This window comes from Ruegeria sp. BG5 (assembly GCF_056538425.1).
The window spans coordinates 166873-222360 of the sequence record NZ_JBQFTC010000005.1 but is presented as its reverse complement, the minus strand read 5'-3'; the positions used below and the strand labels follow the sequence as shown (position 1 = coordinate 222360).

Sequence of the window (55488 nt, the reverse complement as noted above, 5' to 3'; positions counted from 1 at the left end):
ACCACATTTCATAGGTTCACTTTATCCTAAGCCAGTGAGGCCGTCATCAACCACTCGATACAGGTGAGTAAGTCGCGCTACTGTATTTCTGCGTGCAATGTTGTTCGAGACCAGCTCTGGTTTTTGATCATAGCGCGAAAAACCGACGTTCGTTGTTGCCGCAGCATCTGACACCTAGGGCTTATAGCCGACACTTCCTAAAGAGCGCCGTACAGATCAGTACTCCTGTACCTAATCTCTTTGCTCCAAAGATGTTTGACTGGGGCACATCTCTGATGTCGAGCGCTCACCTTGTTACTGATCCAACTATGGCGGTTGCGTCAGGTTCGGGTGACGTTCAACAGCTAGTAAGCCCGAAGGTCTCAATCCTGAGGAAATTTCTAGTCCGCGTTGTTGATGCGTCCGCGCAGTTCCTCAGCCTCTTGCCGCGCGGCGCGCAAGCCGTCCATGGCAGCGGCGAGTTCGGCTTCAGCCTGGGTCAGTTGGTTGGTCAATTCGGCCTCGCGCTGTTGCAGGTAGGTGATCGCCTGATCGCGGGTTTCTTCGGCCTCGTGCAGCTCCTGGCTCATCCGGTCCAGATCGGCCACGTCGCTTTGGCGCACGCGGGACAGGCGGTGGGCCAGCCAGTTGGCGAACCAGCCCATGCAGAAGGCCGCGAACAGGATGACGGCGGTGGCGATGATGAATTCGGTTCTGTTCACTCTATTGATCCTCTGCATCCGCATCCGCATCCGGTGCGGTCGTGTCGGTCTGGTCCGGCTCGGTCGTGCCGGTTTCCAGCGCTTCAAGCCCGGTTTCGGTGTTTTCGACCGGTTCCGGGCGGATCAGGCGGAACTCGATCCGGCGGTTTTCCTCGCGGCCCGCTTCGCTGTCATTGTCGGCGATGGGCTGCGTTTCCCCATACCCGACGGCGGTATAGCTTGAGGTCGGAATCCGCCGCCCGCGCAATTCGTTCAGGATGGATTGCGCCCGCGCCTGGCTGAGTTGCTGGTTCATCTCTTCGCGGCCCTGACTGTCGGTATGGCCCTGGATTTCCAATCGGATCGGGCCGCATTCGCGCAGGATATCGGCGATCTGGTTCACCGCATCGCGCGAATCCGCCGCGATTGTGGCCGAGCCGGGCTCGAACGCAATTTTGCTGGCTTTCTGTACCTCGGCAATCCGTTCCTCGCACAGCTCGGGATCGGGCAGAGCGTCCTCGGGTTCCGGTGGCGGTACATAGGTGATGGACAGGGTGAAATCCTGCGCTTCGCCCAATTTCTCGGACAGCATCCCGGCGATGCGGGCCTTGGCGTCTTCGTCATGGCTGTTGCCGCTCAGGTCCACTGATTCCGGTGTCACAGTCAAAGCGCCGTTTTGCAGAAGGGACAGCGCCTCAAGCCCCGCCAGAACACGGACAGGCCAGTCTGCGGGCAGATCAGGAACGACGCGGGTGGCTGTATAAACCTGTTCCGACCCAAAGGCGGCTCGGGCATAGCTGTCGGCCATGTCCCGCAGGGTTTCATCGCCCACGCGACCGCGCAATTGGACCAGTCCTTCGGGGCTGCGCGTGGCTGAAAACTCAATCGGGCCTGTGGGTTCTTCGTCCTCGGGTTCGGGCAGTACGGCGTGCAGGGCGAAGACCTCGGGCAGGGCGTTTTCCAGTTCGCCCACCACACGGTCAAACAGGGCGGGATTGGTTCCTTGCGCGGCAATCAGGGTGATATCTGCATCGGACAGGGTGATCGATCCCTGCCCAATCTCGGCCAGCGCCTTGATGCCAAGGGTTGCCGCGTCTGCCCAACGGGGCGACGGCACACCCAGACCGATGGTGCAGGTATATGTCGTGCTCAGACCGGCCTGCTGTGCGGCGGCAATGATCTGATCCCGCGCCTCTTCATCCTGGGCCGAGCAGGCGTCAAACTGGCCACCATCCGCGCCGATCAGGTAACGCAGGGTGAAAGGCGTTATAACCGGGCGCGGGGCCGAGATCGACAGACCGATGCGCAGGCTGGGCGGCGCGGTGCGGGTCAGGTCCTGTTCCAGCTGTTCCTTCTCGGCCTGACTGTCGGCGATGGCGGTTACTTTCACCAGCCCCGGGCTGGCCGAGATCTTTGCACGCGGCAGGCGCGACAGGGCGCTGACCGCATAGGCAATCGCCTCATCCCAGCCATCGGGTTTCGGGTAGTCGGCAGTTTCCATCAGATCCGCAACAGGGGCCGCGCGATCCAGATCGCTAAGCCTGTCGACAAGGTCATCTCGGCTTTCGCTGGCCGGGAACAGGCCAATGACCGAGATGCCGCTGTCATTGCGCAGAATCTCGACCGAAAAGCGCGGCGCGGCCAGCGCGGTGGTGGCGGTGACCTCCATCTCGTCGATGACGCGCGAGGTATCGACCTCGGTTCCCGCAGCGGTCAGGGCATTGAACCGTGTGGCCTCGTCCGGTGCGATGCCGGTCAGCACCACGCGCAGCCCGTCTGACTGGACCTCGGCCCAGTCATGGCCTTTCAGGTCCAAGGCCCGTCGCACAGCAAATTCCGAGCTTTCCTCGATCTTGGTGACGGCAAAGCCGGCCGCCAGCAGTGACGCCCCTGCAGATACAAGAAAGATCAGGGACACGGACAGAAAATACGGCAGACGCATGTGCGGGCTAGTGACTCCTCAGGCGTTTGGGCGGACTCTTACAGACCCCGGCCCGCAGGTGCAATCAGAGCAGCAGCGCGACGCAGAGGAAGATCAGCGGAATAAGGCCGGTGTCCCGGTTCGACTGGAACAATTGCAGCAGCTTGGCATTGTTTTCCAGATCCAGACCGCGCAATTGCCACATCATGTGCCAGCCCATCGCCCATGGACCACCAAGGGCGATAACCAGCACCAGAATCGACCCGCCGGGAACCAGCGCGTCGATGATCGCCAGCCCCATCAGCGAAACGGTAGCGGCCAGAAAATACTTGAGCCATTTTGCCGTATCGGTCCCGAACAGGCGCGCGGTGGATTTGATGCCGACCAGTTCGTCATCCTCGGCGTCCTGATGGGCGTAGATGGTGTCATAAAATAACGTCCACGCGATGCCCGCCAGATATAGGGTGATCGCGGGCCAGCCCACTGATCCGGCATGCGCAGCCCAGGCAAGCAGCGCGCCCCAGTTGAAGGCCAGCCCTAGAAACACCTGCGGCCACCATGTAAAGCGCTTGGCAAACGGGTAGATCGCCACCGGCAGCAGCGACAGCACTCCCATCGCAATTGCCGCCTGATTGAAGCTGAGCAGGATGCCCAACGCCAGCAGGCACTGCAGAATCATCCAGCCCATTGCCTGTCGCACCGTGACCTGACCTGCAGGCAGCGGGCGCGACCGCGTGCGTTCGACCTGCGCGTCGAACTCTCGGTCGGTGATGTCGTTCCAGGTGCACCCCGCCCCGCGCATCAGGAACGCGCCCAGCGCGCATCCGATGGCGATCCACAGATCCTCCAACCGCGCTTGCCCGTCGTGCAGGATGGCCAGCGCCAGACCCCACCAACAGGGAATCAGCAAAAGCCAAGTTCCGATGGGCCGGTCGGCGCGGCTGAGGCGCAGGTAGGGGCGCGCGAAAGCGGGGGCATAGGTGTCGACCCAGTTGCCGGTTACGGCATCGGCGACCTGACCATCTGGTGTTGGGGCATTGCCTTGCATATGTAAGGTCTCATGAGTGCGAAGATCAGACTGTATGTAGAGCAGCCCTTGGGTCAGGGGCAATCGGTTGAATTGACGCGCGAGCAGGCGCATTACCTGTTCGGCGTCATGCGCCTGACGGTTGGCGGCCACGTGGCCCTGTTCAACGGCAAGGATGGCGAATGGCTGGCTGAGGTTACCGAGGCTGGAAAGCGCGGTGGTGTTCTGATCTGTCTGGACCAGACCAAACCGCTGCAACTGCCGCCCGACCTGTGGTTTCTGTTTGCGCCGATCAAAAAGGCCCGCACGGACTTCATCGTTGAAAAAGCAGCGGAAATGGGCGCGGCGCGGATTGTGCCCGTGCAGACCGAGTTCACAAATTCCGAACGCATCCGACAGGACCGTTTGCAGGCCCATGCGGTTGAGGCAGCCGAGCAATGCGGCGGCACGTTTGTGCCCGAGGTCGCCGATCTGCAGCGACTGGATCGTGTACTGGACGCGTGGCCCGAGGGGCGTCAGTTGATGTTCTGTAATGAGGCCGAGGTGGGCTCGGCCCTGCGGTTGGCGGCCAACGAAAAGGGTCAGCCATGGGCCATTCTGGTGGGTCCCGAGGGCGGATTCTCGGACAAGGAACGCGCGCGTCTGGCGGCGCTGCCCTTTGCGCATGTGGTCAGCCTTGGCCCCCGTATCCTGCGGGCCGATACGGCGGCGGTGGCGGCGCTGACAATGTGGCAGCAGGCGTTGGGGGATTGGGCGTGATCCGCGAGGCTGCTTCACCCGACGCTCCGGCCATTGAGGCGTTTTTGGCCGAATATCCTGACACATCCATGTTTCTGCGCAGCAATCTGGCAGCGCATGGGGTTGGACTGGGAGACAACGACCACTCCACCCGGTTTTTCATTTGGGGGGCGGATCACATCCAGGGCGTGTTCGGCCTGACCAAAAAGGGGTACCTGATGGCGCAACTGCCCGATTGTTCGCCGCGAGCCGCGCGGGCCTTTGCGGGTCAGATCGCAGGTCAAACCGTGTTGGGCATGACAGGGGCCGCACCGCAGGTTGCGGTAACATTGAACGCGCTGGGGTTCGGACAGGCGGACTATCGTCTGCACCATGATGAACCCTTGTACCGCCTTGATCTGCACGAAGTACCCAAAGCGCAGATTCCCTTTCGCGGCCTGTCAGAGGCTGATCGGCCGCTGCTGACCCCTTGGTTTGCGGATTATTTTGAGGATACCGGTCAGGCCAAAGGGCAAGAAGCGTTGGATATGGCCCCCGACCGGATCACCACCGATATTCAATCGGGCCGAGCGATTGTCATGCTGGAAGGCGACGCTCCGGTTGCCATGGCTGCCATCAACGCATCCGTCCACGATCAGGTTCAGGTGGGCGGCGTGTTTGTACCGCGCGAGAACAGAAATCGCGGCCTCGGGCGCAGGGTCACAACAGCCCTGCTGCAAAAGGCAAAGACCGAGGGCGCGAACACGGCCATCCTGTTTGCCAATAACCCACCCGCTGCACGCGCCTATGAGGCGATGGGGTTTCAGCAAGTCGGATGGTACCGGATCGCCCTGTTAGAAAATCCACAAGAGGCCCTGAAATGAGCTTTATCCGACCCGAAGCAAAGCAGGCCCTGTGGCGCTGGCGCGAAGTGTTGGTGGCTGTGTTTGTCCTGATCCTCGGCCTCAGTTGGATCAGTGGGCCCGGTGGATTGCTGGGTTGGCTCGGCTGGGTGCTTGTGGCCGTCGCAGTGGCGCTGGCGGTGATCGGGGTGCAGCGCGGGCGGTTCCGGACCGGGTCGGGCGGGCAGGGTGTTGTCACCGTCGACGAAGGTCAGATTAACTACTTTGGCCCGCTGGACGGCGGCATGGTCGCCACGCGCGAGATCGAGCGGCTGGCGCTCGACCCGACCTCGACCCCGGCGCATTGGGTGCTGGAACAACCGGGCCAACCTCTGCTTCACATTCCTGTGAATGCCGAAGGGGCCGAGGCGCTGTTCGATGTCTTCTCGGCCCTGCCGGGATTGAAAACCGAACAAATGCTGGCGGAGTTGAACGGTGGCGCGAGCCATCCGGTGGTGATCTGGGAACGCACCCCCTTACGGCCCGCGCATCTCAGGCTGCATTGACACCGGCGCGGTTTGCCCCCACGACTGACCAACCAGACAGACACATCAGGATCGGAGCGCGATTCATGTCCATCCCCCAGTCCGGCGGCGGACCGATCGAACGTCATGAGCAATTGGCCGAATACCTGGAATCGGGCTGCAAGCCCAAGCAGGATTGGCGCATCGGCACCGAGCATGAAAAGTTCGGCTATTGCAAGGACACCCTGAAACCGCTGCCATTCGAAGGCACTCGGTCTATCGTGGCGGTGCTGGAAGGTCTGCGGGATCGGCACGGCTGGGCCGAAGTGCGCGAAGGCGGCAAGCTGATCGGTCTGGAGAAAGACGGGGCGAATGTCAGCCTCGAACCCGGTGGCGCGCTGGAGCTGTCGGGGGCGCCGCTGGAAACGATCCACGAGACCTGCGACGAGGTGAACACCCACCTGCGCGAGGTAAAGGACATCGCTGACGAGATCGGCGTGGGCTTCATCGGTCTGGGCGCAGCCCCGATCTGGACCCACGAGGAAATGCCGCTGATGCCCAAGGGCCGCTATCGGCTGATGAACGACTATATGGAGAAGGTCGGTACCATGGGCCGCGCCATGATGCGGCGCACCTGCACCGTTCAGGTCAACATCGACTTCGGGTCCGAAGCCGACATGGTGCAAAAACTGCGCGTGGCGCTGGCGTTGCAGCCGGTGGCAACGGCGCTGTTCGCCAACTCTCCGTTCTTCGAGGGCAAGCCCAACGGCCAGAAAAGCTGGCGCAGCTATATCTGGCGGCATCTCGATGATGCGCGCACGGGCATGTTGCCCTTCGTGTTTGAAGACGGGTTCGGGTTCGAGCGCTACGTGCAATATGCGCTCGATGTGCCGATGTATTTTGTCTATCGCGACGGTCAGTATGTGAATGCTCTAGGCATGTCCTTCCGTGACTTCCTGAAAGGCAAGCTGCCCGCATTGCCGGGCGAAACACCGACCCTGTCCGATTGGGCCGACCATCTGACCACCGCCTTCCCCGAAGCGCGGATCAAGAAATTCATGGAGATGCGCGGCGCTGATGGCGGCCCGTGGCGCAGGCTGTGTGCGCTACCCGCCTTTTGGGTTGGCCTGACCTACGATCAGGGCGCGCTGGATGCAGCTTGGGATCTGGTCAAGGGCTGGGATGCCGAAACCCGCGAAGCGCTGCGTGTTGAGGCCGCCAAAGACGGGTTGCAGGCGCAGGTCGGCAACATCAACATGCACGATCTGGCGCGCGAGGTCGTGGCGATCTCGGAATCCGGGCTGAAATCCCGCGCCTTCCCCGGCGCAGGCGGTCTGGTGCCGGACGAAACCCATTTCCTGAATGCGCTGAAAGACAGTATCGAAACCGGCAAGGTTCCGGCAGATGAATTGCTGGATCACTATAACGGCGACTGGAACGGCGATCTGACGCGGGTGTTCCCGCAGTACAGCTACTGACACCGACCTAACACGCCGAGCAGCCCACCTTACCCCTTTGGTGAGGTGGCGTGCGCGTCGTAAGCTGCCGTGTGGTAACGCAAATTGTGATCGCCTGTGGATTGAAGGCGTTCATCGTTCGTGAATACAAGCGTCCGAGTAATTGCGACGACCTTTCCCCAAAGGATGCCCTGAATGCCCCGCATCAGCGAATTGCACTACGCCGACCCGTTTGTCGTTTCCTCCGGCGTGAATGAGTTTGTCGAAGTTGCGCTGGGCGCGTCGGAAGATCCGGCAGATTTCACCGTTTCGCTTTACAACAGCGACGGCACCGTCGGGTTAGAGATCGCGCTGACCGATCCCGGCGTCGTAGTGACCACCGACCCGGACAACAATGAGCAGGTCTTTGTCATCTCGGCAGATAACTTCACCTTCCTGCTGACCGACCCCGATGCGCCTGTTCCGGTGAACGATACGATCTTCGAAGCGGTCGCATTGACCAACACAAGTACCAATGAGGTCATCGACTTCTATGACATCGGCAACGGCACGCAGAATATCACCGCAATCGATGGGCTGGCTGCGGGGGCGACGTCCGAAAATCTGGTTGTTCTGACGGGTCCCGGCTCGACCACCACATCCTTGCAGTTCAACTAGCCCAACCCGAACACGCTGGTTCACGCCGATGTTTCGCCCGGTGACAGTGGTGCCGCCTGTTTCACGGCGGGCACGTTGGTGGATACGCCACACGGGCCCCGCCGTATCGAAACGCTTGAAACGGGGGATTTGGTGAACACCGTTGATAACGGCCCGCTTCCGATCAGCTGGATCGGGGGCAGCACTGTGTCCGGGCGTGACCGCTTTGCCCCGATCCGGATCAGCGCCGGAACACTGGGCGCCAAGGATGACGTTCTGATTTCCCCCCAGCACCAGGTTCTGATCACCGGCTGGCAAACTCAGCTTCTGTTTGGCGAGCATGAGGTGCTGGTTCCCGCCAAGGCGCTGGTCAATGGCGCGACCGTGACCGCCGTGACCTGCGATATCGTGCGCTACATCCATATGATGTTCGACCGCCACCAATTGGTGACCACAAGCGGTCTGGTGTCCGAAAGCTTTTTTCCCGGGCAAGAGGGGTTGGATGGTCTGGGCAGCGACGCCACGGATGAGATCCTGACCCTGTTCCCCGAATTGCGCCATCACCCCGAAACCTATGGCGAGACCGCGCGCCCGGTGCGGCAGGACAGAACCACCGCTTTGTTGCGCTGCGCCTGATTGCCCGGCCCCTCTTGCTTTCACGGTCCGCTGTGATAGCAGAGCCTGAACAGCAGTCAGGGGCCAAGGTCAGGAAGCGTCATGGACGATCTCAAGGCAAAATATCTGGGTCAGATCGCCGAAGCAGGCGACGAGAACACGCTCGAGTCGATCCGCGTCGCCGCCGTCGGCAAAAAGGGCGAGGTCGCGCTGAAGATGCGCGAACTGGGCAAGATGACCCCCGAGGAACGTCAGGTCGCAGGCCCCGCGCTGAATGCGCTGAAGGATGAGATCAACTCGGCGCTCTCCGCCAAGAAAGCAGCACTTGCCGATGCCGCGCTGAATGAGCGTCTGCGCACCGAATGGCTGGACGTCACCCTGCCGACCCGCGCGCGCCGTCAGGGCTCGATCCACCCGATCAGCCAGGCGACCGAGGAACTGACCGCGATCTTTGCCGAGCTGGGTTTCTCGGTGGCCGAAGGGCCGCGGATCGAGACCGACTGGTATAATTTCGACGCCCTGAACATCCCCGGCCACCACCCCGCGCGGGCCGAGATGGATACGTTCTACATGCACCGCGCCGAGGGTGACAATCGCCCGCCGCATGTGCTGCGCACCCATACCTCGCCGGTGCAGATCCGCTCGATGGAGAAGCAGGGCGCGCCGATCCGCGTGATCTGTCCGGGCGGCGTGTACCGCGCCGACTATGACCAGACCCACACGCCGATGTTCCATCAGGTCGAGGGGCTGGCGATTGATAAAGACATCTCGATGGCGAACCTGAAATGGGTTCTGGAAGAGTTCGTGAAGGCCTTCTTCGAGGTCGACGATGTCGAACTGCGCTTCCGCGCCTCGCACTTCCCCTTCACCGAGCCGTCGGCCGAGGTCGATATCCGCTGTTCCTGGGATAACGGCCAGCTGAAGATCGGCGAGGGCGACGACTGGATGGAGATTCTGGGTTCCGGCATGGTCCACCCCAAGGTGATCGCTGCGGGTGGGATTGATCCGGAGGTCTATCAGGGCTTTGCGTTCGGCATCGGGATCGACCGTCTGGCGATGCTGAAATACGGCATCCCGGATTTGCGGGCGTTCTTTGACAGCGATCTGCGCTGGCTGCGGCACTACGGGTTTGCGGCGCTGGATATGCCGAACCTGCATGGTGGTTTGTCGCGGTGATCTATCACTTTCTGAGCGTCAATCGCGGAAGGTACTTGTGCCGGGAGCATGGGTCGTTTTGCGATAGTTCTGATGGTTATACGACAAATTGCCCGCTATGTTCTGCCGAGAGCAAATGTACTTGGGAAGTAAACCGAGTTGACCGCTCGTTGCAGATTCTTGGAAATGTACAAGCTCGATCACAAAGAGGTTTGGCGGTCGCGTCTGGGCTCCTTGGGGCTGCAAGTTTGGTTGGTTTGGCTGAAAAGATCACCGGATTGGGGATGCTCAAAAGCAGTGATCTTTTTGCACCCGGCCTATTGGTTGGGCTTTCTACACTTTTGATTGCGATCTGGCTCTACTTGCTTTCGATGAAGCACATGGATGTGACGGTTGATGGGCGATTTGAAAAACTCGAATTGAGCCAATGGGAGAAAAAGATCACTGGGTTCATCGGGCATGTTGAGCGACTACACACCTACGCCACTTATTTTCTCGGTGCTGCGATACTAACCTTTTCGTTAAGTCTTATTGTGCCGCCTGTTTGGGTTGAACTTGTAACCTATTGGTACAGGATAAATGGAAACATGGGTTTCTGAGTGCTGTTGCGCGGAGTAAAGGCCGATAGGCCGCCGCGCCATCGCCAGACCGCCCGCACGGGCTGGCGATTTGTCTGCGCCAGCGCTCCGTTTGAACCGCACACGGATTTGGCCAGCATAAAGTGCCCACCACAACCCAAGGATCGCCATCCCGCGGTCTGGCGATGGCGCGGCTTGTTACACTGTCCCACGGGGTTGTGACGTGACACGGCGCGCGGGCCGGGTAGGGTCGGGCGCATGATCTATCGACTACTCTGCCTTCTGTTGCTGACCGCCACCCAAGCCGCTGCTGTGGAGACCTGCCACGGCGATATTGCCTGTCAGGTCGGCGACCGCTCATACCATGTGCTGGAACCCGAGGGTTGGGATGGCGAAACGCCTCTGCCAGTGCTGCTGCATTTCCACGGCTGGGCGCGGCAGGGGACGGTGGTGGTGAACCATCAGCGCATTGCCGGGGCGACCAAGCTGCGCGGTGTGTTGCTGGTCGCCCCGAATGGGCTGGGCAAAAGCTGGGATTTCTGGACTTCGGACACCGACGACGTGCCCTTTGCCGACCGGGTGTTGAAGGACGTCGCCAAACGCTATCCGATTGATCCCGAACGCATCTATGTCTCGGGCTATTCCTTTGGCGGCGCGATGGCGTGGCGTTTTGCCTGCCAGTCGGGCGACGACATCGCCGCGCTGCTGGGCGTGGCCGGAACCATCCGTCAGACCGAGCACTGCCCGCAGGCCCCGCGTCAGGTGCGCCATGTGCATGGGACGGGTGACACGGTGATGGATTTCCCCTTTGGACCGGGCGGGGACACCACCTATCCGGTGGCGCTGTGGCGGGAAAAGTACAACTGCAACGGAGCGACCCCGGCCGGGGATTGGAGCGTGGTGCCGATCCTGACGCTCAGCCGGGTGGAATGGAGCGATTGCGCGAAAGGCCATGTGGTGCTGGACACCCATCCCGGCGGGCATTTCATCCCGCATGGCTGGATCGGGCGGCAGTTGGATGAGCTTTTGGGCCGCACCCCCAGCTATCCGTGACGCGCAGCGCTTGCACCCCGGCGCATTCTTTGCCATTGCCTGTGCCGACTGGATATCTGCCAAAAAAGGCCCTGAGCAATGAAATTCACTCTGTCCTGGCTGAAAGACCACCTCGACACTGACGCTTCGGTTGATGAGATCGCCGAGGCGCTGACCGATCTTGGCCTTGAGGTCGAAGAGATCGTGAACCCGGCGGATCGGCTGGCAGGCTTTACGCTGGGCTATGTGAAACATGCCGAGAAACACCCCGACGCCGACAAGCTGCGCGTCTGCAAGGTGGACACGGATGAGGGTGAGTTGCAGATCATCTGCGGTGCCCCCAACGCGCGCGAAGGCATCACCGTCGTGGTCTGCAAACCGGGCATGTATATCCCCGGTCTGGACCTGACCATCAGCGTCGGCAAGATCCGTGGCGTTGAAAGCTTTGGCATGATGGCCTCGGAACGTGAGTTGGAGCTGTCGGACGAGCATGACGGCATCATCGAGCTGCCCTCGGGCGAGGTCGGAGACCGGTTCGTCGACTGGCTGGCCGAGAATGAGCCGTCCAAGGTCGATACGATGATCGAGATCGCGATCACTCCGAACCGCCCCGATGCGCTGGGGGTCGAGGGGATTGCCCGCGATCTGGCCGCGCGCGGGATCGGGACGCTGAAACAGCGGGACTACACGCCGGTGCCCGGCGATTTCGACAGCCCGATCAAGGTGACGATTGACGATGACACGCTGGATGGTGCGCCGCATTTCACCGGGCGTCTGATCCGTGGCGTCAAGAACGGCCCTAGCCCGCAGTGGTTGCAGGACCAGTTGAAGGCGATCGGGCTGCGTCCGATCTCGGCCCTGGTGGATATCACCAACTATATGACCTTCGACCACAACCGCCCGCTGCACGTGTTCGACGCTGACAAGGTACAGGGCAACCTGCGGGTGCATCGCGCCAAAGGCGGCGAAAAGCTGGTGGCGCTGGATGAGAAAGAATACACGCTGCAGCCGGGCATGATGGTGATCTCGGATGACAAGGGCGCGGAGTCCATCGCCGGTATCATGGGCGGTGAGGAAACCGGCTGTACCGAAGAGACTGTGAACGTCTTTCTGGAAAGCGCGTTCTGGGATCATGTGCAGATCGCTCTGACCGGGCGGGCGCTTAAGATCAACTCGGATGCGCGCTATCGGTTCGAACGTGGTGTTGACCCGGACTACACGCTGGAAGGGTTGGAACACGCGACGCAGATGATTCTGGATATCTGCGGTGGCGAGGCGTCGAACGTGGTTCAGGCGGGCAAAGCGCCGAACCACGCGCGGGCCTACAAGCTGGATGCGGCGCGGGTGCAGTCTCTGGTCGGGATGGACATCGCCGAGAGCGAGCAGCGCCAGACCCTGACCCGCCTGGGCTTCCGCCTTGAGGGCGAGATGGCGCATGTGCCCAGCTGGCGGCCCGACATCATGGGCGAGGCCGATCTGGTGGAAGAGGTCGCGCGGATTGCATCCCTGACCAAGCTGCAGGGCAAGCCGCTGCCGCGCGTGACCGATGGTATCCCCAAGCCGGTGATGACCCCGGGACAGCGTCGCCAGTCAATGGCGCGTCGCACCTGCGCTGCGCTGGGCTATAACGAATGCGTCTCGTACACGTTCATCGATCAGGCCTCGGCGGCGCTGTTTGGTGGTGGCGATGATGCGACGCAGTTGGAAAACCCGATCTCGTCCGAGATGAGCCATATGCGCCCCGATCTGCTGCCCGGTCTGTTGCAGGCCGCTGCCCGCAATCAGGCACGTGGTTACGCAGATGTGGCCCTGTTCGAGGTTGGTCCGGTCTTCCATGACGGCGAGCCCGGCGATCAGAAAACCCAGATCACTGGCCTGCTGGTCGGTCGTAGCGGGCCCAAGGACGTGCACGGAGCCTCGCGCCCGGTGGACGTATTCGACGCCAAGGCGGATGCCGAGGCGGTGCTGGCCGCCATTGGCGCGCCCGCCAAGGTGCAGGTTCTGCGCGATGGCGATGCCTGGTGGCATCCGGGCCGTCACGGCAAGATCTGTCTGGGGCCAAAAAAGGTATTGGGCGTCTTTGGTGAACTGCACCCGCGCGTGTTGCAGGCGATGGACATCAAGGGCCCGGCGATGGCCTTTACCATCTGGCCGGATGAGGTGCCGCTGCCGCGCAAATCCGGTGCCACCCGTGCAGCCCTTGAACTGCGTGACCTGCAAGCGGTCGAGCGGGACTTTGCCTTTGTCGTGGATGAAGGCGTCGAGGCGCTGACGCTGGTGAACGCAGCGGCAGGTGCGGACAAGGCGCTGATCGAGGATGTGCGCGTCTTTGACGAGTTCATTGGCGGCAGTGTGGGTGAGGGTAAGAAATCGCTGGCCATCACCGTGCGTTTGCAGCCGACGGATGCGACGCTGAAGGAGAGAGACATCGAAGCGGTGGCTGAAAAGATCATCGCCAAGGTCACCAAGGCCACAGGCGGCGTTCTGCGCGGCTGACCGTCTCCGACATGACCCGACAAAAGCGCGCCATCCGGCGCGCTTTTTTATTGTGGCGAAACGGCAACACCTGAAAGCGCCTCGAAACAAAGGGTTGAGCAGAATCACCCTCGGCCCCTACATCCGGCCCCCTGACGCAATCAAACTTCGGAGTCTGCCAGATGCCAGATCCCAGCCCCGCGCAAGCGATGCCCCATATCTGATTGCCCGCCGGGTCTTCGGCGGGTGTGTTTCCCGTTGGAGAGCTGTCATGAAACGCCAAGACATCTCGATGATCCGGCAGATTCTGCCGCAAGAGATGCCCTTTCCTTACTATCCCGACCGGCAGAGCCCATGGTTGCTTGGCCAGGTCATGGATGCCGAGGCCCCGGTCTCGACCCTGAAGCAATCGGGACTGTCCCGTTTGCTGTCACGCCCGCTGTTGGCACCGATGGTTGCACAGTGCGGTGGCGTGCTGCGGCGGCATGATGTGCTGGCGGTGGCCCATGCGGACCGTGCAATGCGGTTTGACGGTCTGAGCCCGGCTGCGCTGTCGGGGCTGGAGGTTGCCTATCAATCCCAGTGGATGGATTTCTGCCTCAGCTTCGACTGCTGGTCTGGCGAGCAGACTACGCGCAAGGCGCATAACCTTGTCGTGCAGTTGGGGTTCCCGACCGAACATGCCGCGCTGCTGTGGAAATACGAACAGCGCTGTGCTGTTGGTGCATATCAAAGCTGCTGGCATCCGGTCCGGACCGAAGGTCGTCCGACCCTTGCCTGGTGCCGTCTGGACGTCGATCTGACCAGCGGCCATTGCCTGATTGAAGAGGTTCAATCGGACTGGTTGCGCTTTGTCGGTCGTGCGCGGCAACGGTTGGAAAACCGCGCGCCACGCTCGCGCGAATTGCGGCTGACCTCGGAATATGAGCAGGCGCTGCGGCGGAAATACGCGAAAATCTGGGCTGAGGTGATGATGCTGGCGGTTCTGATGCTGCTGCGCGAAGAATTTGCCGTGCGCACCGTCTGGATGCATCAGCCCGGTCCGGGCGCAAAGCTGAAGGCGATCACCTGGGGCCGGATGCCGCCGCGGTCGATCTACACCAAACTGCCCCGCAGTTTCGGGTTCGAACCAACGCGCGAAACTCCGCCCTTTTTGGGCAGCAAGCAACGCAGTGCGGCCCGCAGGGTGGCTCGGTACGATCAGCCGGTATTCTGGCGCTTGTCGTTCTGAGCGACCCCTTGGGTTGCGCGCCCTTTCGAACTAGGGTCGCAGCAAGAAATCAAAGGAGGCACCCATGGGCCTGAATGTCTATCTTTCCGGAGAAATCCACACCGATTGGCGTGAGCAAATCATTGAAGGGGCGCAGGGGCTGGATGTCACGTTCAACAGCCCGGTCACCGATCATGCCGCCAGCGATGATTGCGGGGTCGCCATCCTTGGGGCCGAGCCGAACAAGTATTGGCATGACCACAAGGGCGCAATGGTCAACGCCATCCGCACCCGCAAGGGCATCGCGGATGCCGATGTGGTCGTGGTGCGGTTTGGCGACAAGTACAAACAGTGGAACGCGGCCTTTGACGCGGGCTATGCCGCCGCGCTGGGCAAGTCACTGATCGTGCTGCACGGCCCCGATCACCAACATGCCCTGAAAGAGGTCGATGCCGCCGCCCTGGCGGTTGCGGAAGACCCCCGACAGGTGGTGGAGATCCTGCGCTATGTCCTGACCGGCAAGTTGCCGGGCTAAGGTTAAACATCCGGTGGATGCCTGTGACGGGCATCCACCAGTTGCGTTCACTTAGTCACGTGCAGGTGTAACCAGTCCTTTTTGCACCGCAGGTCGGTCCAGAAACCGTTCCAGATAGGGCGCAAGATGGGCGTGGTCATCCCATCCCAGCAGGTCTTTGGCGCCGTAGAAGTCCAACCCGCGCAGCCAGGGTGCGATGGCGATATCGGCAATCGAGTACTCACCGGCAATCCAGTCCTGCCCGTCAAGTTGGGTGTTCAGCACGTTCAGCAGGCGCTTGGCTTCGTTCACGTAACGCTCGCGCGGGCGGGGGTCTTCGATCTCGCTGCCAGCAAATTTGTAGAAATATCCAAGCTGCCCGAACATCGGGCCGATGCCGCCCATCTGGAACATCAGCCATTGGGTGACGCGATGCTTGTCCGCTGCGGTTTGTCCTATGAACTGGCCGGTTTTCTCGGCCAGATACAGCAGGATCGCACCGCTTTCGAACAGGCCTAAGGGTTCGCCATCGGGGCCGTTGGGGTCGATGATCGCAGGGATCTTGTTGTTGGGGTTCAGCGACAGGAACGCGGGGCTTTTCACGTCGGCATCGGCCAGAGTGACCTTGTGCGCCTCATAAGGCAGGCCGGTTTCTTCCAGCATGATCGACGCCTTGACGCCGTTTGGTGTGGGGAAGGAATAGAGTTGGATTCTGTCAGGGAACTGCGCAGGCCAACGGGTCATGATCGGGTGTGTTTCGGCATCCAGCATTGAGGGGGCTCCTGTTTTGGATATCGTCAAACCTAGGCAGCACAGCGCGATCTTGAAAGCCCCTGCCAGTGTGCAAAGCCGGTCAGCGCCTGTTTGCTGGTGAACAACGGGGAAATCCCGCGCAACTCGCACCTAGACCAAAACGCGGTTTTGCCTCACAATTTGGCCAATCCCGCGCATAAGACGCGGGTTTCTTGTTGGACAAAGGAGATGCGCGTGGATGAGGTCGTAACACAGGTGGGTGCATTTGCGCCTGTGATCATGAACGCGGTGAAGGCACTGATCGTTCTGATCATCGGTTGGATTGTTGCGGGTATGATTGCTGGCGTCGTGCGGCGTCGGATCAACGCGACCCCGCATATTGACCCGACGCTTGGCAATTTCATGGCCAGCCTGGTCAAATGGGCCATTCTGGCGATGGTCCTGGTGGCTGTGCTGGGGATTTTCGGGATCGAAGCCACAAGCATCGTCGCCATTCTGGGTGCTGCATCGCTGGCGATTGGTCTGGCGCTGCAAGGGACACTCAGCGATCTGGCCGCAGGCGTGATGCTGGTGGTTTTCCGGCCCTATAAGCTGGGCCAATACGTGGATATTGGCGGAACAGCCGGGACGGTCAAAGACCTGAACCTGTTCACGACCGAGCTGGTGACGCCGGACAATGTGCAGATCATTGTGCCAAACGGGCAGGCCTGGGGCTCGGTCATCACCAACTACTCGGCCCATGACACGCGTCGCGTCGATCTGGTCTTTGGGATTGATTATGGTGACAGCGCCGATGAGGCGATGAAGATCATTCTGGACGTTGCGAACGCGGATGAGCGCATTCACAAGGACCCGGAACCCTGGGTGCGTGTGACCAATCTGGGTGACAGCTCGGTTGACCTGACGGCGCGCCTGTGGTGCGCGGCAGCGGATTATTGGGATGTGAAGTTCGAACTGACCAAGACGATCAAGGAAGCCTTCGACGCCAAGGGCGTGTCGATCCCCTATCCGCATTCGGTGGAGATCCAGAAACAGGGCTAAGGCCTCCCGCCCGTCGTTCGGGCATTCAAAATGCCCTCCTCCCGTTGGGCCCGGCGCCGCACCTTCGTGCGGCGCCTTTTCTGTTGTGCGGAACGATACGCCAAAAACGCAAAAGCCGCGCCCGAAGGCGCGGCCTGGCCCAACGCTGGAACTCGCCCGCATCAGCGGGCGCTTTCAGCGGCGGGAGAACTCAGGACTTGATGACAACGTTGGGAGAGACGACATCAATGCCCAGAGCTTTGCCAACCGCATAATAGGTCAGTTGACCGGCGTGTACGTTCAGACCGTTCAGCAGGTGCGGATCGTCCTGACACGCTTGCTTCCAGCCCTTGTCGGCCAGTGCCAGCATGAACGGCATCGTTGCGTTCCCCAGCGCGATGGTAGAGGTCCGCGCAACCGCGCCTGGCATGTTGGCAACGCAATAGTGCATGATGCCATCCACGTCGTAGATCGGGTCAGCATGGGTGGTCGCCTTCGAGGTTTCAAAGCAGCCGCCCTGGTCGATGGCCACGTCCACCAGAACTGCGCCGGGCTTCATGGTCGACAGTTGCGCGCGCGATACCAGCTTGGGTGCTTCGGCACCGGGGATCAGAACCGCGCCGATAACCATGTCGGCGGTCTGGATCAGTTCAGCCGTCGCGCCAGCGGTCGAGTACTGGTTCTTGAAGGTGCGGCCAAAGACGTCGTCCAGATAGCGCAGACGCGGCAGCGAGCGGTCCAGGATGGTGACATCCGCGCCCATACCTGCTGCGATCTTGGCTGCGTGCGTGCCAACAACACCACCGCCGATCACCACAACCTTGGCCGGGCCAACGCCTGGAACGCCGCCCATCAGAACGCCGCGGCCACCATTGGCCTTTTGCAACGTCCACGAGCCGACCTGCGGGGCCAGACGACCGGCAACCTCGGACATCGGGGCCAGCAGCGGCAGGCCGCCATTGCGGTCGGTCACGGTTTCATAGGCAATCGCGGTGCAGCCCGACTCCAGCAGGTCACGGGTCTGATCCGGATCGGGGGCCAGGTGCAGATAGGTGAACAGCAGCTGGCCTTCGCGCAGCATCTTGCGCTCGACCGCCTGCGGTTCCTTGACCTTGACGATCATGTCCGCCGTTGCAAACACCTCGGCTGCGGTGTCGACGATGCTGGCACCGGCTGCCACGTAATCTTCATTGGCAAAGCCGGATCCCAGACCTGCGCCGGTTTCGATGATGACCTCATGGCCGCGCGCGATGGCTTCCTGTGCGGCGTTGGGTGTCATGCCGACACGGAATTCCTGAGGTTTGATTTCCTTGGGGCAACCGATTTTCATTTTGGCTCTCCGTTCATAAACTGCTCAAATTATGTGCATTACGTTACGCAATTTTTGTGAAACAATGCCCGCCAATGGATTTTCTTTCGAAAGAATCTCCTGCAATAGGGCAAAACCTTGCAATGGATGTGCGTGAATGAGCTTGGATACGACTGATCGTAAGATTCTTGCCGCTCTGCAAAAGAACGGCCGCCTTTCGAATGCGGGCCTGTCCGAGATGGTGAATCTGTCGCCGTCAGCTTGCCATCGTCGCGTACAGCGATTGGAACTTGAAGGGTACATTCGAAATTACGTTGCGTTGCTGAACGCCCGGAAGATGAATGTGCCGACAACCGTGTTTGTCGAGATCACATTGCAGGGTCAGGCCGAAGAGGTTCTGAACGCGTTCGAAAAGGCCGTGGCCCGCATTCCGGATGTGCTGGAATGCCATCTGATGGCCGGGACGGCGGATTACCTGTTGAAAGTTGTGGCCGAAAACACCGAGGATTTTGCGCGCATCCACCGCCAATATCTGTCCCGTCTTCCGGGTGTGGCGCAGATGCAGAGCTCGTTTGCCCTGCGGACCGTTTTCAAAACCACGGCCCTGCCGGTTTAGGCCTCAGGCCGGACCCGGATAGGTGAAAAACGCCAGATGCACGAAATTGAACGCAAAATGCATCGCAATCGGAACCCACAGCCGACCCGTAGCGGCATAGGCGCTGCCCACGCCCACACCAAGTAGCGTCGCAAAGACCACCAGGGCCGGACCGCCGCCGGAATGGACCAGCCCGAACAGCAGGCTCGCCGAAGCTATCCCTCCGGCTGTTCCCAGTTTGGAACTCAGGATGGATTGCAGGTAGCCGCGAAAAAACGCCTCTTCCGCGATGCAGGTCAGGAACAGGTTTGAAAGCGCGAAGAGCAACCACCACGGCGGCAGGCCCATTTCCGGCTGAACCGCGCCAGAGACTACAGCAGCCGCTATCAGCAACGGCAGCAAAGCACACCCGGCGGCAAGCAGCGCGACATTGGTTTTACGTGCGACCCCAAGCATCCCCGGCCAGGCCAGCAGGACCGCGAACACCACCATCGGTTTGTCGAGGTTCAGATGCATCGTGAATGCGGCGCTGTTTGCTCCGGCATGAACGGCATCCAGAACGCGCAGGTTGTTGAAGCCGGGTATCAAATGCGCCCCCAGGGCCAGACACCACAGGATCAGCAACACGTGCCCGACAACCGCACCCCATCCCGTCAGGCGGGGCAGGATGGGCGCGCCGATCAGCCCCAGCGCGACAACTGCAACCGCCAGCGGCGTCATCAGGTCTGTGACCGAGGCGACGCTGGCAAACAACACCAACAACGCCAAACCAACGCTCATGCGCCCCGACACCGCTGTGACCAGCGCTGCAATCAGGATCAACCAGGGCCAGATCGCGGGAAGAATGGAAAATACGTACGCCAATTCTATCTCTTCATGTCAACGACCTCAGTGATGTACAGAAATGCAAGACCGACTCAAGATTTCCGACCTGCTTTTTGGGTCAAGCTGTTCAGATTGCGGCAATTCTGACGCTTGTATCCCCGGCCCGCGCGGGTCAAACTTGTGCAAAGGGTCGCAAAGCCGCCCGGACCCGGTGTAGGTTCGGGCAGGCTCATCGTGTCATCAATTTGTCCGATGACATCAGGCGGTTACACACAGCCGATACGGTCCGCACCCGATGACCAAAAAGGAACAGACTTTGGCATATGAAAACGATGACGCCCCCAAAGACTGGCTGGAAGCCGAACTGGAAGACACGCTGGACGAAGATTTCGAGATCGAATTCAGCGAGCCAATGCTGTCGATGGAAGTCCGCAAGATCTACAAGGATCAGCATCCGGACATGCTGGACCGCAAGGTCTATTTCCGCAACCTGCTGCGCCTTCAGGCCGAGCTGATCAAGGTTCAGGATTGGGTGCAGCATACCGGCGCCAAGGTCTGCATTCTGTTCGAAGGCCGCGACAGCGCGGGCAAGGGGGGCGTGATCAAACGGATCACCCAGCGTCTGAATCCCCGTGTTGCGCGCGTGGTTGCCCTGCCTGCACCCAGCCGCCGCGAGCAGAGCCAGTGGTATTTCCAGCGCTACGTCCCGCATTTGCCCGCCGCCGGAGAGATCGTGTTCTTCGACCGCTCATGGTACAACCGCGCGGGTGTCGAGCGGGTCATGGGCTTTGCCACCGAAGATCAGGTGGAACAGTTCTTTCAGGACGTTCCCGAATTCGAACGGATGCTGGTGCGGTCGGGGATCATCCTGCTGAAATACTGGTTCTCGATCACGGATGAGGAACAGCAGTTGCGATTCCTCATGCGCATCCACGACCCGATGAAACAGTGGAAACTGTCCCCTATGGATCTGGAATCCCGCATCCGCTGGGAGGCCTACACCAAGGCCAAAGAGGATATGTTCTTCCGCACCAACATCTCTGAGGCGCCGTGGTACATCGTTGAAGGCAACGACAAGAAACGCGAGCGGTTGAACTGTATCGAGCATCTGCTGACTAAGATCCCCTACACGGATGTGCCGCAGGAAAAGGTCAACCTGCCGGATCGCCGCTACAACCCCGACTACGAACGCCGCGTCCTGCCGGACGAGCTTCACGTTCCCAAAATCTATTGAAACGAAACGCCCCATGTTTGGGGCGTTTCTTGTTTGGGTGTTGGGGGTGATCAGAAGATAAAATCATCCCGGCCGAGATCGGCCAACAGTGTATCCTCAAGTATCAGCCTGTTGCCCAAACCGTCATTGATCACAACGTCGTCGCCGGATTGGGTCATGTGGTTGTTCCTGAGGTCAGAGTAGCCGGTTATCGGGTCGGCAAACTTAAGGACGATCCTATCGACGTCTTGGAAGTCGGTGATCCGGTCAGTGCCTGGCCTGAACACGAAACTGTCCGCGCCACCCCCGCCAGTCATTATGTCGTTGCCGACGTTACCGGCCAGAATATCGTTACCGCCGCCCCCGACCAGCGTGTCATTGCCCTGTCCGCCCCTGAGAATATCCGAACCGGTTCCACCTTTCAGTACGTCGTTACCATTTCCGCCGTCCAGTGTGTCCGACCCTCGTCCACCATCCAGTGTATCAGATCCGAAACTTCCAAACAGTCGGTCGTTCTGATACCCGCCGAAAATTCTGTCATTGCCATGCCCACCGTCAAGGAGGTCTGCGCCATTGTTTCCGCCTAGCGTGTCATCGCCAGAGTTGCCGTATACTCTGTCGTTACCGCCTTGGCCTTTCAGGTTGTCATGGCCGGACCCGCCGACGAGGACGTCCCTTCCGTTTTGGCCGGTCAAAGTGTCATTGCCGCCTTTGCCTTCAAGTCGCCCCGCAGTTCCTGCTGCCAAGACAAAGATATCGTCTTGACTATCCCCGACAGTCCCCGGCGAGACAGTGCTAGGCTTGGGCGTAACAGGACCGGGCGAGGTGCCAGTATCCAACTGCACCGGAGCGGATGTGCGCGCGAAGTTCTGGGTGACAATGACAGCGTCCCAGCCCTGGAAATTCCCGATCTCGATCCCGATGCCGATATATTCGAAATCGGGATTCAGGATGTTGGCGCGGTGGCCAGGGCTGTCCATCAGGCTTTGGTGCAATTGCGCGACATCATCAGCGGCCCCGCTGGCGCCCCGTTCGGATTGCCACGCGATGTTTTCGCCGGATCGCCAGTTGCCTGTGAAGTCAAACCCTGCGTCTCGCATCCGTTGTGTGGCGCTGGATCCGCCAGCACCGGTGTGACTGAAGATATCCCTTTGAAGCATCCACTCGCTGTGGTCCTCGGCAGACTCATTCAGCTGCAGTTCAAGTTGCAGAGGATTAAGGCCACGTTTTGTGCGTTCTTCGTTGATAAGCCTGAGCATCTGACGTTCAAGATTGCTGGCGCTGGACATGATTCTGCCTCCGGTTGATTGTGTAATTTTGTGGGGACATTAGTGGCGAGACTTTGGCGAAATAAAGCCGCAGGTCGGGCTGTTCCGCCGGCTGAGCGAATTGTTACCAGCCATTGTCGGGGTCTGTGCAGAAACTCGCGCAGAAGCGGGGCGTGTTGGGCCCCGCCACATCATTTTTTCGCGATCAGGCAGCGTCCATCATGCAGCCCGGTTCAAAGGGCGTGAACACCAGCATGTCATCGTCATCGCCCAAGTCCGCCATGGGGTCCGAAGGTGTGTTGTCGGTGCTTGGGTCGGGCATCAGCAGCAGGTCGTTGTCCGTTCCGGCGTCTACGGTCTGTGTGTCCGGCAGTTCGATGTCGATCCAGTCAAAGTCGTCGATCAAGGCCAGAACTTCGTTCACGAATTGCTCGATCGCAGCAAGGAACGCTTCGACGTCAAAGGTGTATTCATCCGTGGGCTCGGGCGTATCGGGTTGCTCGGCAACGTCGGGGTCCTCGGGCGCGACCGGCGCGTCGGGGTCTTCCGCCACATCAGGTGTTTCAGGCTCGACCGGCGTGTCCGGGTCGTCGGTCACGTCTGGCGTATCAACCACGTCCGGTGTGTCGGGTGTGTCGGGTGTATCAGCCACGTCAGGAGTATCTGGTAGATCTGGCGTATCAGGCGCGTCGGGCGTATCCGGTGCGTCCGGGACATCCGGGATGACAGGTGGCGGGGTCGGGGCCGAGCCCGTGTCCAGCACAACCGTGCCATCCGTGGTGGCAAAGTTCTGTGTGACCATCACGGCGTCAAAGCCTTGCATGTCCCCGGTCTCGATACCGATCCCGATATATTCGAAATCCGGATTCAGGATGTTGGCGCGGTGGCCGGGGCTGTTCATCAGATTCTGATGCAGCTGTGCGACATCGTCACTGATCCCCGGCGCACCACGTTCCGATTGCCAGGCGATGTTCTCGCCCGTGCGCCAGCTACCCGACAGATCGAATCCGGCATCCTCCATCCGCTGTGTCGCGCTGGACCCGCCCGAACCGGTATGGCTGAAGATATCGCGATCCAGCATCCATTCGCTGTGATCCTCGGATGATGCGTTCAGCCGCGTTTCCAATTGCAGCGGATTCAGTCCGCGGGATGTGCGCTCTTGATTGATCAGCGCGAGCATTTCTCGCTCGATATTGCTTGCAGTCGACATTGTAGCCTCCGTTTTTTGATGTGTCGTCTTGGGTGACGGGAGGCTGATACAAAGACCCGCAACGCGGCCGATAGCGGCGCTGAGCAATCAGGCGAATTTGGGCAGGCCCGCGCTACCGATGCGGGATTCGTTGCGCTGCAAAATGCCGGGCAAAATCCTGCCGGGGGCGAAATGGCAGCTTGCCGCACAGCCGCCATGTTCGAGTCGGCGAAATGAGACCGGTCCTGAAAACGACAAACCCCCGGGCGATGCCTCGGGGGTCGTCAAATAGTGTCATCCAAAGCTGGACGAGACCAAAGGTTTTAGAGCAAACCTTCGCGCTGTGCTTTCTTACGTGCCAGTTTACGGGCACGGCGGATCGCTTCAGCCTTCTCGCGCGCTTTTTTCTCGGACGGTTTCTCGAAATGTTGCTTCAGCTTCATTTCACGGAACACGCCTTCGCGCTGCAGCTTTTTCTTCAGGGCACGAAGCGCCTGATCGACGTTATTGTCGCGAACACTAACCTGCATGTGGTTGTCACCACCTTTCTAGATAGAGTTGCAAGGAAATTGCAGGAGTTGGCCGTATAGCAAAGCCGTTCTAACTTGTCTAGTACTGGCCCCGAACACCGGAGAACCGCCATGACAGTGACTTATGAAGACGCAAAACAGCAACTTCTGGACGCGATGCTGATCCACGTGCCGTTTGACGGCTGGTCCGAAACCAGCTTTCGCGCGGCGATCGCCGATTGCGATCTGGATGACGGTCTGGCCCGGGCGATCTGCCCGCGCGGCGCGGTTGATCTGGCGCTGGCCTATCATGCGCGCGGCGATCAGATGATGCTGGACCGGATCAAGTCCGAAGACCTCAGCGCGCTTAAGTTCCGCGAAAAGGTCGCCGCTGCCGTTCGGTTCCGGCTGGAAGCGGTCGAGGATAAGGAACTGGTCCGCCGGGGTATGACGCTATTTTCGCTGCCGATACATGCGGGCGAGGGGGCCAAGGCGGTCTGGCAGACCTGCGATCTGATATGGGATGCGCTGGGCGATACATCGGATCACGTGAACTGGTACACCAAGCGGGCGACGCTGTCGGGGGTCTATTCCTCGACCCTGCTGTTCTGGCTGGGGGACGATTCGCCCGATCACCACAAAACGTGGGAGTTTCTGGACCGACGCATTGGCGACGTGATGCAGTTCGAAAAGCTCAAGGCGCAGGTGAACAGTAATCCGCTGTTCAAGCCGTTTCTGGCGGTGCCGAACTGGCTGGCCGGTCATGTGAAGGCTCCGGTAAAGATGCGGGCCGATCTGCCGGGTCTGTTGAACCCTCGCAAGTAGTCAACGCTTGGCCTTTGGCCGGTTGACAGCTAGGCATTGGGCAAAGGAGATTTGCCCATGACCCAGATGATGCGCGCTGTCGAAATCAGCCAGCCCGGCGGCCCCGACGTTCTGAAGCTGACGGAACGCCCGATCCCCACAGCCGAGGCGGGGCAGGTTGTTCTAAAGGTTGCCTATGCCGGGGTGAACCGCCCGGACGCCCTGCAGCGCGCCGGGGCATACGATCCCCCGCCCGGCGCCAGCGATTTGCCGGGGCTGGAAGCGTCGGGCGAGGTTGTGGCCGTGGGCTCGGGCGTCGAGGGTCTGTCGCTGGGCGACAAGGTGTGCGCGCTGCTGCCCGGTGGAGGATATGCGGAATATGTCGCCACGCCTGCCGCGCATTGCCTGCCGGTGCCGGACGGGATGGACATGAAACAGGCCGCCTGCCTGCCCGAGACCTTCTTTACCGTCTGGTCCAACGTGTTCACGCGCGGTGGCCTGAAAGCGGCAGATCGGTTTTTGGTCCATGGCGGGTCCAGCGGGATCGGCACCACTGCGATCCAACTGGCCAATGCCTTTGGCGCGCGGGTCTTCGCTACCGCCGGGTCCGCTGAGAAATGCGAGGCCTGCCTGAAACTGGGGGCCGAAAAGGCGATAAACTACAAAGATGAGGATTTTGTCGGTGTCATGCGGGCCGAAGGCGGGGCGAACCTGATCCTCGACATGGTGGGCGGTGATTATATCCCGCGCAATGTGAAGGCTCTGGCCGAGGATGGGCGGCTGGTCCAGATCGCCTTTCTGCAAGGTCCAGTGACCGAGTTGAACTTTGCCCTGATGATGGTGAAACGACTGACGCTGACCGGCAGCACGTTGCGCCCGCAAAGCGATCTGGCCAAGGCGAGGATCGCGCAGGATTTGCGCGAAGCTGTTTGGCCCTTGCTGGCCGCAGGCAAGGTCGCGCCAGTTATGGACAGTGAGTTCCCTATGGCCGAGGCTGCGGCGGCCCATGCGCACATGGAAAGCTCGCAACATATTGGCAAGATCGTTCTGAACGTCGCGGGCTGACCCGCGCCCCCCAAATCAGGTCACGCAACCGCGCGCCGATACAGGTGCCAGGTTGCGTGGCCCAGAACGGGCATCACCACGATCAGACCCAGCAGCATCGGGATTGCGCCCAAAACCAGCAGCGCGGCCACGATGAAGCCCCAGCACAACACAACGCCCGGATTGTGACGCAAAACGCGGACCGAGGTGACGACCGCGACCGGCAGACCCACCTTGCGATCCAGCAACAGCGGGAAGCTGACAACGCTGACGGCCAGCGCGCACAGGGCAAAGACAAACCCGACAGCGGTTCCGAAGATGATCATCGTCCATCCGGCCCCCGTGGTCAGAACTTCGCTCACGAACGCCCCGAATGAGGTTGGGGGTTCCGGGCCAAGGGTCTGCACATAGATGCTCTGCGCGACCATCAGCCAGACCAGCAGCAGCATGACCAGATAGAAACCCAGCGCCAGAATGGCCCCGAAGGACGGTGACCGGAAGACGCCGAATGCGTCCAGCCAATGGACTTCGCCGCCTTCTTCGCGCTTGCGGCTGATCTCATACAGGCCAACAGCGGCGACCGGGCCGATCAGCGCAAAACCTGCAACCAGCGGGGCGAGCAGCGGCACAAGGTTCAGGTTCATCGCAAAGCCGAACATCAGCAGCCCGGCGATCGGATAGATCAGCACGATAAAGATCGCGTCCGCCCGGGTTTTCAGAAAATCGTTGTACCCGGCCCTCAGACAGGCCTTTAGATCCTGAATCGTGAGTGTCTGGACCATTGGCAGGTGGCGGACATCCGAACTACCAATGCGCGAGACGCTTTCCGTAACGTGATCGCTGGTCGCTCCAAGGCTTTGGGCTGCCCAGCTGATCGGATTACCGATTGTTTTTGCCATCTTGTTCCCTTTCCTTGGCGAAGATGCGCCGCGGAATGGATCCGGCTTGGGGTTGCCCGTGGCCGGACCAGCCGGCAACGCCTGATGCAACTATAGCACAGTTTTCGATAACCGCGAATCACGAGGATGCGTTTCGCGCCGATTGCCCTGTCGCGCAGGCGTGATAGCTTGGGCACAGGCAGAAGGAGGTCAGAATGCAGCACACCGCCCGCACAGTCGTCATCCAGGAATTTGGCGGAACCGAGGTATTGCAGATCGAAGACAGGTCGTTGGGCGATCCCGGCCCCGGCGAGGTTCGCATCCGCCATCATGCCTGCGGTTTGAACTTCATAGACGTCTACCAGCGCACGGGCCTGTATCCGCTGGAGCTGCCCCATGCGTTGGGCATGGAGGCCGCAGGTGTGATCGAAGCGGTGGGCGAGGGTGTAACCCATCTGGAACCCGGCCAGCGCGCTGCTTATGCCGCCGCCCCGCCCGGTGCCTATTGCGAGGCGCGGGTGATGCCAGCCGCGCAGGTCTGTCCGCTGCCTGACGGCATCACCTTCGACGCCGCCGCTGCAATGATGCTGAAGGGCATGACGGTCGAATACCTGTTTCACCGCACCACGCCTTTGCGGCGCGGCGATACTGTGTTGTTTCACGCGGCTGCCGGGGGCGTCGGCCTGATCGCCTGCCAATGGGCCAAGTCCGAGGGGATTACCCTGATCGGCACTGCCGGTACCGATGAGAAATGTTCGTTGGCCCAGTTCAACGGCGCGGCCCACTGCATCAACTACCGCTCTGAAAACTTTGTCGAGCGCGTTACTGAGATCACCAATGGCAAAGGCGTCGATGTGGTGATGGATTCGGTCGGGGCGGACACGTTCGAGGGGTCGCTGGATTGCCTCAAGCCGCTGGGCATGATGATTTCATTCGGCAATGCCTCGGGGCCCGTGCCGCCGGTGGATATCGGGATTCTGGGGCAAAAGGGATCGCTCAAGATCACCAGACCGACCCTGTTCACCCATATCGGGGATCATACGGTGTGTCAGGCCATGGCGCGGCGGCTGTTCGGCAAGGTTGAAGGTGGAGAGGTCAAAATCCACATAGACCAGCGCTTTCCGCTGGACCAGATCGCCGATGCGCACCGCGCGCTTGAGGCGCGTCAGACCACGGGCAGTACGATCCTGGATATCTGAACGCAAAGACCCGGCGAATGACGCCGGGTCCCGTTTTCTATGTCGCCGTCGTCAGAACCGATAGGTCGCCCGGAATTGCAACGTGGTGGCGTCCACATCCACGCCGGTTGAGTTGAAATCGTCAAACTCGTGATACAGCAACTCGCCCCCGATGCTGACATTGGGCGCAACGATCTGTTCATAGCCCGCGCCGATGAACCAGCCACTGTCGCTGCCCAGATTGTCGGTTCCGGCTTCGGCATAGCCCCCGACACCGTAAAGCAGCCCCTGAGGGGTCACTTTGTACCCGGCGCGCGCCTTGATGCGCCAGACATCCTCGACCGTGGCCGCGCCAGACAGATCGACATCCGCCCAGTCATAATCGAAGCCGCCACCCACGACCCAGTCGCCCAGATCATAGTCGTAGCCCAGAACGATGCCGCCGAGCGCGCTGTCTCCGTCCACGCCCGAGAGGCTGGTGTCAACGTCAATATAACCAAGCTGCAAGCCGCCGTAGAACCCGGTCCAGTCGCCCGAGGATTGCGCCATGGCCGACCCTGCCGCCAAAGTGGATACAGCTGCGATGAGCGCCAATTTCCCAGTCATCTTTTGATCCTTTCATTCGCAAAATGAGCGCAGCGGCCAGAGGCCTGAGGTTGCGCCTGTGTACAAGCTGTTACGATCCGAAGCCGGGGCCGGATCATCGTTTGCTACATTTTCCGTACTGAATGTCGGTCGATCTGACCGGCCTGCGCCCGTTAAATCCGGGTCTGTCTGTCAAAAAGAGATAGGGTGTGCGCCAAGGGCTTCAAATGACATGTCGGCGGCAGATCACTCTGCCGCCGACATGCGTTGGTTTTTAAGCGGATTATTGCTGCAGTTCTGCAGGCGCTTTGTCCGCGATGTTTTCCCAGTTTGCGCTGGCCTGTTCGATGAAGCCCGGGATGTCGCCTTCCCAACGTTCCTGAATGTCTTTCGACAGGTTCAGGTACAGCGTGTTGTCGACGATTTTCCAGTGGTTCGGGTCACCGTCGAACTTGAAGCCCATGGCCGCGCCAAACGCGCAGTAGCCGCCATATGCGGGTAGGTAAGCCTCGGGGTTGGCTTCGAACGCGGCTTTGTTTTCTTCCGACGAGAAGCGGTACAGCGCGTCATCGTGCAGCGTGGTGATACGGTAATCGCCCTTGGTGGCCTCGCCTTCGGTGAAATAGGCAACCGGGTCATAGCCCTGCATCGCCAGTCCGGTCGAGCTTGCGTTGATTTCAACGCCTGCGGCCAGGGTCGAAGTTGCCAGAGCAACAGACAGGGCAACGCCACCGATCAGAGATTTAAACGTGTTCATAGCTTCACCTTTCGTGAAATGGGCTGCGCGTTCTCACTGCAATTGCGATATGCACACCCGGGATTTTGTCCTGTGCGGCCGGTAATTGACCGTCACGAAATCTCAGGTGGGAAGCGGGTTGTTCACGTTCAAAACAATCAATTGTGATTGTGCGAAGGTGAAGAGGGTCTGTTCAAAAATGCAGTCGACTCATGCATCTGGGCAAAGTGCCAGAACAAAGGCGACCACCTTCTCGGCGGGCATTTCGCAGGGGCGCAGCAACGCGCCGCTGTTGCGGGTCTGGTACAAGTTCAGGCTGATGTAATCGGTGCCGTCCAACTGATGCGCGACCAGTTTATGCGACTTGCCGCCCGCCATTTCCTGACGCGAAACAACGTACCGCCCGCCTTGCGCGTGTCCGGTGAACGTGCCCAGCGGCAACGCAAAAAACGCGGCAAGAAACGCGTCTGTGGCGGTCACGGCTTTCCGATTTTGGGCTCGGTCCCGGCTTTGATCCGGGCCACGTTGGCGTTGTGACGCCAGTAGACCAGCAGCGTCAGGATGATCCCCAGAACAAAGCTCGATCCATCGGTCAGAACCACGACCCATGTGGTGGACAAGGCCGCAGCAGCCAGCGCGCCAACGGATGAGATGCGCCAGATGGCAGCCGCCACAAGCCAGGTCAGGCAGCACGCCACCCCGACCCGCCAGTCCAGCGCCAGCCACAGACCCAGAAAGGTTGCCACGCCCTTGCCGCCCTTGAAGCCCAGCCAGACGGGGAAACAATGCCCCAGAAACGCCATCAGCGCAGCCACCTGCACGGCGTCTTCCCCCGCAAAGGCCCGCGCCAGCAGAACCGCCGCCGCGCCTTTTCCGGCATCGAACAGCAGCGTCAGCGCGGCCGCAGCCTTGTTGCCCGTACGCAGAACGTTGGTCGCGCCGATATTGCCCGACCCGATCTGCCGCAGATTGCCCAGCCCCATCACCTTGGCCAGGATCAGTCCAAACGGGATCGACCCCAGCAAATAGCCCATAGCCGCCCACAGGATGAGCTGGGTTGTCGTACTGTCAATCAAGGGCATCAGGCTCTCCGGTAGACTTCTTTGCCGGCAACATAGGTTGCAATGACCTTACCCTGCATCCTCTGCCCGTCAAACGGCGTGTTCTGTGATTTTGACCTGAGTGTAAACCGGTCCAGCACAAAGGGAATATCAGGATCGAACACCACCAGATCGGCAGGCGCACCTGTGGACAAACGGCCACTGTCCAAACCCAGCCGTTTCGCCGGGTTCAGCGTCATTGCCCGGAACAGGGTCGGCAGGTCCAGCTGACCCGAATGATACAGGCGCAGGGCCGCAGGCAGCAGCGTCTCCAGCGCGACGGCTCCGGATGCCGCCTCTTCAAACGGCAGGCGCTTGCTTTCTTCATCCTGCGGCGTGTGCATCGAGCTGATCGTGTCGATCAGGCCGGTTCGCACCGCCTCGATCACTGCCTGCCGGTCATCCTCGGACCGCAGCGGCGGCTTGACCTTGAAGAAGGTGCGATAGTCGGCCACGTCCAGTTCGTTCAGCGTCAGATGGTGGATCGAGGTCCCGGCGGTGATATCCAGCCCGTTGCGCTTGGCGCGCTCCAGCGCGGGCAGGGCACGGCCGGTGGTGATCTGGTCGGCGTGATATTTTGCCCCGGTCATTTCCAGCAATGCAATGTCGCGGTCCAGCCCCATACGCTCGGCCATGGGCGAAACCGCAGGCAACCCGCGCAAGGCTGCAAACTTGCCGCTGGTTGCCGCCGCCCCGGCGCTGAGGCCCGGTTCCTGAGGATGCGCAATCACCAGCGCGCCGCAAGACCGCGCATAGGTCAGCGCGCGCGAAAAGACCTTGGTGTTGGTGACGACATGGTCGCAATCGGTAAAGGCCACCGCGCCCGCGTCCATCAGGAACCCGATCTCGGTCATTTCGCGGCCTTCACGGCCCTTGGTCAGCGCGGCCATGGGCAGCACATTGACCGGAGTGTCGGCCTGCGCGCGGCGGGTTACAAATTCCAAAGTTTCGGGCGTGTCGATCGCGGGTGAGGTGTCGGGTCGCGTGACCATCGTGGTCACCCCACCTGCCGCCGCTGCCTGCCCGGCGGATTTATAACTTTCCTTGTGCCGCTCGCCCGGCTCGCACACTTTGACGCCAATATCGACGATGCCGGGGGCAAGGCATTTGCCCTGGCAATCGATGACCTGCCCGTCGATGGTGGGGGCCTCGCCGTCGCCCTTTGCCACAATGCGCCCATCCGCAACATGCAGCCACCCGATCGAGTCTGTGCCGCTTTCCGGGTCGATCAGGCGGGCGTTGGTAAACAGAACGGTGCTCATGGCAGGGCCCTTTCGATGGCGGCTTTGGTGGCGGCGGGGTCCGCCTGGTACTTGATCAGATGCTTGTCGCCGCCCTTGGTCACAAGCTGGACAAAGCTGCCCATGGTGTTCACAGCCTCGATCTGGTTCAGCGCAACTTTGCGCGAGCCGGGGCCGGTGAGCATGGTTTCAGTCATTTCCCACGCGGCGTACAGTTCCTCGGAGGCCAGATACCACGCGCGCAACCCGATTGCGGCGAGGCCAGCGGGGGCTCCGGTCCAGACATAGGGGTTGCCGATCAGCCACAGAATGATCATCGCGCCAGCCATGGCTGCGGCGGCGAGCCATGCGTTGGTGCGGATATAGGCCCCCTTGTCGGGCGCGAAGATCACAGGATCAGCCACAGGGCACCTCCGACGGCCAACAACAGGACAAGGGCCAGAAAAGCCGATCCCATACGGCGCGACGCCTTGCCCCCATCGCCCGCATGTTGCGGGGCCGAGAAGGGTTTGGCGCTGTCCGTTTCGATTGCGCCGCCGGTCCAGTTTGTCGCCTCTTCCGTGAACAGGCCGATCAGCTTTAGGCGGGGATCGGGGGTCAGCGTCGCGGGGCGCCCGTGGAACGCGGCGCTGCGCAGGACCATGACCCAGCCCTCGACCGCGTCCAGCGTCGTGCGGTCCAATTGATCCTCGGACACGCCACAACCGTCGTTCAGATAGCCATATAGCCCGAGGTCTTCGAGGTCGGAGACCGGAAAGACGTCGATCTGATCCGGGTCCAGCCCGTCGACCCCCAGAACCTGATCCGCCGCACCCGGCTCGCGCAGGAACTTCGCCTCTTCGGGGCGCATGTCCAGCGTGAACAGGCGGATCACGCCGTGTTCATGGGGGGCGATGGTCAGATCGCTCATGCGGCCTCGCGAAGATTGCGGGCCAGCAGTTCCATGGCGGCCATTCGGACGGCGACGCCCATCTCGACCTGTTCCTGAATGACGGATCGGTTGATGTCATCCGCCAAGGTTCCGTCGATCTCGACACCCCGGTTCATCGGGCCGGGATGCATGACGATGGCGTCGGGTTTGGCCAGCGCCAGTTTGGCGGCGTCCAGACCGTAGCGGTGATAATATTCGCGTTCTGAGGGGATAAAGCCGCCATCCATCCGCTCTTTCTGAAGGCGCAGCATCATGACCACATCGACGTCCCGCAGACCCTCGGCCATATCGTCATAAATCTCGGCCCCGAATTCGGCGAATTGCGCGGGCACCAGCGTCGGAGGGCCAATCAGGCGGATGCGGTTTTCCATCTTGCCCAGCAGGATCAGGTTCGAGCGTGCCACGCGCGAATGCACGACATCCCCGCAAATGGCGATGTTCAGACGGTGCAGGCGGCCCTTGGCGCGGCGGATGGTCAGCGCATCCAGCAGAGCCTGCGTGGGATGTTCGTGCTTGCCATCCCCGGCGTTCAGCACGGCGCAGTTCACCTTTTGCGCCAGCAGGTCCACCGCGCCGGAATGCGGATGCCGCACCACCAGCAGATCGGGATGCATTGCGTTCAGCGTCATCGCTGTATCGATCAGCGTTTCACCCTTTTTGATCGAACTGGCCTGCATCGCCATGTTCATCACATCCGCACCCAGACGTTTACCGGCCAGTTCGAAACTGGCCTGCGTGCGGGTCGAGTTTTCAAAGAACATGTTGATCTGCGTCAGCCCCGACAACACGTCCGAGTGTTTGGCGGATTGCCGGTTCAGATCGACATATTTTTCGGCCAGATCGAGGATGGCGGTAATATCGGATTGCGACAGATGCTCGATGCCAAGAAGGTGACGATGGGCGAAACGCATGTGGCGGGCTCCTGTCTGACAATCGGACCGCTTATAGAAAGCCGCGCGGGCCAAGGCAACCTAAGGATCAGACCCTTCGGGCAATATCTCGCATCCGCCTTCGGGCAGGCACCGCTCGCCGGGTTTGCACCATTTGCCATAGCCGCAATCGACCGCCTTGACCGGGACACAGCCCTGATTTTTCGAGCATTTGAAGCCCGGGCGGCATTGCGATCCGGTTTTTTCGCATAAAAACCATCCGGCGCGGGAACATCCGCCCTGCGGCAGGCAGAACGACCCGCGCGCACAAATCCGGCCATCGGCGCAGGGTTGCGGCAGGTTCAGGTGGAGATCGGGTTGGATCGGCTCGCACTCTCCGCGCCCGTTGCAACGGCTGCCGCTTGGGCAATCCAGGCTTGAATTACAGGCGTTTGCGGCCTTTGGCGCACAGCGGGTGCTGCCCGGAACACAGCGTTCAAACAGGCCGCAGGTTCGACCGCCACCGCAATAGGTGCCACCCAATGGGATGCAGTGCCCGTCAAAGCTGCATCTTTGCCCGGCCGAGCAGCACCGGTTGCCGCATTGAAACTGTCCGCCCCGGCATTGCGTGCCACGGTCGAATAGCTGCGCATCGGCCGGACCGCTGAGGGGGACCAACAGAAAGGAAATCAAAAGGAATCGCAGGATCGACAACATGGTTGGCGTCATGGTCGGTGCGACCCTGCGCCGTGACAAGGTCTATTCGCTTTCCCTCAGTCAAAAGCTGGTTAGATTGAGAGGCATGGAATCGGGCTTGGACTATCATACCGCGCGGGCGCTGCTAGATTGGCAGGTCGAACTGGGCGTGACCGAGGCTATCGGGGACGCGCCGGTGGACCGTTACGCGTTGCCCGATACCGCGCCCAAGGCCAAGAAACCCGCCACCCCGCAAGCGGCCCCGGCCACCCCCAAGCAGGTCGATCCGGTCGCGATTGCGAAATCCGCTGCACAAAATGCGGGGTCACTGGACCAGTTGCGCGCGGCGATGGAGGCGTTCGACCATTGCGAGTTGAAACGCGGTGCGCGCCAGTTGGTGTTTGCCGATGGCACGCCCGGCGCGCGGGTGATGATCATCGGTGAGGCTCCGGGCCGCGACGAGGACCGCGAGGGCAAGCCTTTTGTCGGGCGGGCCGGGCAATTGCTGGATCGGATGCTGGCGGCGATTGATCTGGATCGGCGCGAGAACGTCTATATCACCAATGTGCTGCCCTGGCGGCCGCCGCAAAACCGGGATCCCAAGCCGGAAGAGATCGGCATGATGAAGCCGTTTCTGGAACGCCATGTGGCGCTGGCCAGGCCCGAAGTGCTGGTGGTGATGGGCAATATCAGCTGTCAGGCGGTGCTGGGCAAACGCGGCATCACGCGGCTGCGCGGCAATTGGGATCAGGCGCTGGACCTGCCGGTGATCCCGATGTTCCACCCCGCCTATCTGCTGCGCCAGCCACAGATGAAACGGCAGGCCTGGGCTGATCTGCTGGAGTTGAAAGCACGGCTGGGGGCAGGATGATGCGGATTCTGGCCTTCTCGGACCTGCATATGGCGCGCAACCGCGCGGCAGAGCTGGTTGCGGCCAGTGCCGAAGCTGATCTGGTGATCGGGGCCGGGGACTATTGCAATATGCGGCAGGGGCTGGATGAGGCGATGCACATGCTCTCGGGCATATCGGCCCCGCTGGTTCTGGTTCCAGGCAATGCCGAAAGCGCGGGTGAGTTGATCGATGCCGCCCCCGAAGGCGTGCATGTGCTGCACGGTACCGGCATGACCGTCGATGGGATGCGCCTGTTCGGTCTGGGCTATGGCGTGCCGGTGACGCCTTTTGGCGACTGGTCTTGTGACCTGACCGAGGCAGAAGCAACGGAATTGCTGGATCGCTGCGACGGCGCGGATGTGCTGATCGTGCATTCGCCGCCCAAAGGTTATGGCGATACCACGTCGCAGGGTATCTCTGTCGGCTCGGTTTCGGTGCGCGATGCGGTGGAAAGACTACAGCCCGGGCTGGTGTTTTGCGGCCACATCCACGACAGCTGGGGCTATCGCGGCACACTGGGGCGGTCGCAGATCGCCAATTTGGGACCCAAGGCAAACTGGTTCGAGGTACCCTCATGATCGACACCGTCACGCTGCTGGCCTTTATCCCGGCGGCCATGGTTCTGAATTTCACCCCTGGCGCGGACATGATGTTCTGTTTCGGGCAAGGGTTGCGTTCGGGCGCAAAACCCGCGCTGTTGGCAAGCGCAGGGATTTCGTTGGGATCGATGGTGCATGTGTTGCTGGCCGGGCTGGGCCTTGGGGCATTGGTGTCTTCAATGCCGTGGCTGTTCGATGTCATCCGCTGGATGGGCGTTGCCTATCTGCTGTATCTGGCGTGGGGCGCGATCCGGAACGGCGCTGTTTCAGCAGAGGGGTCGGTCAGGCCGACCCGCATGGCCTTTCGGGATGGGTTGGTGGTGAACCTGACCAACCCGAAGGTAATCCTGTTTGTTCTGGCCTTCATCCCGCAATTCGTTGATCCCAACTCGGGGTCGATCCTTGCGCAGTTCCTGATCTTTGGCGTCATCATCGCGCTGGGTGGGTTTGTGGTGAACGGGCTGGTCGGCGTGTTCGCCGGAGGAGCGGGCAAGCTTCTGATTTCGAACCCGCGCGCCTCGCGCATCATGGGTTGGGTCACCGGAGGGATTTTCATCACTTTGGCGGCCCGGCTGGCAATCATGGAAAGGGCCTGACACCGCATGTCGCGCATCGATGAAAATATGGAGTTTATCCCGGTCCGCATTGCGGTGTTGACCGTGTCGGACACGCGTTCGCTGGACGAAGACCGCTCGGGCCAGACATTGGTGGACCGGATCGAGCGGGCAGGGCATGTGCTGGCTGATCGTAAGATCATCCAAGACGAGCGCGCCGAAATAGCGGCGCAGCTGCGGCTGTGGATCGGCGACCCTGAAATCGACGTCGTGATCTCGACCGGCGGCACCGGACTGACCGGGCGCGATGTGACGGTCGAGGCGCATCGCGATGTTTATGAAAAAGAGATCGAGGCGTTCAGTACCGTATTCACCATCATATCGATGGAGAAAATCGGCACCTCGGCCGTACAGTCCCGCGCCACTGGCGGGGTCGCCGGGGGAACCTATCTGTTTGCCCTGCCCGGCAGCCCCGGAGCCTGTAAGGATGCGTGGGACGGGATATTGGAAAAACAACTCGATTACCGCCACCGCCCCTGCAATTTCGTGGAAATAATGCCCCGATTGGACGAACATCTGCGACGGAAGTAGACTGGTCCTACGTTCAAGACCTTATAACCGCTTTGTGGCTTGGCATATTTCGCGGTCCGGCTACATTTTGCACAAGGCAGCCCATTGCAACCCGGGGTAAGTGAGAATGCGTTTTCTAAGGCAAAGTCTTGTCGGTGTCTTTCTGGCGTCGCTGACGCTGGCTTTGCTGTTTGTGGCCGCGCAAATCATCTCTGGCGCGGTGCAGGACGTACTGACGCGCGAGAACGAACAACCTCAGGCGCGCGAGCGGGTCTTTGCGGTAACCGTCCGACAGGCCGAGCTTGAGACCGTCACCCCCTATCTGGAAGCGTTTGGTGAGGTGCAAAGCCGCCGTAGGCTGGAATTGCGCGCGGCGCTGGGCGGGCGCGTGGTTGCTCTGGCTGATGATTTTGAGGACGGCGGCTCCGTCACAGCAGGCGAGGTGCTGGTCGAGCTGGACCCGGCAGATGCGCAATCTGCCTTGGATCGCGCCAAATCGGATTTGCTGGATGCCCAGTTCGAAGAACGCGACGCCGAACGCTCGCTATTGCTGGCACAGGATGAGTTGAAATCGGCAGAGGCCCAGGCGGACCTGCGAGAACGCGCCCTGCAACGGCAACGCGATCTGGAATCCCGCGGTGTGGGGGCCACGGCCAGCGTGGAAGAGGCCGAATTGTCCGCCGCCGCCGCCCAGCAATCGGTTCTGGCGCGCCGCATTGCCTTGGCGCAGGCCGAGTCGCGCGTGGATCAGGCAACCACGCTGTTTGCGCGGGCGCGAATTGCGCTGGAAGCAGCGGAACGCGATCTGGACGATATGACCATTCGCGCCCGGTTTGGCGGTACGCTGACCGATGTCACCTTAGTCGAGGGGCGATTGGTGTCGGCCAATGAAAAGCTGGCCGAGCTGGTGGACCCAAATGCGCTGGAGGTGGCGTTCAGAGTTTCTACGGCGCAGTTTGTGCGATTGCTGGATGACACGGGCGCACTGATCGACGCGCCGGTGACTGTCTCACTTGAGGTAACAGGGACCGACCTGACCGCCCAAGGCCGGATCAGTCGGGATAGCGGGTCAGCCGGGGAAGGGCAGACCGGACGTCTGATCTTTGCCCGTCTGGACACCGCCTCGGGCTTCAAACCGGGGGATTTCGTGACCGTGACGGTGCAGGAACAACCTTTGGATGCGGTGGTGCGTTTGCCATCCTCGGTTCTGGATGCGGCTGGAACGGTTCTGGTTCTGGGCGCAGATGACCGGTTAGAGGCGCTGCCGGTGCAGTTGATCCGGCGGCAAGGCGATGAGGTGTTGTTGCGCGGCGAAGGTCTGGAAGGCCGCGAGGTCGTGATTGGCCGGACGCCGCTGTTGGGCTCGGGCGTGCGGGTGCGCCCCTTGCGGGTCGAGGCAAATGCCGACACGGATATGGTCGAGTTGACGGATACACAGCGTGCACAACTCATGGCGCAGGTGGAAGCCAGCGAAGGCATGCCGCAGGACGTCAAATCCCGCATGTTGGGTCAGTTGGAGGCGGCACAGGTGCCTGCCTCGCTTGTCCGGCGTATTGAAAACCGGGCCGGGGGCTAAGCGCCATGATGCGCGAGATCCCAAGCGCGGCCGGTGGTATCCTCAGCTATTTCACCCGGCACCGGACGGTCGCCAATCTGCTGCTGCTGGTCATGCTGGTCTTGGGGGCCGCAGCGATCCCGAACATGCGCGCGCAGTTCTTTCCCGATGTCATTCTGGAACGGGTCGATGTGGCGGTTGAATGGGACGGCGCAGGCCCCGAGGATGTCGACAATGGCATCGTTCAACTGCTGGAACCCGAGTTGCTGGCGGTTGAAGGTGTCACCAGCACAACGGCTACCTCACGCGAAGGTTCGGCCAGCATCCGGTTGGAGTTCGAGCCCAACTGGGACATGGCCCGCGCCATCGAAGAAGTCCGCACCGCCGTGGACAGCGTCACTAACCTGCCGGTGGACGCCGAAGAACCTTCAATCCGGCGCGGCGCGTGGCGGGATCGCGTTACGGATGTGGTTGTCACGGGTCCGGTTGCGCCTGACCAGTTGGCGAAGTTCACCGATGAATTGATCAACCGGCTATTTGCGGTCGGTGTTACCCGCACCACGATCCGGGGACTGGCGGCTCCGCGCGTTGTGGTCGAGGTGCCGACCGCTCAGCTGATCGCCAACGATATCGCTCTGGCCGATATCGCGACAGCCATCGCGGCCGAGGTCAATGCCAGCCCCGCCGGTGATGTCAGCGGTGCCAATGCCCGCATTCGGACGGGGGCCGAGAAACGCACACCGGAAGAGATCGAAGGCATCACGCTGCGCAACTTTGCGGATGGGTCCAAACTGCTCGTGGGTGATGTGGCGACGATCCGGGTCGAAGGGGTCAATCGCAACCGCAGCTACTTTGTGGGTGAGAACCCGGCCATGTCCATCCGGGTGGACCGCTCGAATCTGGGTGACGCCATCGGCATCCAGCATTCGGTCGAAGATGTCGTCGCCGAAATGCAGGCCAGCCTGCCCGAAGGTGTCACGGTTGAACTGATCCGCACCCGCGCGCAGGCGATCACGGATCGGCTGGATATTCTGATCGACAACGGCCTTGTCGGGCTTGGGTTGGTCGTCTGCCTGCTGTTTTTGTTCCTCAACGCCCGGATCGCCTTTTGGGTGGCGGCAGGCATCCCGGTCGCGATGTCAGCGGCGATTGCGCTGATGTATCTGGGCGGTTTGTCGCTGAATATGGTGTCCTTGTTCGGCCTGATCATCACGCTGGGCATCGTCGTCGATGACGCGATTGTGGTGGGCGAACACGCCGATTTCCGTGCCCGCCGATTGGGCGAACCGCCCATGGTTGCCGCCGAGCGCGCCGCCCGGCGCATGGCCATGCCGGTCTTTGCGGCCACGATCACCACGGTAATCGCCTTTTTCGGCCTGACCCTTGTCGGTGGTCGGTTCGGAGAGTTGATCCGAGATATTCCCTTTACCGTGATCGCCGTTCTGGCGGCCTCACTGATCGAATGCTTCCTGATCCTGCCCAACCACATGGCCCATGCCATCGCGCATTCGGCCAAGGAACATTGGTACGACCTGCCCAATCGGGTCGTGAACCGGGGGTTCCGCTGGGTGCGGGATCATCTGTTCCGGCCCTTCATCGCCTGGGTCATCTGGGCGCGGTATGTGGTCGTCGCCCTGATGATCGTTATTCTGGCCAGCCAGATTGCCCTGTTCATCCGAGGCGACGTGAACTGGCGGTTCTTCAATGCGCCCGAGCGTGGCTCGGTCACCGGCAACTTCATCATGGCCGAAGGCGCCACCCGCGCCGATACGCTTGAAATGATGCGCCAGTTGCAGCAGGCCACCGATGAGCTGGGACAGATTTACGAGGAACGCCATGGCCGCAACCCCATCGACTATGTTCTGGCCGAGGTTGGCGGCAGTGCCGGGTTTGGTCTGTCCGCCGCCGAGGGCAAGGACGACGATTTGCTGGGTGGTATTTCGATCGAACTGATCGACGCCGACCTGCGCCCTTATTCGAGCTTTGAGTTTGTGGGCGAGTTGCAGGAATTCGTACCCCGCCACCCCAAGGTCGAATTGATCAGTTTCCGCGGCTGGCGATCCGGCCCCGGCGGTGATGCCATCGATGTGCAGTTCTATGGCTCGGATGTGAATACTCTCAAGGCGGCGTCAGAGGATTTGCAGACCGAATTGTCGAAATTCCCCGAGGTCTCGGCGCTTGAGGATAATCTGGCTTATGACAAGGAAGAATTCATTCTGGACCTGACTGCGCAAGGTCAGGCGCTGGGCTTCCGGATCGAAACCTTGGGTCGGGTTCTGCGCAACAGGCTCAACGGGATCGAGGCTGCGACCTTCCCCGATGGTCCCCGCAGTGCTGAGATCCGTGTGGAATTGCCCGAGGGCGAACTGACCGCCGATTTCCTTGAACGCACGCTGATGCGCACCCCGGACGGGGTCTATGTGCCGCTGGCCGATATCGTCTCGGTCGAACGCAAGTCGGGCTTCTCGACCGTACGGCGTGAAAACGGGCTGCGGGTGATTTCGGTCAATGGCGACATATCCGAGGACGATCCGACCCGCGCGGCCGAGATCGAACGCGCGCTGAACGAAGAGATTCTGCCCAATATCGCCGCCGAACGTCAGGTCGAATGGCGCATGGCGGGCCTCAGCGAACAAGAGGATGAGTTCCTGTCCGAGGCGCGCACAGGCCTGATCCTGTGTCTGACCGGGATCTATCTGGTACTGGCCTGGGTCTTTGCCAGCTGGTCGCGGCCCTTAGTGGTGATGGCAATCATCCCGTTTGGCTTGGTGGGCGCGATCTGGGGGCATTACATCTGGGACGTACCGCTGAGCATGTTCACGGTTGTGGGTCTGCTGGGCATGACCGGGATCATCATCAACGACTCGATTGTGCTGGTGACGACCATCGATGGCCACCAGCAGGAACGCGGATTGGTGCCGTCTATCGTCGAAGGCACAGCGGACCGGTTGCGCCCTGTGATGCTGACCACGCTGACGACGGTGCTGGGGCTGACGCCTTTGCTGTATGAAGGCTCTCAGCAGGCGCAGTTCCTGAAGCCCACGGTGATCACTCTGGTCTACGGGTTGGGCTTTGGCATGTTGCTGGTTCTGGTGCTGGTTCCGGCCCTGCTGGCGATCCTGAACGACGTATCGCGTCCGATGACAGCCATGCGCCGAGCTGTCCGCGCCCCGGATCGGGTGATGCAGGGGGCAGTTGCCGCCACGGGCGCGGCGCTATTGTTCTGGTTTGCCGTGACAATGGTCTGGCCAGCGTTGACAGGCGCTCCGGTCGGTGCCCTGTCCGCCCTCTATTCGGGTGATGAAGGGGTGGCCGTTCTGAACATGGGTCTGGGCGCATTTCTGGTTGGGGCGATCCCGATTGTCGTCCTCAGCTTTATAGCCTCTGGGATGCTTTACGCGAGGCTGAAAGATCATGTTGGCCCTTAGCCTTCGCGCAGAGCATATTCCAGAAGTTGACGAACCCGTGCGCTCATCGGCAGATCGCCCTGCCGTATTTGCTCAATCGGAAACCAGCGCGCATCCAGTGCATCATCGCCTGCGACCGGCGCGCCGGATTGATAGCGGCAGGCCACGCCGACCAGCAGGTAGTGGGAGATCACAAGGCCCGCCTCATCCCGCCGCAGCATGTCCAGATTGTCCAGATAATGTGTTGGCTGCGCAGTGACCGAGGTTTCCTCGAATAGCTCTCGCTGCGCAGCCTCCAAAACGGTTTCACCCCATTCCAGGTGACCGCCGGGAAAGCCCCACAATCCCCGGTCAGGCTGTTTGCTGCGTTGCACCAGCAGAACCTGATCCTGATGCAGCACAACCGCCAGCGCGCCGATCTTCGGGGTTTGGGTCATGCGATCACCCAGCGGTGCAGCCCTGAATGTCCACGGCGTGGTTAGCGCCCAATACCGTGATCCGAATCTCGGACCGGTCCAGCGCAAAAGGCGCGCCAGAGGCATTGATGACCTCGGCAGTTGCGATCAGCGTGCCACCTTGCCGGACGGTTTTGGGCTGCGAAGCCCACAGCACCGGATTGCCGGGTTCTATCACCGCGATCTCTTGCCCACCCGCCGAAGGCATGGTCACACGTGCCTCGATCTGCATGCCGTCCGCCGTTGGGGTCAAACTACACCGCGCAGCGGATACGTTGGCCTCACGCGCGGAAAACGGGCGCTGGGCCAGTGCTGCGGCGATGGCAGGGTTGCGGCCCGCTTCGGCATCCAGCGTGTGGTCGAAATCCAGCCGTTCGGGGATGCAGACATCCTTGCAGACGCCCAAATCCATCTCACCGCGCAGACGCACGGGCTTGGCCGGGTTCTTCGGCGTGATCTCGACCGGCAGAACCAGTTGATCCTCGTATCCGATAGATTGCAGGCCGTTCTGGTCAAACACATCGGGCGCGGGCCATGTGATTGACACATCGCCCACGTTGCGCGACCCGTTCCAGTCGAATTGCGGCGGAATGCCCGCATCGCCCGGTGCGCGCCAATAGGTCTTCCACCCGTCCTTCAAAGTCAGGCGCAAGGCCCCCATATAGGTCCCATTGGCGGTGCGGCCACCATCCAGAATGTCCAGCCTGACAACTCCGTCCAGCCCCTGCGCGGTGGCCGGAAAGATCATGCAAAAACAGGCCGCGATGGTGGCGGCAAGGGATTTCATCAGCGTGTTCATTGCCTATACATGCGCGGTGCGGCACGAAAATCCAAGTCACGTTCGGGTCACCTGACTGAAATCTGCGGAAAACCCCGCTGCCGACTTGCCAATCCCTGCGCCGCAGGGTCATTGTGAAGCTGAGTTGAAAAAGAGAAGCCACCCAATGGACCTGACCGGAAAACTGTTGATTGCGATGCCCGGCATGGGCGATCCGCGATTCGACCACTCGGTTGTCTATATGTGCAGTCATGGCGACGATGGCGCGATGGGTCTGATCGTGAACAAACCCTCGGACCTGCGGATCAAGGCCCTGCTGGGGCAGTTGAACATCGCCTGCAGTATCCCGATTGTGGGCGAGCGGCTTGTGCATTTCGGTGGCCCGGTCGAGATGTCGCGCGGCTTTGTCCTGCACAGCGCAGATTACGAGGCCAACCTGCATTCCATGCAAATCTCGGATGATTTCAGCATGACCGCGACGCTGGATGTGCTGGAGGATCTGGCCTCGGGCCGGGGGCCGCTGAATTCTGTGCTCGCACTGGGCTATTCCGGCTGGGGGCCGGGGCAATTGGAAGATGAGATCGCAATGAATGGCTGGCTGACGACCGAGGCGAGCTCGAAACTCGTGTTTGATGTGCCCGACGACGAAAAGTGGGAGGCCGCCTTGGCCACGCTGGGCGTCGATCCCCTGACCCTGTCGGCCAGCGCGGGCCGCGCCTGATCAGCTGTCGCGTGGGGCCGCGGCCCGGCGCAGGCGGTCATTGATCGCAGCCCCAAGATCATGGTCCGGGATCGGAGACACGGCAATCGGCCGGCCCGTTTCATTCAAGCTGTGCAGTGCCGCAAACAGGTTGGCGGCGGCCTCGGGCAAGTTTCCGGCTTCAGACAGGTTCAGATCGCAATCGACAGGGCCAAAGCCCAAAAGAACCTCATCGCCTTGCCTGCTCTGCGCGTTCAGGCGCACGGGCGCATCCGGGGCATAATGTGACTGCAATTGCCCGGGCGCGGTCAGCAGGTCGCCGGATTGGTGCAGGTGCAGGCGGGTGTTGAGGGCGGTCTCGACCGCTTCCAGCGCCACACCTCCGGGGCGCAGCAAGGTCGGCTCTCCGGCCAGCCCCACGATTGTGGATTCCAGACCCACGCCACAAGGGCCATCATCCAGAATGGCTGCGATCCGGCCTCCAAGGCCTGCACGCACATGCTGGGCAGTCGTCGGACTGATTTGACCTGAGGGGTTCGCCGACGGGGCCGCGACCGGCCCGTCAAAGGCGGTCAGCAGATCGCGGGCGGTTTGATGCGCGGGCACCCGCACCGCCAGCGTGTCCAGCCCCGCCGTGACCAGTGAAGAAATCCCGTGCCCGTCGCGCAAAGGCAGAACCAGTGTCAGCGGGCCGGGCCAAAAGGCATTGGAAAGGGTTTCCGCGTGATCCGACCATTCGACAAACCGCCGCGCAGCCTCGGCCGAAGCGACATGGGCGATCAGCGGGTTAAAGCTGGGGCGGCCCTTGGCCTCGTAAATCGCGGCCACGGCCTCTCCGTTGCGGGCATCGCCGCCAAGGCCATAGACCGTCTCGGTTGCAAAGGCGACCAGCAGGCCCTGACGCAGCAGGTCAGCCGCGCGCGCGATGCCGTCTGGGTCTGCTGTCAGATCGAGAGTTGTGGGGATCATGTCTGGTGACGCCGCGTTTTGGTTGCTTGCAACATAAGGACAGGTAGGTAATGCACCCAAGCCTTGATGCATACCGGTGCCGGGCCGGAATTCCAAGCCCGCCTGCGCAATACCGGTCAGACAGCCCCCGAGGGACAACATGACATACCGCGCACCGATTTCAGACTACGAGTTCCTGTTTCAAAATGTGGTCGAATTCGATCAGATTGCGGCGACCGAAAGGTTTGCCGATGCCAGCCCCGACGTCGTCAGCGCGATCCTGTCCGAGGCGGGCAAGATGTGTGAAGAGGTTCTGGCCCCACTGAACGCCACCGGCGATCTGAAACCGGCACGGTTGGAGGATGGTGTGCTGCACAGCCCGCCCGGCTATGCGGATGGCTGGGCCGCGATTGCCGAGGGCGGCTGGATCGGGATCAGCGGCGACCCCGAGCATGGCGGTATGGGCCTGCCGATGACCGTCACCACCGCCGTGAACGAGATGATGAGCGCGGCCTGCCTGTCACTGCAGGTGGCCCCGCTGATGAGCCAGGGGCAGATCGAAGCCCTGCAGCACCATGCCAGTGACGCGCTCAAGGCGCTGTATCTGCCCAAGCTGATGACCGGTGCATGGTCGGGCACGATGAACCTGACGGAACCGCAGGCAGGCTCGGATGTTGGGTCGCTGACATCGAAGGCCGAACCCAACGGCGATGGAACCTATGCGATCTCGGGGCAGAAGATCTTTATCTCATGGGGTGACAACGACTTTGCCGAAAATATCTGTCATCTGGTGCTGGCACGCTTGCCGGATGGGGTGCCGGGCACAAAGGGGATTTCGCTGTTCCTGGTGCCCAAGTTTATCCCGGATGCCGATGGCAATCCGGGTGCGCGCAATGATCTGAAGGTTGTTTCAATCGAGCATAAGCTGGGTCTGCACGGCTCGCCCACCTGTGTGATGCAATATGACGGTGCAACCGGTTGGCTGGTGGGGCAGGAACATGGCGGCATGGCAGCCATGTTCACCATGATGAACAACGCGCGGCTGGGCGTGGGCGGGCAGGGCATCGGTGTGGCCGAAGCCGCCTATCAGCACGCGCTGGCCTACGCGCAGGATCGCAAGCAGGGCAAAACCCCTTCAGGGACAATCATTGACCACGCCGATGTGCGCCGAATGGTCGCCGATATGCGCGCCGATACCTTTGCGGCCCGTGCGATCATGCTGGCCAATGCTGCCGCCATCGACATGGCCGAAGCGACAGGCGACGCTGATTGGGTGGCCCGCGCTGCATTGCTGACCCCGATCTCCAAGGCGTTCGGGTCCCGCACCGGGATGCGCGTGTCTGAAACCGGCATTCAGGTGCATGGCGGCATGGGCGTGATCGAGGAAACCGGGGCGGCTCAGTTCTACCGCGATGTCCGTGTGACCGCGATCTACGAAGGCACCAACGGTATTCAGGCGATGGACCTTGTCGCCCGCAAGATGATGGACGGGGGCGAGGCGGCTTCGCGCCTGCTGGACGAGATCGAAGATCACGCCGAACAGGCCCGCGCCACTGTGCCCGATCTTGCCGGTCCCGTGTGGGAGGCGACCGAGTCCCTGCGCGAAGCAACCGAATGGATGGTGTCACAGGGCAACATGAATGACCGCTTTGCCGGGGCGCTGGCTTATCTGCACGCCTTCGCGCGGGTTCTGGGCGGGCATTTCCATCTGAAAGCCGCCCTGGCGGACCCAAAGGGCCCACGTGGCAAGCTGGCGCGCTATTACATCAAAGCGCTGCTGCCCGAATATACCGGCCTGCTGGCGCAAGCGCAGAACGGGTCGGTGGACCTGTTTGCCCTTAGCGCGGATGATCTGTCGGCATGATGGACGACCTGCACTCTCCGGCCATCCGCTACCTCTGGCCCGAGCGGCCTGCACCCGGCGAGGCCACGCGGATTGCCGAAGGTGTGCTGTGGATCCGACTGCCGCTGCCGATGGCGCTGGACCATGTGAATGTCTACGCGCTGGATGACGGTGACGGCTGGACCATCGTCGACACTGGGATGTCGTCGCGGAAAACCCGCGCGATCTGGCAGGATCTGATGTCCGGGCCGCTGGGCGGCAAACCCGTCCACCGGGTTGTGGCCACGCATCATCACCCCGATCACATCGGCAACGCGGGCTGGTTTCAGTCCGAATACGGCGCTGAACTGGTGACCAGCCGAACCGCATGGCTGTTCGCGCGCATGCTGACGCTGGACGTGCAGGAAAGCTGGCCGCAGGAAACGCTGGATTTCTACCAAAGCGCCGGAATGGCGGCCGAGGTTCTGGATAAACGCAAAGCCGACCGCCCCTTTAACTTTGCCGACAGCGTCTATCCCATGCCGCTTGGGTTCACCCGCATCCAGCAGGGCGACGTGTTCCGCATGGGCGGGCGGGACTGGGACGTGCATATGGGCAACGGCCACGCGCCGGAACATGTCACGCTCTGGAGCCGCGACGATGATCTGGTTCTCAGCGGCGATCAGATCCTCAGCTCGATCAGTCCCAATCTGGGCGTCTACGCGACCGAGCCCATGGCCGACCCGATCTCGGGCTGGCTGGAGGCGTGTGAACGGCTTGCAACCCTGGCGCGGCCCGAACATCTGGTTCTGGGCGGGCACAAATTGCCGTTCACTGGCCTGCCGCTGCGGATGCGGCAGTTGATCGACAACCATCACGGTGCGCTTAAGCGCTTGTTGAAAGACCTGACCGAACCCAAAGCCGCCGCCGAGTGTTTTGCGCCCCTGTTCAAACGGTCGATCGGCGAGGGGGAATATGGCCTGGCCCTGGTCGAAGCGGTTGCACATATGAACCATCTTTACCACATTGGAGCTGTCACCCGGACGCGCCGCGCAGACGGTGCCTGGGTCTACCAACGCAAAGGGTAAAGAATGCAGGACGAGATCGAAACCTCAGCCGAAGCTGCCGAAGCGGCGGCCCTGCCGCGCTGCTACGAGGTCCACGCAAACGCCGAGGCCGAATCCGGTTCGAAAACCCTGCCGGAACCCTTGCAACAACCGGTCGAGACCAAAAGCCCGGCCCAATGGGCATACGAACGTCTGATCCTTTACATCCAGAACTTTGAAAAGACGCTGGATGGAGATCAGGAGGTTGCGATGGGCTTCACCGGCGGTGACGCGGGTGTCATGCGGATCGAAGGGATGGGGTATTTCGACCCCGATGTCATCACCTTCTACGGCTCGGATGGATCGGGCGCCCGCACCCAGCTGGTACAGCATGTCAGCCAGTTGAATGTCATGCTGCGCGCCTTGCCGAAATCGGTCGAGGACAAGCCCGCCAACCGCATCGGGTTCCGTCTGGCCGCAGATCTGGAAGAAAGCTGACTTGCAATTCACGCTTTCGCAGCCTTGAATGAGTAAACCGTTCAGGAGGCCGCGCAAGTGTCAGATTTCTCAGCCGTTACACATGCCTATGGTGCCGCCTGGCGGCGGCGGCGTGTCTTTGTGCCCGTCTACCTTGCCGTCCGCCTGTTGCTGATCGCGCTGATTGCACCGGGCGTGGCGGCGGCGGTCAATCTCGCGGTGTCCCTGTCCAATCAAACGGCCCTGACGGATCAGGACATCGCAGCCTTCATTCTGTCCCCCGCCGGGTTCATCGCCGCACTTGTGGTGCTGAGCCTGTTTCTGATGGCCGAGGTTTTTGTCTTTGCGGTCATGGCGGGTTCGCTTCGCATGGGCGAACCCGATCCGTGGCGCGCAGGCAGCTCTTCGATCCGCCTGGTTCTGTCGCGCCTGCCCGCGCTGTTCAACTTTGCAGCGCGCTTTATCCTGCGCGTTCTGCTTCTGGCGCTGCCCTTTCTGGCCATTTCCGGCCTGATCGCGTGGTGGTGGCTGACCGAATATGACATCAACTACTACCTGACCTTCCACCCACCCGCCTTCTGGATCGCTGTGTTGATGATCGGGGCGGTGATGCTTGTGATGGCATGGGTCCTGATCCGCAGGCTATCGGCCTGGGCGCTTTCGCTGCATCTGGTGCTGTTTGAAAACGTTCACCCGGCGCATGTGTTCAATATCAGCGCATCGCGGATGGAGGGTAATCGGGGCCGTCTGAAACTGTCGCTGGTGCTGTGGCTGGCCACGCGCCTTGTCATTGCTGCAGTGATTGCGTGGGTTGCGGGCCTCCTGTTTGCACTGGTGCCGTTGCAGGGCAGCGGTCATCTGCGTCTGGCCTTGATCTACAGCCTGATCATTGCGGGGCTTTGGGCCTTGGCCGGGTTGGTGCTGGCAGCCACGGCGCTGGGCGCTTTGGCGGTTTTGCTGGACCGGTTCTTTGAACCGCAGACAGCGGACCTGCCGCATCCCGAACCGGGGCGTCTGGGGGTGCCGCTGTTCACCGCCGTTGGTCTGGCCTTGGTCGCCGTGCTGGCAGGTGTTTGGTTTGGTCAAAACCTGCTGGAACGGGTGCAGGCCCCGGACCGGGCCGAGGTGATCGGCCACCGCGGGGCGGCGGCGTTGCGGCCTGAAAACACCATGGCCTCGGTCTTGAAAGCCATCGAGGACGGCGCGGACTGGGTTGAGATCGACGTACAGGAAACGGCGGATGATGTGGTGATCGTCGCCCATGACAGCGATTTCATGAAACTGGCCGGGGTCAATCTGAAGGTTTGGGACGCCACGATGGAGGATGTGGCCAAGATTGATATCGGCAGCTGGTTCGGCCCCGAATATGCCGATCAGCGCACCCCGACGCTGCGTGAGGTTTTGGAGGCCGCAAAGGGTAGATCCAAGGTTATTATCGAGCTGAAATACTACGGTCACGATATTGATCTGGAGAACCGCGTGGCTGCTTTGGTCGAAGAGTTGGGAATGCAGGACGACATTGCCACCATGTCGCTGAAATACCCGGCTGTGCAGAAGATGAAGGCGATCCGGCCCGACTGGCGGACGGGCGTTCTGGCCGCGACTGCCGTGGGTGATCTGTCCGGGTTGGAGGGGGATTTTGTTGCCGTGAACGCGGCCACGGTCTCGCCGGGCCTGATCCGGTCCGTTCAGGATGCGGGCAAGGACATTTATGTCTGGACGGTGAATGACCCGCTGCAAATGTCGGCCATGGCCTCGATGGGGGTGGACGGGCTGATCACCGACCGCCCGGCCATGGCGCGCGAGGTTTTGCGCGTTCGTGCCGAGATGGGACCGGCAGAGCGGTTGCTGCTGTGGCTGGCCACAAGTTTCGGAATGCAGGTCGATACCGAGGCGATGCGCGATGACAGCCCATAAGCTGGCGCTGTTTCTGATCTGCCTGTCGGGGCCTGCCGTCGCGCAGGACCTGATGCGCAGCGTCGAAATGCCTGCGCACCGCGCCTTGATCGCGCAGCGGGGCGTCGAACCTCTGACACCGTTTGATACGGACGGATGTTCGGGCGGGTTGTCGGCCAGTTGGCGTTGGGTGGCAGACACCTTCCCGCAGATCGGTGAGCTGTATCAGGCGCATCCCCCATGGGAGGAATGTTGCGTCATCCACGATCGCGCCTATCACAACGCAGGCGGGGCCTTGCGCGCCGAAGACAGCTTTGACGCGCGGCTTTCTGCGGATCAAACCTTGCGCGCCTGCGTCAAGGACCATGGCGACAGCCATGCCGAGGAATACGCAGAGCGCTATGAGATGACCCCGGATCAGATCCGAAACGTCCATGCACTGACCGCAGATGCCATGTACGGAGCCGTCCGCTTTGGCGGCGGCCCGTGCAGCGGTTTGCCCTGGCGCTGGGGATTTGGATATCCGGGATGTTCCGTGTTTGGAGAACGCACCCCTGCAAGCGAGTGACGTCATGCCCTGCGCGCGAATGACGTCGTGCACCTGCGCGCGAATGACGTGGTGACAGCCTGACTCTTTTCGATTATCCAACTGGAAAACACGCGAATTGGGATTCTTAGACACATGGCTGACCACAAGCACGGCGAAATGGACATCACCGTCCAGGAAAAAACCTTCAACGGCTTCATCAAGGCCACCACATGGTGTGTGGTTGTCATCGCCTTCCTTTGCCTGTTCCTCGCGGTTTTCGCGTCCTAAACCGCAGCGGGGGCGGCCGTGTTCCGGATTTTGATTGCCTGCCTTCTGGCAGCAACGCTGACAGGCTGCGCGGTGTCCGACCGCCCGCAGGCAGATCAGGCCGAGATTGTCGCCCGGTCTTACCGTGACCCCGGGCCGTCTACCCTGACGCTGTACACGATGATCAATACGCGCACCGGATCCGGCGCGCACACATCCTTGATGATCGGCGGCAGCGAGCGGGTGATCTTTGATCCGGCCGGGTCGTTTCGCGCAGACGTGGTGCCGATCAAAGACGACGTTCTTTATGGGATCACCCCGGCGGTCGAGCAAGCCTACCGCAGCTCACACGCACGCGAATCCCATTATGCGCGCATCCAAACGATTCAGGTGAGCCCTCAACAGGCCGAAATCGCGCTGCAACTAGCCAAGCAAAGCGGTCCGGTTGCAGGCGCGTTCTGCGCAAACTCAACCGCCCGGATATTGCAGCAAGTGCCGGGGTTCGAACAGATCGACGTCACGTTCTACCCGGTGAAGCTCTCGGATCAGTTTGGACAATTGCCCGGTGTGGTGACGGAAGAATACCGCGAGAACGACGATGCCGATCTGCAAAAGGGTCTGGCCGCGAACAATGCGCGCCTGAACCAGTTGGATGCGACGTCAACCCAATAGGAACAGCAACCCGTAAAGGGTTGCCGCGCCGGTGAAAATCGCGGCAAGGACGTTTTTTGTCAGAACTCCGACCGATAATGCGACTGCGGCGGCCGCCATGCGCGGTATGTCGGGTTGCCCTTCGGTTGCCGTGGGCCAGACGACCAGTGGCGCAATCAGGGCCGGAATGATGGCAACCGCTGTGTAGCGCAAATGCCGCAACAGCCATGGTGGCATCGGACGGTCGCCAACCAGCCCGATAAAGGCAAAGCGCAGGGCAAAGCTGCCGACGGCCAGCCCGACGATGATGGTCCAGATGGTGACCGGGTCGACCTGTGTCATGATTTCTTCCGCTCCAGCATCAGTTCGGCTTGCGCCCCGGCCACCATCCCCGCCGCTCCGGCGATCAGCAAACCCAGATTGAATGGGACGGCAACCGTCAGCAGTGCGACGACAATCGCAACCAGCGCGGCGACCACATGCGCCAGCGTCCGCATCATCGGGCCCACCATGGCCAGAAAGGTGATCGGCAGCGCAAAATCCAGTGCCCAGCTTTCAGGGATTTGTGCCCCAAGAACCGCACCCAGATAGGTGGTGAGCATCCAAAGCGGCGTGATCGGCGTGACCGACCCGAAGAAATATGCCATGCGCTGAGGCACGGTCATTTTCGGTTCTTTTTCGAACCGCACCACCGAGCAGGCATAGGACTGATCCACGATCAAATAGGCCGCGCAGGCCCTCTGCCACAGGGGCGCCGCCCCCAAATAAGGGGTGAGCGAGGCCGAATACATCGCCACCCGCAGGTTTACCGCCAATGCGGAGGCCAGAATAATGATGGTCGGTGCGTTGTCCTGCAGCAACTGCAAGGCGGCAAACTGTGCGGCGCCTGCAAAAACCGTAATCGAGAAGGCCATTGTCTGAACGATGTCCAGCCCGGCCTCGGTCGCGAAAACGCCGAACAGGGTCCCGAAGGGCATCGCCACGAAGATGAACGGCGTCCCGTCGCGAAAACCCTTCCAGAAGTATGACTTGGATGTGGCGGTTGCCATGGCTAAATCCTATGGTGTCCGCAGAAGAAGTAGCGGTCTTGGGAAAGGGTTGCAATTGGCCACGGAACTGGATGTCACGGACTACATCATCGCCCCCGACCCCGGCGCGGCCCGCCTGACCCGCGCGGTAGAAGGCGTGGACCAGAATGGCGAGGTCAGCCAGATCTCGGTGGTCGAGGAACGCCCGCTGACAATTTTCCTCAATTCCCAGGAAATCGTAACGGCGATGACCATCGGTGATTATCCGGAATATCTGGCGCTGGGGTTCCTGCGCAATCAGGGCATGTTGCTGGCGGATGATCAGATCACACGGGTCGATTACGACGACGATCTGGAAACCGTCGTGGTCCGCACGGCGCGTGAGACCTCCTACGAGGACAAGCTGAAGAAAAAGACCCGCACCAGCGGCTGCGCCGTGGGCACCGTGTTTGGCGACATGATGGAGGGGTTGGAGGACGTGCGCCTGCCGCAGGTTCAGGTGCGCACCTCATGGCTCTATGATCTGGCCGCCAAGATCAACCGTACGCCATCCCTGTATCTTGAGGCCGGGGCGATCCACGGTACGGTGCTGTGCAGTGAAAATCGCCCCTTGGTCTATATGGAGGATGTGGGCCGCCACAACGCGGTCGACAAAATTGCAGGCTGGATGCTGTCCGAGGGTGAGGCGGCGGAGGACAAGATCCTCTACACCACCGGGCGGCTGACGTCCGAGATGGTAATCAAAACAGCGATGATGGGCATCCCGGTGCTGGCCTCACGGTCCGGTTTCACCGCCTGGGGCGTCGAGATCGCGCGCGAGGTCGGCCTGACCCTGATCGGCCGGATGCGCGGCCAGCGGTTTGTGTGCCTCTCGGGTGAGGACCGGCTGGTGAGGGACGCAGACCCGGCCAGCGTCGCGGTAGAGGACAGGAAACATCGACGGAAGAGTGCGAATGGGTAAGTCATCGCGCAAGCCCCTTGGCATTATCCTCGCAGGTGGTCTGGCGACCCGTATGGGCGGGGGCGATAAGGGGCTGTTGGAGATCGGCGGGCAGAGCCTGTTGTCTCATGTGATCGACCGATTGTCACCGCAGGTGGATGGTCTCGCCCTGAATGCCAACGGCGACCCTGCGCGGTTCGCCGATTTGAACCTGCCGATCCTGCCCGACACGATTGAAGGCTTTGCCGGTCCGTTGGCGGGCGTTCTGGCCGGGCTCGATTGGGCGGCAGAGCAGGGCGCGGACAGTATCGTGACTGCCGCCGCTGATACGCCCTTTTTCCCACGTGATCTGGTGGATCGGTTGACCGAAACAGCACAGGGGCAGACGCACCCGCTGGTGTTGGCGACGACGCCGCGCACGGGCGAGGAGGCGTTGAAATCTGGCGGCGGAAAGCGGGTGAACCGGCATCCGACATTTGGCCTCTGGCCGGTGGCGCTGCGGGATGATCTGCGTGCGGCGTTGAACGATGGGCTGCGTAAGGTCGTGCTGTGGACCGATCAGCACAACGGGCGCGAAGCGTTGTTTCCGGCTGACCCCTTTGACCCGTTCTTCAACGTCAATACGCCGGACGATTTGGCGCTGGCCCGGAAACTGTTGGAGCAGGCATGAGGGTTTACGGCGTCACCGGTTGGAAAAACGCGGGCAAAACCGGGTTGATGGAGCGGCTGGTGGCCGAGATCACCGGGCGCGGGTTCACCGTTTCAACCGTCAAACATGCGCATCATTCCTTTGATGTCGACCAGCCCGGGCGCGACAGTCACCGTCACCGAATGGCCGGCGCCAACGAGGTGCTGCTGGCCTCGGGGCAACGTGTGGCCCTGATGCAGGAATTGCGCGGGGCGCCGGAGCCTTCGCTGGAGGTTCTGCTGGCGCGTCTGTCGCCGGTCGATCTGGTGTTGATCGAGGGCTATAAGCGCGAGCGTCACCCCAAGGTTGAAGCCTTCCGCGCCGAGCCAGGCAATGACCTGATCGCGACCCGAGACGACACGATCCGCGCGGTTGCCAGCGATACGCCTCTGGACCTGGATCGCCCTGTTTTCAACCTGAACGACACAAAGGCAATTGCGGATTTCATCCTGTCCGAGGTCGGTTTGTGAGCCTTTTCGACAGCTTTGCGATGGTGGACTGGTCGGGTGGTAACGATACCGGACCGCGCCCGCGCAAAGATGCGATCTGGGCTTGTGTCGTGCGCGATGATGCCGTGCAGGCGCTGGACTATCTGCGAAATCGTCAGGCGGCCGAGGGCTGGTTGCGTGCGTTGATTGATACCGAACTGACCGCAGGCCACCGCCTGCTTTTGGGCTTTGACTTCCCCTTTGGTTACCCCGAGGGATTTGCCCAAGCGATTACTGGGTCCAATGATCCTTTGGCTTTGTGGGATTGGTTCGGGGCGCAGATCCAGGATTCTCCGACCGCCAACAACCGCTTCGATCTGGCGGGGCGGATCAACCGTCGGTTTGGCGGCAAAGGTCCGTTCTGGATGAACGCCCTGCGGCGCGAGGTTGACGGATTGCCGCGCACCAAACAGGACTATCACAACCCGTTCCCGGATCGCCGCGGTGTTGAGACGCTGGCCAAAGGCAGCTTCACCTGCTGGCAGATGGCCGGTGCAGGGGCTGTGGGTGGTCAGGTGATGATGGGCCTGCCGGTTCTGAGCCGTTTGCGGCACGCTTATGCGGGTAAGATCGCCGTGTGGCCGTTTCAGCTGCTGGACAGGCCCGTGGCTTTTGTCGAGATCTGGCCCTCGCTCAAATTGGGGAAGGCTCCGCCGGATCGCATCAAGGATGCGTGGCAGGTTGAACAGGTCGCATTGACACTGTCTCGGTTGACGGATCAGGAATTGACAGAGCAATTGACTGTCATAGCCCCAGAGGAGGGGTGGATTTTGGGTGTACCGCAAAACAAACCGACCATAGCGCCGCCGCCGTTGCGAAACGATTGTTTCGCCTTGCCTGCAGGGGTGAACTGGACGCCGGTGGATGAGGCATTGGCGCTGTTGCGGGATCGGTTGCGACCGGTAACAGGGTCCGAGACCGTGCCCTTGGCGCAGTCTATGGGTCGGGTTCTGGCCGAGGATGTGGTGGCAAAACGCTCGAACCCACCGCAACCCAATACGGCGGTGGACGGCTATGGCTTTGCAGGTCCCGCCGCAGACGGCGCGCAGGTGATGCCCCTGACCGAGGGCCG

At 61.2% G+C, this 55488-nt stretch carries 61 protein-coding genes (2 of these 61 cut by a window edge); 36 read left to right on the top strand and 25 right to left on the bottom strand.

The features are described 5' to 3' along the window. The 4 genes from ACR0KX_RS16010 to ubiA all read right to left on the bottom strand — a co-directional run. Window positions 1-12 carry the beginning of a hypothetical protein gene (locus ACR0KX_RS16010; protein WP_170624134.1) on the bottom strand. 573 nt of this gene lie to the left of the window's left edge, so the window shows 12 of its 585 coding nt (coding positions 1-12); the start codon lies at window positions 10-12; its stop codon lies off the left edge, out of view. Window positions 13-380: 368 nt separating this feature from the next. After that, entirely contained in the window at window positions 381-701 is a 321-nt protein-coding gene (locus ACR0KX_RS16005) for a hypothetical protein (protein ID WP_170624132.1), read from the bottom strand. Window position 702: 1 nt separating this feature from the next. After that, entirely contained in the window at window positions 703-2622 is a 1920-nt protein-coding gene (locus ACR0KX_RS16000; protein WP_480708587.1) for an OmpA family protein, read from the bottom strand. Window positions 2623-2686: 64 nt separating this feature from the next. Then, window positions 2687-3649 carry a 4-hydroxybenzoate octaprenyltransferase gene (gene ubiA / locus ACR0KX_RS15995; protein WP_480708586.1) on the bottom strand — a complete coding sequence of 321 codons (963 nt, stop codon included), beginning with the start codon at window positions 3647-3649 and terminating at the stop codon, window positions 2687-2689. 12 nt (window positions 3650-3661) lie between these two features. Here ubiA and ACR0KX_RS15990 point away from each other — a divergent pair, with 12 nt between their 5' ends. The 12 genes from ACR0KX_RS15990 to ACR0KX_RS15935 all read left to right on the top strand — a co-directional run bounded on the left by ACR0KX_RS15990 (window position 3662) and on the right by ACR0KX_RS15935 (window position 15404). After that, window positions 3662-4387: a 16S rRNA (uracil(1498)-N(3))-methyltransferase gene (locus tag ACR0KX_RS15990; protein ID WP_480708585.1), complete on the top strand. Its 726-nt coding sequence runs from the start codon at window positions 3662-3664 to the stop codon at window positions 4385-4387. Beyond that, complete coding sequence (locus ACR0KX_RS15985) at window positions 4357-5229, top strand: GNAT family N-acetyltransferase (protein ID WP_170624124.1); 873 nt, start codon at window positions 4357-4359, stop codon at window positions 5227-5229. The genes ACR0KX_RS15990 and ACR0KX_RS15985 overlap by 31 nt, the downstream gene beginning before the upstream one ends. Beyond that, window positions 5226-5753 (top strand): hypothetical protein, encoded by a 528-nt coding sequence (locus tag ACR0KX_RS15980; RefSeq protein ID WP_170453218.1) that lies wholly within the window; start codon window positions 5226-5228, stop codon window positions 5751-5753. Before ACR0KX_RS15985 ends, ACR0KX_RS15980 begins: the two co-directional genes overlap by 4 nt. Before the next feature lie 65 nt (window positions 5754-5818). Further along, window positions 5819-7189: a glutamate--cysteine ligase gene (locus tag ACR0KX_RS15975; protein ID WP_170624122.1), complete on the top strand. Its 1371-nt coding sequence runs from the start codon at window positions 5819-5821 to the stop codon at window positions 7187-7189. Window positions 7190-7363: 174 nt separating this feature from the next. After that, window positions 7364-7825: a hypothetical protein gene (locus ACR0KX_RS15970; protein ID WP_480708584.1), complete on the top strand. Its 462-nt coding sequence runs from the start codon at window positions 7364-7366 to the stop codon at window positions 7823-7825. Between the two features lie 15 nt (window positions 7826-7840). Further along, complete coding sequence (locus tag ACR0KX_RS15965; protein WP_480708600.1) at window positions 7841-8440, top strand: Hint domain-containing protein; 600 nt, start codon at window positions 7841-7843, stop codon at window positions 8438-8440. Between the two features lie 81 nt (window positions 8441-8521). Continuing rightward, a complete protein-coding gene (gene pheS / locus ACR0KX_RS15960) occupies window positions 8522-9595 on the top strand; it encodes a phenylalanine--tRNA ligase subunit alpha (protein ID WP_170624120.1) in 1074 nt (357 codons plus the stop codon). 149 nt (window positions 9596-9744) lie between these two features. Beyond that, window positions 9745-10173: a hypothetical protein gene (locus ACR0KX_RS15955; RefSeq protein ID WP_480708583.1), complete on the top strand. Its 429-nt coding sequence runs from the start codon at window positions 9745-9747 to the stop codon at window positions 10171-10173. A 237-nt stretch (window positions 10174-10410) separates the two neighbouring features. Further along, window positions 10411-11205, top strand: coding sequence for an alpha/beta hydrolase family protein (locus ACR0KX_RS15950; RefSeq protein WP_170624115.1), 795 nt, complete (start codon window positions 10411-10413; stop codon window positions 11203-11205). A gap of 78 nt (window positions 11206-11283) precedes the next feature. Next, on the top strand, window positions 11284-13680 hold the full coding sequence (gene pheT / locus ACR0KX_RS15945) for a phenylalanine--tRNA ligase subunit beta (protein WP_480708582.1): 2397 nt from the start codon (window positions 11284-11286) through the stop codon (window positions 13678-13680). Window positions 13681-13930: 250 nt separating this feature from the next. Then, complete coding sequence (locus ACR0KX_RS15940; protein WP_480708581.1) at window positions 13931-14890, top strand: hypothetical protein; 960 nt, start codon at window positions 13931-13933, stop codon at window positions 14888-14890. A 64-nt stretch (window positions 14891-14954) separates the two neighbouring features. Further along, entirely contained in the window at window positions 14955-15404 is a 450-nt protein-coding gene (locus ACR0KX_RS15935) for a YtoQ family protein (protein WP_170453210.1), read from the top strand. A gap of 51 nt (window positions 15405-15455) precedes the next feature. On the opposite strand, the gene ACR0KX_RS15930 is transcribed toward ACR0KX_RS15935, so the two are convergent. After that, window positions 15456-16154, bottom strand: a complete 699-nt coding sequence (locus ACR0KX_RS15930) for a glutathione S-transferase N-terminal domain-containing protein (RefSeq protein WP_170453209.1) — start codon at window positions 16152-16154, stop codon at window positions 15456-15458. A 216-nt stretch (window positions 16155-16370) separates the two neighbouring features. Here ACR0KX_RS15930 and ACR0KX_RS15925 point away from each other — a divergent pair, with 216 nt between their 5' ends. Beyond that, window positions 16371-17177, top strand: a complete 807-nt coding sequence (locus tag ACR0KX_RS15925; RefSeq protein ID WP_170453208.1) for a mechanosensitive ion channel domain-containing protein — start codon at window positions 16371-16373, stop codon at window positions 17175-17177. Window positions 17178-17367: 190 nt separating this feature from the next. Here ACR0KX_RS15925 and ald read toward each other — a convergent pair whose 3' ends face one another. Further along, on the bottom strand, window positions 17368-18486 hold the full coding sequence (gene ald / locus ACR0KX_RS15920) for an alanine dehydrogenase (RefSeq protein WP_170624109.1): 1119 nt from the start codon (window positions 18484-18486) through the stop codon (window positions 17368-17370). Window positions 18487-18622: 136 nt separating this feature from the next. On the opposite strand from ald, the gene ACR0KX_RS15915 reads away from it, so the two are divergent. Further along, window positions 18623-19081, top strand: coding sequence for an Lrp/AsnC family transcriptional regulator (locus ACR0KX_RS15915; protein WP_170453206.1), 459 nt, complete (start codon window positions 18623-18625; stop codon window positions 19079-19081). Between the two features lie 3 nt (window positions 19082-19084). On the opposite strand, the gene ACR0KX_RS15910 is transcribed toward ACR0KX_RS15915, so the two are convergent. Continuing rightward, window positions 19085-19924 (bottom strand): CPBP family intramembrane glutamic endopeptidase, encoded by an 840-nt coding sequence (locus ACR0KX_RS15910; protein ID WP_480708580.1) that lies wholly within the window; start codon window positions 19922-19924, stop codon window positions 19085-19087. A gap of 256 nt (window positions 19925-20180) precedes the next feature. On the opposite strand from ACR0KX_RS15910, the gene ppk2 reads away from it, so the two are divergent. Continuing rightward, on the top strand, window positions 20181-21119 hold the full coding sequence (gene ppk2, locus ACR0KX_RS15905; protein WP_170453205.1) for a polyphosphate kinase 2: 939 nt from the start codon (window positions 20181-20183) through the stop codon (window positions 21117-21119). A gap of 50 nt (window positions 21120-21169) precedes the next feature. Here the strand turns inward: ppk2 and ACR0KX_RS15900 are convergent, their stop codons facing one another. From ACR0KX_RS15900 to rpsU, 3 genes are all read right to left on the bottom strand, one after another. After that, window positions 21170-22387, bottom strand: coding sequence for a CAP domain-containing protein (locus ACR0KX_RS15900; protein WP_170624107.1), 1218 nt, complete (start codon window positions 22385-22387; stop codon window positions 21170-21172). A 184-nt stretch (window positions 22388-22571) separates the two neighbouring features. Next, window positions 22572-23576: a CAP domain-containing protein gene (locus tag ACR0KX_RS15895; protein ID WP_170624105.1), complete on the bottom strand. Its 1005-nt coding sequence runs from the start codon at window positions 23574-23576 to the stop codon at window positions 22572-22574. 302 nt (window positions 23577-23878) lie between these two features. Beyond that, entirely contained in the window at window positions 23879-24085 is a 207-nt protein-coding gene (rpsU, locus tag ACR0KX_RS15890; protein WP_005614280.1) for a 30S ribosomal protein S21, read from the bottom strand. Between the two features lie 111 nt (window positions 24086-24196). Here rpsU and ACR0KX_RS15885 point away from each other — a divergent pair, with 111 nt between their 5' ends. Together ACR0KX_RS15885 and ACR0KX_RS15880 are read left to right on the top strand one after the other, a co-directional pair. Further along, a complete protein-coding gene (locus tag ACR0KX_RS15885) occupies window positions 24197-24889 on the top strand; it encodes a COQ9 family protein (RefSeq protein ID WP_170624103.1) in 693 nt (230 codons plus the stop codon). 57 nt (window positions 24890-24946) lie between these two features. Next, the gene (locus ACR0KX_RS15880; protein WP_170624101.1) at window positions 24947-25933 is read left to right on the top strand and encodes an NAD(P)H-quinone oxidoreductase; all 987 of its coding nucleotides are present in this window, start codon (window positions 24947-24949) and stop codon (window positions 25931-25933) included. Window positions 25934-25953: 20 nt separating this feature from the next. On the opposite strand, the gene ACR0KX_RS15875 is transcribed toward ACR0KX_RS15880, so the two are convergent. Next, window positions 25954-26811 carry a DUF2189 domain-containing protein gene (locus ACR0KX_RS15875; protein WP_480708579.1) on the bottom strand — a complete coding sequence of 286 codons (858 nt, stop codon included), beginning with the start codon at window positions 26809-26811 and terminating at the stop codon, window positions 25954-25956. 194 nt (window positions 26812-27005) lie between these two features. Here ACR0KX_RS15875 and ACR0KX_RS15870 point away from each other — a divergent pair, with 194 nt between their 5' ends. Next, window positions 27006-27989: a quinone oxidoreductase family protein gene (locus tag ACR0KX_RS15870; RefSeq protein WP_480708578.1), complete on the top strand. Its 984-nt coding sequence runs from the start codon at window positions 27006-27008 to the stop codon at window positions 27987-27989. Window positions 27990-28040: 51 nt separating this feature from the next. On the opposite strand, the gene ACR0KX_RS15865 is transcribed toward ACR0KX_RS15870, so the two are convergent. From ACR0KX_RS15865 to ACR0KX_RS15825, 9 genes are all read right to left on the bottom strand, one after another. Continuing rightward, on the bottom strand, window positions 28041-28574 hold the full coding sequence (locus ACR0KX_RS15865; RefSeq protein ID WP_170522132.1) for a porin family protein: 534 nt from the start codon (window positions 28572-28574) through the stop codon (window positions 28041-28043). Window positions 28575-28836: 262 nt separating this feature from the next. Beyond that, entirely contained in the window at window positions 28837-29310 is a 474-nt protein-coding gene (locus ACR0KX_RS15860; RefSeq protein ID WP_480708577.1) for a YHS domain-containing (seleno)protein, read from the bottom strand. A gap of 189 nt (window positions 29311-29499) precedes the next feature. Beyond that, window positions 29500-29769 (bottom strand): hypothetical protein, encoded by a 270-nt coding sequence (locus tag ACR0KX_RS15855; protein ID WP_170453196.1) that lies wholly within the window; start codon window positions 29767-29769, stop codon window positions 29500-29502. Beyond that, complete coding sequence (plsY, locus tag ACR0KX_RS15850; RefSeq protein WP_170522134.1) at window positions 29766-30371, bottom strand: glycerol-3-phosphate 1-O-acyltransferase PlsY; 606 nt, start codon at window positions 30369-30371, stop codon at window positions 29766-29768. The genes ACR0KX_RS15855 and plsY overlap by 4 nt, the downstream gene beginning before the upstream one ends. After that, window positions 30371-31651, bottom strand: coding sequence for a dihydroorotase (pyrC, locus tag ACR0KX_RS15845; protein WP_480708576.1), 1281 nt, complete (start codon window positions 31649-31651; stop codon window positions 30371-30373). The genes plsY and pyrC overlap by 1 nt, the downstream gene beginning before the upstream one ends. Beyond that, a complete protein-coding gene (locus tag ACR0KX_RS15840; RefSeq protein WP_170624089.1) occupies window positions 31648-32034 on the bottom strand; it encodes a hypothetical protein in 387 nt (128 codons plus the stop codon). The genes pyrC and ACR0KX_RS15840 overlap by 4 nt, the downstream gene beginning before the upstream one ends. After that, a complete protein-coding gene (locus tag ACR0KX_RS15835; RefSeq protein WP_170624087.1) occupies window positions 32019-32540 on the bottom strand; it encodes a hypothetical protein in 522 nt (173 codons plus the stop codon). The genes ACR0KX_RS15840 and ACR0KX_RS15835 overlap by 16 nt, the downstream gene beginning before the upstream one ends. Next, window positions 32537-33472 carry an aspartate carbamoyltransferase catalytic subunit gene (locus ACR0KX_RS15830; protein ID WP_480708575.1) on the bottom strand — a complete coding sequence of 312 codons (936 nt, stop codon included), beginning with the start codon at window positions 33470-33472 and terminating at the stop codon, window positions 32537-32539. The genes ACR0KX_RS15835 and ACR0KX_RS15830 overlap by 4 nt, the downstream gene beginning before the upstream one ends. Window positions 33473-33532: 60 nt before the next feature. Then, entirely contained in the window at window positions 33533-34159 is a 627-nt protein-coding gene (locus tag ACR0KX_RS15825; protein ID WP_170624083.1) for a scavenger receptor class F, member 2, read from the bottom strand. A gap of 73 nt (window positions 34160-34232) precedes the next feature. Here ACR0KX_RS15825 and ACR0KX_RS15820 point away from each other — a divergent pair, with 73 nt between their 5' ends. The 6 genes from ACR0KX_RS15820 (at window position 34233) to ACR0KX_RS15795 (ending at window position 41724) form a co-directional block, all read left to right on the top strand. After that, window positions 34233-34997 (top strand): uracil-DNA glycosylase, encoded by a 765-nt coding sequence (locus ACR0KX_RS15820; protein ID WP_170624214.1) that lies wholly within the window; start codon window positions 34233-34235, stop codon window positions 34995-34997. Next, window positions 34997-35596: a metallophosphoesterase family protein gene (locus ACR0KX_RS15815; protein ID WP_170624212.1), complete on the top strand. Its 600-nt coding sequence runs from the start codon at window positions 34997-34999 to the stop codon at window positions 35594-35596. The genes ACR0KX_RS15820 and ACR0KX_RS15815 overlap by 1 nt, the downstream gene beginning before the upstream one ends. Next, the gene (locus ACR0KX_RS15810) at window positions 35593-36213 is read left to right on the top strand and encodes a LysE family translocator (protein ID WP_170624081.1); all 621 of its coding nucleotides are present in this window, start codon (window positions 35593-35595) and stop codon (window positions 36211-36213) included. The genes ACR0KX_RS15815 and ACR0KX_RS15810 overlap by 4 nt, the downstream gene beginning before the upstream one ends. 6 nt (window positions 36214-36219) lie before the next feature. Continuing rightward, window positions 36220-36762, top strand: a complete 543-nt coding sequence (gene moaB / locus ACR0KX_RS15805; protein ID WP_170453190.1) for a molybdenum cofactor biosynthesis protein B — start codon at window positions 36220-36222, stop codon at window positions 36760-36762. A 106-nt stretch (window positions 36763-36868) separates the two neighbouring features. After that, a complete protein-coding gene (locus ACR0KX_RS15800; RefSeq protein ID WP_170453189.1) occupies window positions 36869-38317 on the top strand; it encodes an RND family efflux transporter in 1449 nt (482 codons plus the stop codon). A 5-nt stretch (window positions 38318-38322) separates the two neighbouring features. Continuing rightward, the gene (locus tag ACR0KX_RS15795; protein ID WP_170624079.1) at window positions 38323-41724 is read left to right on the top strand and encodes an efflux RND transporter permease subunit; all 3402 of its coding nucleotides are present in this window, start codon (window positions 38323-38325) and stop codon (window positions 41722-41724) included. On the opposite strand, the gene ACR0KX_RS15790 is transcribed toward ACR0KX_RS15795, so the two are convergent. Both ACR0KX_RS15790 and ACR0KX_RS15785 read right to left on the bottom strand, forming a co-directional pair. Next, window positions 41721-42140 carry an NUDIX hydrolase gene (locus tag ACR0KX_RS15790; protein WP_170624077.1) on the bottom strand — a complete coding sequence of 140 codons (420 nt, stop codon included), beginning with the start codon at window positions 42138-42140 and terminating at the stop codon, window positions 41721-41723. The two genes, ACR0KX_RS15795 and ACR0KX_RS15790, sit on opposite strands and share 4 nt — an antisense overlap. A 4-nt stretch (window positions 42141-42144) precedes the next feature. Further along, on the bottom strand, window positions 42145-42957 hold the full coding sequence (locus ACR0KX_RS15785; protein ID WP_170453186.1) for a protein-disulfide reductase DsbD domain-containing protein: 813 nt from the start codon (window positions 42955-42957) through the stop codon (window positions 42145-42147). 145 nt (window positions 42958-43102) lie between these two features. Here ACR0KX_RS15785 and ACR0KX_RS15780 point away from each other — a divergent pair, with 145 nt between their 5' ends. Further along, window positions 43103-43657, top strand: coding sequence for a YqgE/AlgH family protein (locus ACR0KX_RS15780; RefSeq protein ID WP_170453185.1), 555 nt, complete (start codon window positions 43103-43105; stop codon window positions 43655-43657). On the opposite strand, the gene ACR0KX_RS15775 is transcribed toward ACR0KX_RS15780, so the two are convergent. Next, window positions 43658-44605, bottom strand: coding sequence for an L-threonylcarbamoyladenylate synthase (locus tag ACR0KX_RS15775; RefSeq protein WP_170453184.1), 948 nt, complete (start codon window positions 44603-44605; stop codon window positions 43658-43660). A gap of 139 nt (window positions 44606-44744) precedes the next feature. Here ACR0KX_RS15775 and ACR0KX_RS15770 point away from each other — a divergent pair, with 139 nt between their 5' ends. The 7 genes from ACR0KX_RS15770 (at window position 44745) to ACR0KX_RS15740 (ending at window position 51293) form a co-directional block, all read left to right on the top strand. Beyond that, window positions 44745-46448 (top strand): acyl-CoA dehydrogenase, encoded by a 1704-nt coding sequence (locus ACR0KX_RS15770; RefSeq protein WP_170453183.1) that lies wholly within the window; start codon window positions 44745-44747, stop codon window positions 46446-46448. Further along, entirely contained in the window at window positions 46445-47494 is a 1050-nt protein-coding gene (locus ACR0KX_RS15765; protein WP_170624075.1) for an MBL fold metallo-hydrolase, read from the top strand. Before ACR0KX_RS15770 ends, ACR0KX_RS15765 begins: the two co-directional genes overlap by 4 nt. A gap of 3 nt (window positions 47495-47497) precedes the next feature. After that, entirely contained in the window at window positions 47498-47950 is a 453-nt protein-coding gene (locus ACR0KX_RS15760; RefSeq protein WP_170453181.1) for a DUF6173 family protein, read from the top strand. Window positions 47951-48007: 57 nt separating this feature from the next. Further along, window positions 48008-49846, top strand: coding sequence for a glycerophosphodiester phosphodiesterase (locus ACR0KX_RS15755; protein WP_170624073.1), 1839 nt, complete (start codon window positions 48008-48010; stop codon window positions 49844-49846). Continuing rightward, complete coding sequence (locus tag ACR0KX_RS15750) at window positions 49833-50393, top strand: hypothetical protein (RefSeq protein WP_480708574.1); 561 nt, start codon at window positions 49833-49835, stop codon at window positions 50391-50393. Before ACR0KX_RS15755 ends, ACR0KX_RS15750 begins: the two co-directional genes overlap by 14 nt. Window positions 50394-50507: 114 nt before the next feature. Further along, window positions 50508-50642 (top strand): aa3-type cytochrome c oxidase subunit IV, encoded by a 135-nt coding sequence (locus tag ACR0KX_RS15745; RefSeq protein WP_170453178.1) that lies wholly within the window; start codon window positions 50508-50510, stop codon window positions 50640-50642. An 18-nt stretch (window positions 50643-50660) separates the two neighbouring features. After that, the gene (locus ACR0KX_RS15740) at window positions 50661-51293 is read left to right on the top strand and encodes a hypothetical protein (RefSeq protein ID WP_170453177.1); all 633 of its coding nucleotides are present in this window, start codon (window positions 50661-50663) and stop codon (window positions 51291-51293) included. On the opposite strand, the gene ACR0KX_RS15735 is transcribed toward ACR0KX_RS15740, so the two are convergent. Continuing rightward, a complete protein-coding gene (locus ACR0KX_RS15735; protein ID WP_170522163.1) occupies window positions 51282-51614 on the bottom strand; it encodes an AzlD domain-containing protein in 333 nt (110 codons plus the stop codon). The two genes, ACR0KX_RS15740 and ACR0KX_RS15735, sit on opposite strands and share 12 nt — an antisense overlap. Continuing rightward, the gene (locus tag ACR0KX_RS15730; RefSeq protein WP_170522166.1) at window positions 51611-52321 is read right to left on the bottom strand and encodes an AzlC family ABC transporter permease; all 711 of its coding nucleotides are present in this window, start codon (window positions 52319-52321) and stop codon (window positions 51611-51613) included. Before ACR0KX_RS15730 ends, ACR0KX_RS15735 begins: the two co-directional genes overlap by 4 nt. Here ACR0KX_RS15730 and ACR0KX_RS15725 point away from each other — a divergent pair. The 4 genes in view from ACR0KX_RS15725 to ACR0KX_RS15710 are tightly spaced (each overlapping or abutting the next) and all read left to right on the top strand, a layout consistent with a single transcriptional unit that may run on beyond the window. Next, window positions 52320-53261: a formate dehydrogenase accessory sulfurtransferase FdhD gene (locus ACR0KX_RS15725; protein ID WP_480708573.1), complete on the top strand. Its 942-nt coding sequence runs from the start codon at window positions 52320-52322 to the stop codon at window positions 53259-53261. The two genes, ACR0KX_RS15730 and ACR0KX_RS15725, sit on opposite strands and share 2 nt — an antisense overlap. Beyond that, a complete protein-coding gene (gene mobA, locus ACR0KX_RS15720; RefSeq protein ID WP_170522168.1) occupies window positions 53254-53910 on the top strand; it encodes a molybdenum cofactor guanylyltransferase MobA in 657 nt (218 codons plus the stop codon). Before ACR0KX_RS15725 ends, mobA begins: the two co-directional genes overlap by 8 nt. After that, window positions 53907-54398 carry a molybdopterin-guanine dinucleotide biosynthesis protein B gene (gene mobB / locus ACR0KX_RS15715; protein ID WP_480708572.1) on the top strand — a complete coding sequence of 164 codons (492 nt, stop codon included), beginning with the start codon at window positions 53907-53909 and terminating at the stop codon, window positions 54396-54398. The genes mobA and mobB overlap by 4 nt, the downstream gene beginning before the upstream one ends. After that, window positions 54395-55488, top strand: partial view of a molybdopterin-binding protein gene (locus ACR0KX_RS15710; protein ID WP_480708571.1) — the 5' portion only. The gene runs 976 nt beyond the window's last position; the window shows 1094 of its 2070 coding nt (coding positions 1-1094); the start codon lies at window positions 54395-54397; its stop codon lies off the right edge, out of view. The genes mobB and ACR0KX_RS15710 overlap by 4 nt, the downstream gene beginning before the upstream one ends.

Bases quoted from the DNA above. Each gene is read 5' to 3' on its own strand.
- ACR0KX_RS16000 (WP_480708587.1), bottom strand. From the start codon at position 2,622: ATGCGTCTGCCGTATTTTCTGTCCGTGTCCCTGATCTTTCTTGTATCT.
- ubiA (WP_480708586.1), bottom strand. From the start codon at position 3,649: ATGCAAGGCAATGCCCCAACACCAGATGGTCAGGTCGCCGATGCCGTA.
- ACR0KX_RS15990 (WP_480708585.1), top strand. From the start codon at position 3,662: ATGAGTGCGAAGATCAGACTGTATGTAGAGCAGCCCTTGGGTCAGGGG.
- ACR0KX_RS15980 (WP_170453218.1), top strand. From the start codon at position 5,226: ATGAGCTTTATCCGACCCGAAGCAAAGCAGGCCCTGTGGCGCTGGCGC.
- ACR0KX_RS15975 (WP_170624122.1), top strand. From the start codon at position 5,819: ATGTCCATCCCCCAGTCCGGCGGCGGACCGATCGAACGTCATGAGCAA.
- ACR0KX_RS15970 (WP_480708584.1), top strand. From the start codon at position 7,364: ATGCCCCGCATCAGCGAATTGCACTACGCCGACCCGTTTGTCGTTTCC.
- pheS (WP_170624120.1), top strand. From the start codon at position 8,522: ATGGACGATCTCAAGGCAAAATATCTGGGTCAGATCGCCGAAGCAGGC.
- ACR0KX_RS15950 (WP_170624115.1), top strand. From the start codon at position 10,411: ATGATCTATCGACTACTCTGCCTTCTGTTGCTGACCGCCACCCAAGCC.
- pheT (WP_480708582.1), top strand. From the start codon at position 11,284: ATGAAATTCACTCTGTCCTGGCTGAAAGACCACCTCGACACTGACGCT.
- ACR0KX_RS15940 (WP_480708581.1), top strand. From the start codon at position 13,931: ATGAAACGCCAAGACATCTCGATGATCCGGCAGATTCTGCCGCAAGAG.
- ACR0KX_RS15935 (WP_170453210.1), top strand. From the start codon at position 14,955: ATGGGCCTGAATGTCTATCTTTCCGGAGAAATCCACACCGATTGGCGT.
- ACR0KX_RS15930 (WP_170453209.1), bottom strand. From the start codon at position 16,154: ATGCTGGATGCCGAAACACACCCGATCATGACCCGTTGGCCTGCGCAG.
- ald (WP_170624109.1), bottom strand. From the start codon at position 18,486: ATGAAAATCGGTTGCCCCAAGGAAATCAAACCTCAGGAATTCCGTGTC.
- ACR0KX_RS15915 (WP_170453206.1), top strand. From the start codon at position 18,623: ATGAGCTTGGATACGACTGATCGTAAGATTCTTGCCGCTCTGCAAAAG.
- ppk2 (WP_170453205.1), top strand. From the start codon at position 20,181: ATGACCAAAAAGGAACAGACTTTGGCATATGAAAACGATGACGCCCCC.
- ACR0KX_RS15900 (WP_170624107.1), bottom strand. From the start codon at position 22,387: ATGTCCAGCGCCAGCAATCTTGAACGTCAGATGCTCAGGCTTATCAAC.
- ACR0KX_RS15895 (WP_170624105.1), bottom strand. From the start codon at position 23,576: ATGTCGACTGCAAGCAATATCGAGCGAGAAATGCTCGCGCTGATCAAT.
- rpsU (WP_005614280.1), bottom strand. From the start codon at position 24,085: ATGCAGGTTAGTGTTCGCGACAATAACGTCGATCAGGCGCTTCGTGCC.
- ACR0KX_RS15885 (WP_170624103.1), top strand. From the start codon at position 24,197: ATGACAGTGACTTATGAAGACGCAAAACAGCAACTTCTGGACGCGATG.
- ACR0KX_RS15880 (WP_170624101.1), top strand. From the start codon at position 24,947: ATGACCCAGATGATGCGCGCTGTCGAAATCAGCCAGCCCGGCGGCCCC.
- ACR0KX_RS15875 (WP_480708579.1), bottom strand. From the start codon at position 26,811: ATGGCAAAAACAATCGGTAATCCGATCAGCTGGGCAGCCCAAAGCCTT.
- ACR0KX_RS15870 (WP_480708578.1), top strand. From the start codon at position 27,006: ATGCAGCACACCGCCCGCACAGTCGTCATCCAGGAATTTGGCGGAACC.
- ACR0KX_RS15865 (WP_170522132.1), bottom strand. From the start codon at position 28,574: ATGACTGGGAAATTGGCGCTCATCGCAGCTGTATCCACTTTGGCGGCA.
- ACR0KX_RS15860 (WP_480708577.1), bottom strand. From the start codon at position 29,310: ATGAACACGTTTAAATCTCTGATCGGTGGCGTTGCCCTGTCTGTTGCT.
- plsY (WP_170522134.1), bottom strand. From the start codon at position 30,371: ATGCCCTTGATTGACAGTACGACAACCCAGCTCATCCTGTGGGCGGCT.
- pyrC (WP_480708576.1), bottom strand. From the start codon at position 31,651: ATGAGCACCGTTCTGTTTACCAACGCCCGCCTGATCGACCCGGAAAGC.
- ACR0KX_RS15835 (WP_170624087.1), bottom strand. From the start codon at position 32,540: ATGAGCGATCTGACCATCGCCCCCCATGAACACGGCGTGATCCGCCTG.
- ACR0KX_RS15830 (WP_480708575.1), bottom strand. From the start codon at position 33,472: ATGCGTTTCGCCCATCGTCACCTTCTTGGCATCGAGCATCTGTCGCAA.
- ACR0KX_RS15825 (WP_170624083.1), bottom strand. From the start codon at position 34,159: ATGACGCCAACCATGTTGTCGATCCTGCGATTCCTTTTGATTTCCTTT.
- ACR0KX_RS15820 (WP_170624214.1), top strand. From the start codon at position 34,233: ATGGAATCGGGCTTGGACTATCATACCGCGCGGGCGCTGCTAGATTGG.
- ACR0KX_RS15815 (WP_170624212.1), top strand. From the start codon at position 34,997: ATGCGGATTCTGGCCTTCTCGGACCTGCATATGGCGCGCAACCGCGCG.
- ACR0KX_RS15810 (WP_170624081.1), top strand. From the start codon at position 35,593: ATGATCGACACCGTCACGCTGCTGGCCTTTATCCCGGCGGCCATGGTT.
- moaB (WP_170453190.1), top strand. From the start codon at position 36,220: ATGTCGCGCATCGATGAAAATATGGAGTTTATCCCGGTCCGCATTGCG.
- ACR0KX_RS15800 (WP_170453189.1), top strand. From the start codon at position 36,869: ATGCGTTTTCTAAGGCAAAGTCTTGTCGGTGTCTTTCTGGCGTCGCTG.
- ACR0KX_RS15795 (WP_170624079.1), top strand. From the start codon at position 38,323: ATGATGCGCGAGATCCCAAGCGCGGCCGGTGGTATCCTCAGCTATTTC.
- ACR0KX_RS15790 (WP_170624077.1), bottom strand. From the start codon at position 42,140: ATGACCCAAACCCCGAAGATCGGCGCGCTGGCGGTTGTGCTGCATCAG.
- ACR0KX_RS15785 (WP_170453186.1), bottom strand. From the start codon at position 42,957: ATGAACACGCTGATGAAATCCCTTGCCGCCACCATCGCGGCCTGTTTT.
- ACR0KX_RS15780 (WP_170453185.1), top strand. From the start codon at position 43,103: ATGGACCTGACCGGAAAACTGTTGATTGCGATGCCCGGCATGGGCGAT.
- ACR0KX_RS15775 (WP_170453184.1), bottom strand. From the start codon at position 44,605: ATGATCCCCACAACTCTCGATCTGACAGCAGACCCAGACGGCATCGCG.
- ACR0KX_RS15770 (WP_170453183.1), top strand. From the start codon at position 44,745: ATGACATACCGCGCACCGATTTCAGACTACGAGTTCCTGTTTCAAAAT.
- ACR0KX_RS15765 (WP_170624075.1), top strand. From the start codon at position 46,445: ATGATGGACGACCTGCACTCTCCGGCCATCCGCTACCTCTGGCCCGAG.
- ACR0KX_RS15760 (WP_170453181.1), top strand. From the start codon at position 47,498: ATGCAGGACGAGATCGAAACCTCAGCCGAAGCTGCCGAAGCGGCGGCC.
- ACR0KX_RS15750 (WP_480708574.1), top strand. From the start codon at position 49,833: ATGACAGCCCATAAGCTGGCGCTGTTTCTGATCTGCCTGTCGGGGCCT.
- ACR0KX_RS15745 (WP_170453178.1), top strand. From the start codon at position 50,508: ATGGCTGACCACAAGCACGGCGAAATGGACATCACCGTCCAGGAAAAA.
- ACR0KX_RS15735 (WP_170522163.1), bottom strand. From the start codon at position 51,614: ATGACACAGGTCGACCCGGTCACCATCTGGACCATCATCGTCGGGCTG.
- ACR0KX_RS15725 (WP_480708573.1), top strand. From the start codon at position 52,320: ATGGCTAAATCCTATGGTGTCCGCAGAAGAAGTAGCGGTCTTGGGAAA.
- ACR0KX_RS15730 (WP_170522166.1), bottom strand. From the start codon at position 52,321: ATGGCAACCGCCACATCCAAGTCATACTTCTGGAAGGGTTTTCGCGAC.
- mobA (WP_170522168.1), top strand. From the start codon at position 53,254: ATGGGTAAGTCATCGCGCAAGCCCCTTGGCATTATCCTCGCAGGTGGT.
- mobB (WP_480708572.1), top strand. From the start codon at position 53,907: ATGAGGGTTTACGGCGTCACCGGTTGGAAAAACGCGGGCAAAACCGGG.